The 57,671-nt window shown below is 70.7% G+C and carries 37 protein-coding genes (1 of these 37 running past the window's edge); 22 read left to right on the top strand and 15 right to left on the bottom strand.

The window, feature by feature from the left end:
- Positions 1-109: 109 nt before the first annotated feature.
- Complete coding sequence (locus AVW11_RS15545) at positions 110-1,399, bottom strand: citrate synthase (protein WP_030840521.1); 1,290 nt, start codon at positions 1,397-1,399, stop codon at positions 110-112.
- Positions 1,400-1,581: 182 nt separating this feature from the next.
- The gene (recD2, locus tag AVW11_RS15550; RefSeq protein WP_076044278.1) at positions 1,582-3,837 is read right to left on the bottom strand and encodes an SF1B family DNA helicase RecD2; all 2,256 of its coding nucleotides are present in this window, start codon (positions 3,835-3,837) and stop codon (positions 1,582-1,584) included.
- A gap of 292 nt (positions 3,838-4,129) precedes the next feature.
- Between recD2 and AVW11_RS15555 the strand changes: the two genes are divergently transcribed.
- Positions 4,130-4,849 (top strand): GNAT family N-acetyltransferase, encoded by a 720-nt coding sequence (locus AVW11_RS15555; protein WP_240528187.1) that lies wholly within the window; start codon positions 4,130-4,132, stop codon positions 4,847-4,849.
- Here the strand turns inward: AVW11_RS15555 and AVW11_RS15560 are convergent.
- Complete coding sequence (locus AVW11_RS15560; RefSeq protein ID WP_060180370.1) at positions 4,800-5,726, bottom strand: EamA family transporter; 927 nt, start codon at positions 5,724-5,726, stop codon at positions 4,800-4,802. The two genes, AVW11_RS15555 and AVW11_RS15560, sit on opposite strands and share 50 nt — an antisense overlap.
- An 89-nt stretch (positions 5,727-5,815) precedes the next feature.
- On the opposite strand from AVW11_RS15560, the gene AVW11_RS15565 reads away from it, so the two are divergent.
- Entirely contained in the window at positions 5,816-6,715 is a 900-nt protein-coding gene (locus tag AVW11_RS15565) for a LysR family transcriptional regulator (protein ID WP_076044279.1), read from the top strand.
- Between the two features lie 149 nt (positions 6,716-6,864).
- Complete coding sequence (locus tag AVW11_RS15570; protein WP_076044280.1) at positions 6,865-8,682, top strand: glycoside hydrolase family 3 protein; 1,818 nt, start codon at positions 6,865-6,867, stop codon at positions 8,680-8,682.
- Positions 8,683-8,773: 91 nt separating this feature from the next.
- On the opposite strand, the gene AVW11_RS15575 is transcribed toward AVW11_RS15570, so the two are convergent.
- Both AVW11_RS15575 and AVW11_RS15580 read right to left on the bottom strand, forming a co-directional pair.
- Positions 8,774-10,207 carry a S28 family serine protease gene (locus AVW11_RS15575; protein WP_030840502.1) on the bottom strand — a complete coding sequence of 478 codons (1,434 nt, stop codon included), beginning with the start codon at positions 10,205-10,207 and terminating at the stop codon, positions 8,774-8,776.
- A gap of 84 nt (positions 10,208-10,291) precedes the next feature.
- Positions 10,292-10,693: a hypothetical protein gene (locus AVW11_RS15580; RefSeq protein WP_076044281.1), complete on the bottom strand. Its 402-nt coding sequence runs from the start codon at positions 10,691-10,693 to the stop codon at positions 10,292-10,294.
- Between the two features lie 245 nt (positions 10,694-10,938).
- Here AVW11_RS15580 and AVW11_RS15585 point away from each other — a divergent pair, with 245 nt between their 5' ends.
- Positions 10,939-11,493 carry an EF-hand domain-containing protein gene (locus AVW11_RS15585; protein ID WP_030840496.1) on the top strand — a complete coding sequence of 185 codons (555 nt, stop codon included), beginning with the start codon at positions 10,939-10,941 and terminating at the stop codon, positions 11,491-11,493.
- 19 nt (positions 11,494-11,512) lie between these two features.
- Here AVW11_RS15585 and AVW11_RS15590 read toward each other — a convergent pair whose 3' ends face one another.
- Positions 11,513-15,367: an ABC transporter ATP-binding protein gene (locus tag AVW11_RS15590; protein WP_060180374.1), complete on the bottom strand. Its 3,855-nt coding sequence runs from the start codon at positions 15,365-15,367 to the stop codon at positions 11,513-11,515.
- A gap of 222 nt (positions 15,368-15,589) precedes the next feature.
- Here AVW11_RS15590 and AVW11_RS15595 point away from each other — a divergent pair, with 222 nt between their 5' ends.
- Positions 15,590-16,534, top strand: coding sequence for a hypothetical protein (locus AVW11_RS15595; protein ID WP_225884762.1), 945 nt, complete (start codon positions 15,590-15,592; stop codon positions 16,532-16,534).
- On the opposite strand, the gene AVW11_RS15600 is transcribed toward AVW11_RS15595, so the two are convergent.
- From AVW11_RS15600 to speB, 3 genes are all read right to left on the bottom strand, one after another.
- Positions 16,524-17,159 carry a hypothetical protein gene (locus tag AVW11_RS15600; protein WP_143568846.1) on the bottom strand — a complete coding sequence of 212 codons (636 nt, stop codon included), beginning with the start codon at positions 17,157-17,159 and terminating at the stop codon, positions 16,524-16,526. The two genes, AVW11_RS15595 and AVW11_RS15600, sit on opposite strands and share 11 nt — an antisense overlap.
- Positions 17,160-17,286: 127 nt before the next feature.
- Positions 17,287-18,972, bottom strand: coding sequence for a thiamine pyrophosphate-binding protein (locus AVW11_RS15605; RefSeq protein ID WP_030840484.1), 1,686 nt, complete (start codon positions 18,970-18,972; stop codon positions 17,287-17,289).
- An 18-nt stretch (positions 18,973-18,990) separates the two neighbouring features.
- Complete coding sequence (gene speB, locus AVW11_RS15610) at positions 18,991-19,953, bottom strand: agmatinase (protein ID WP_030840481.1); 963 nt, start codon at positions 19,951-19,953, stop codon at positions 18,991-18,993.
- 116 nt (positions 19,954-20,069) lie between these two features.
- Between speB and AVW11_RS15615 the strand changes: the two genes are divergently transcribed.
- Positions 20,070-21,467: a PucR family transcriptional regulator gene (locus AVW11_RS15615; RefSeq protein WP_076044283.1), complete on the top strand. Its 1,398-nt coding sequence runs from the start codon at positions 20,070-20,072 to the stop codon at positions 21,465-21,467.
- A 27-nt stretch (positions 21,468-21,494) separates the two neighbouring features.
- On the opposite strand, the gene AVW11_RS15620 is transcribed toward AVW11_RS15615, so the two are convergent.
- On the bottom strand, positions 21,495-22,631 hold the full coding sequence (locus tag AVW11_RS15620) for a serine hydrolase domain-containing protein (protein WP_060180378.1): 1,137 nt from the start codon (positions 22,629-22,631) through the stop codon (positions 21,495-21,497).
- 295 nt (positions 22,632-22,926) lie between these two features.
- Between AVW11_RS15620 and AVW11_RS15625 the strand changes: the two genes are divergently transcribed.
- The 5 genes from AVW11_RS15625 (at position 22,927) to AVW11_RS15645 (ending at position 30,519) form a co-directional block, all read left to right on the top strand.
- Positions 22,927-24,084 carry an acyl-CoA dehydrogenase family protein gene (locus AVW11_RS15625; RefSeq protein ID WP_076044284.1) on the top strand — a complete coding sequence of 386 codons (1,158 nt, stop codon included), beginning with the start codon at positions 22,927-22,929 and terminating at the stop codon, positions 24,082-24,084.
- Positions 24,085-24,090: 6 nt separating this feature from the next.
- The gene (gene tesB, locus AVW11_RS15630) at positions 24,091-24,966 is read left to right on the top strand and encodes an acyl-CoA thioesterase II (RefSeq protein ID WP_030840469.1); all 876 of its coding nucleotides are present in this window, start codon (positions 24,091-24,093) and stop codon (positions 24,964-24,966) included.
- A 569-nt stretch (positions 24,967-25,535) separates the two neighbouring features.
- Complete coding sequence (locus tag AVW11_RS15635) at positions 25,536-26,531, top strand: glycosyltransferase family 2 protein (RefSeq protein WP_076044285.1); 996 nt, start codon at positions 25,536-25,538, stop codon at positions 26,529-26,531.
- 209 nt (positions 26,532-26,740) lie between these two features.
- Positions 26,741-29,059, top strand: coding sequence for a hypothetical protein (locus AVW11_RS15640; protein WP_076044286.1), 2,319 nt, complete (start codon positions 26,741-26,743; stop codon positions 29,057-29,059).
- Positions 29,060-29,211: 152 nt separating this feature from the next.
- Positions 29,212-30,519 (top strand): acyltransferase family protein, encoded by a 1,308-nt coding sequence (locus AVW11_RS15645; RefSeq protein WP_143568847.1) that lies wholly within the window; start codon positions 29,212-29,214, stop codon positions 30,517-30,519.
- Between the two features lie 155 nt (positions 30,520-30,674).
- Here the strand turns inward: AVW11_RS15645 and AVW11_RS15650 are convergent, their stop codons facing one another.
- The gene (locus AVW11_RS15650) at positions 30,675-34,607 is read right to left on the bottom strand and encodes an FG-GAP-like repeat-containing protein (protein WP_076044288.1); all 3,933 of its coding nucleotides are present in this window, start codon (positions 34,605-34,607) and stop codon (positions 30,675-30,677) included.
- Positions 34,608-35,196: 589 nt separating this feature from the next.
- On the opposite strand from AVW11_RS15650, the gene AVW11_RS15655 reads away from it, so the two are divergent.
- The gene (locus AVW11_RS15655; RefSeq protein ID WP_240528185.1) at positions 35,197-41,364 is read left to right on the top strand and encodes an RHS repeat domain-containing protein; all 6,168 of its coding nucleotides are present in this window, start codon (positions 35,197-35,199) and stop codon (positions 41,362-41,364) included.
- A 127-nt stretch (positions 41,365-41,491) separates the two neighbouring features.
- On the opposite strand, the gene AVW11_RS15660 is transcribed toward AVW11_RS15655, so the two are convergent.
- The 3 genes from AVW11_RS15660 to AVW11_RS15670 form a co-directional block, all read right to left on the bottom strand.
- Positions 41,492-41,824 carry a ribosomal protein L7/L12 gene (locus tag AVW11_RS15660; protein ID WP_076044289.1) on the bottom strand — a complete coding sequence of 111 codons (333 nt, stop codon included), beginning with the start codon at positions 41,822-41,824 and terminating at the stop codon, positions 41,492-41,494.
- Between the two features lie 429 nt (positions 41,825-42,253).
- Positions 42,254-43,075, bottom strand: coding sequence for a phosphatase (locus tag AVW11_RS15665; RefSeq protein ID WP_079250640.1), 822 nt, complete (start codon positions 43,073-43,075; stop codon positions 42,254-42,256).
- Positions 43,076-43,131: 56 nt separating this feature from the next.
- Positions 43,132-43,710: an SACE_7040 family transcriptional regulator gene (locus AVW11_RS15670; RefSeq protein ID WP_076044290.1), complete on the bottom strand. Its 579-nt coding sequence runs from the start codon at positions 43,708-43,710 to the stop codon at positions 43,132-43,134.
- Between the two features lie 99 nt (positions 43,711-43,809).
- Between AVW11_RS15670 and AVW11_RS15675 the strand changes: the two genes are divergently transcribed.
- The 10 genes from AVW11_RS15675 (at position 43,810) to AVW11_RS15720 (ending at position 57,084) form a co-directional block, all read left to right on the top strand.
- On the top strand, positions 43,810-45,441 hold the full coding sequence (locus AVW11_RS15675; RefSeq protein ID WP_076044291.1) for a carboxyl transferase domain-containing protein: 1,632 nt from the start codon (positions 43,810-43,812) through the stop codon (positions 45,439-45,441).
- Between the two features lie 26 nt (positions 45,442-45,467).
- Positions 45,468-47,477, top strand: coding sequence for an acetyl/propionyl/methylcrotonyl-CoA carboxylase subunit alpha (locus AVW11_RS15680; protein ID WP_076044292.1), 2,010 nt, complete (start codon positions 45,468-45,470; stop codon positions 47,475-47,477).
- A gap of 11 nt (positions 47,478-47,488) precedes the next feature.
- On the top strand, positions 47,489-48,406 hold the full coding sequence (locus AVW11_RS15685; protein WP_030840444.1) for a hydroxymethylglutaryl-CoA lyase: 918 nt from the start codon (positions 47,489-47,491) through the stop codon (positions 48,404-48,406).
- Between the two features lie 7 nt (positions 48,407-48,413).
- Positions 48,414-49,574, top strand: coding sequence for an acyl-CoA dehydrogenase family protein (locus AVW11_RS15690; RefSeq protein WP_060180382.1), 1,161 nt, complete (start codon positions 48,414-48,416; stop codon positions 49,572-49,574).
- 147 nt (positions 49,575-49,721) lie between these two features.
- On the top strand, positions 49,722-50,762 hold the full coding sequence (locus tag AVW11_RS15695; protein ID WP_076044293.1) for an ABC transporter substrate-binding protein: 1,041 nt from the start codon (positions 49,722-49,724) through the stop codon (positions 50,760-50,762).
- A 124-nt stretch (positions 50,763-50,886) separates the two neighbouring features.
- Positions 50,887-51,786 carry a siderophore-interacting protein gene (locus AVW11_RS15700; protein WP_076044294.1) on the top strand — a complete coding sequence of 300 codons (900 nt, stop codon included), beginning with the start codon at positions 50,887-50,889 and terminating at the stop codon, positions 51,784-51,786.
- Between the two features lie 160 nt (positions 51,787-51,946).
- A complete protein-coding gene (locus tag AVW11_RS15705; RefSeq protein WP_076044295.1) occupies positions 51,947-53,437 on the top strand; it encodes a pyridoxal phosphate-dependent decarboxylase family protein in 1,491 nt (496 codons plus the stop codon).
- Positions 53,421-54,722, top strand: a complete 1,302-nt coding sequence (locus AVW11_RS15710) for a lysine N(6)-hydroxylase/L-ornithine N(5)-oxygenase family protein (RefSeq protein WP_076044296.1) — start codon at positions 53,421-53,423, stop codon at positions 54,720-54,722. The genes AVW11_RS15705 and AVW11_RS15710 overlap by 17 nt, the downstream gene beginning before the upstream one ends.
- Positions 54,719-55,306: a GNAT family N-acetyltransferase gene (locus tag AVW11_RS15715; RefSeq protein ID WP_030840431.1), complete on the top strand. Its 588-nt coding sequence runs from the start codon at positions 54,719-54,721 to the stop codon at positions 55,304-55,306. Before AVW11_RS15710 ends, AVW11_RS15715 begins: the two co-directional genes overlap by 4 nt.
- Positions 55,303-57,084, top strand: coding sequence for an IucA/IucC family protein (locus AVW11_RS15720; RefSeq protein ID WP_076044297.1), 1,782 nt, complete (start codon positions 55,303-55,305; stop codon positions 57,082-57,084). Before AVW11_RS15715 ends, AVW11_RS15720 begins: the two co-directional genes overlap by 4 nt.
- Positions 57,085-57,223: 139 nt before the next feature.
- Here the strand turns inward: AVW11_RS15720 and AVW11_RS15725 are convergent, their stop codons facing one another.
- Positions 57,224-57,671: the 3' end of a beta-N-acetylhexosaminidase gene (locus AVW11_RS15725; protein WP_030840428.1), read on the bottom strand. It continues 1,133 nt past the right edge of the window; the window shows 448 of its 1,581 coding nt (coding positions 1,134-1,581); its start codon lies beyond the right edge, outside the window — the gene reads right to left on this strand; it ends in the stop codon at positions 57,224-57,226.

A 57,671-nucleotide genomic window follows, 5' to 3' on the forward strand; every position in this document is an offset into this window, starting at 1 on the left:
AAAAGGGAAGCGCCCCGACCGTCGACCCGTGGGGGGATCGACGGCGGGGCGCTTCTCGTACTCCTGGGGCGGCGCCGCACGGTCCTGCGCGGCGCCCGAGGGCCTCGGGTCAGCGGGCCTCGACGGGAACGAAGTCGCGCAGGACCTCGCCCGTGTAGATCTGGCGCGGGCGGCCGATACGGGAACCCGGCTCCTTGATCATTTCCTGCCACTGGGCGATCCAGCCGGGGAGGCGGCCGAGCGCGAAGAGCACGGTGAACATCTCGGTCGGGAAGCCCATGGCCCGGTAGATCAGACCGGTGTAGAAGTCCACGTTCGGGTAGAGGTTGCGCTCGACGAAGTACGAGTCGGCCAGCGCGTGCTCTTCCAGCTTGAGCGCGATGTCGAGCAGCTCGTCGCTCTTGCCGAGCGCCGAGAGGACGTCGTGCGCCGCCGCCTTGATGATCTTCGCCCGGGGGTCGAAGCTCTTGTAGACGCGGTGCCCGAAGCCCATCAGGCGGACGCCGTCCTCCTTGTTCTTCACCTTGCGGATGAAGGCGTCGACGTCGCCGCCGTCGTTCTTGATGCCCTCGAGCATCTCCAGGACGGACTGGTTGGCGCCACCGTGCAGCGGACCCCACAGGGCCGAGATGCCGGCGGAGATCGAGGCGAACATGTTCGCCTGCGAGGAGCCGACCAGGCGCACGGTGGAGGTGGAGCAGTTCTGCTCGTGGTCCGCGTGCAGGATCAGCAGCTTGTCGAGCGCGGAGACCACGACCGGGTCCAGGTCGTACTCCTGGGCCGGCACGGAGAAGGTCATGCGCAGGAAGTTCTCGACGTAGCCGAGGTCGTTGCGCGGGTAGACCACCGGGTGGCCGACCGACTTCTTGTACGCGTAGGCCGCGATCGTCGGGAGCTTGGCCAGCAGCCGGATCGTCGAGAGGTTGCGCTGCGTCTCGTCGAAGGGGTTGTGGCTGTCCTGGTAGAAGGTGGACAGCGCGCTGACGACCGAGGACAGCATCGCCATCGGGTGCGCGTCGCGCGGGAAGCCGTCGTAGAAGCGCTTGACGTCCTCGTGCAGCAGCGTGTGCTGGGTGATCTCGTTGCGGAACGACGCGAGCTGGTCGACGGTCGGCAGCTCACCGTTGATCAGCAGGTAGGCCACCTCGATGAAGGACGAACGCTCGGCCAGCTGCTCGATCGGGTAGCCGCGGTAGCGCAGGATGCCCTGCTCACCGTCGAGGTAGGTGATCGCGGACTTGTAGGCCGCGGTGTTGCCGTAGCCGCTGTCCAGCGTGACGAGCCCGGTCTGGGCCCGCAGCTTCGAGATGTCGAAGCCCTGGTCGCCGACGGTGCTCTCAACCACCGGGTAGGTGTATTCGCCGTCCGCGTACCGGAGTACTACAGAGTTGTCGCTCACGTCATCCCTCACCGACGTAGTGCCTCTTCTTCGAGGTGCCCTGACTGCCTCTACCTTCCCCCATTTGGCGCAGGAGAGTGCACTCGGGGTCGGCCTTCGGTCCTTCTGACGGCACTGAGTGCCGCCAACCTCCTCATCCTGCCCCCTCCGCACGGCGGCGGGAACCCCAAATGATCGATCATCTAGGTGATGTTTCCCACCGGTATCCGTCCGGACAGCCGGGGCGCGACCGCCGTGTACCTCCTACCTGCGGAAACGGTACGCACCGCCTGCCCGAGGGCCTTCCGGGACCCGACGAGGACGACCAGCTTCTTGGCCCTGGTCACCGCCGTATACAGCAGATTCCGCTGGAGCATCATCCAAGCACCGGTGGTGACCGGGATCACCACTGCGGGATATTCACTCCCCTGGGAGCGGTGGATCGTGACGGCGTAGGCGTGGGCGAGCTCGTCGAGCTCCGAGAACTCGTAGCCGATCTCCTCGTCCTCCTCCGTCCGCACCGTCAGGCGCTGTTCCTCCGCGTCCAGGGCGACGACCACGCCGACCGTGCCGTTGAAGACGCCGTTGGCGCCCTTGTCGTAGTTGTTGCGGATCTGGGTGACCTTGTCGCCCACCCGGAAGACCCGGCCGCCGAACCGCTTCTCCGGCAGGTCGGGGCGGGCCGGCGTCATCGCCTGCTGGAGCAGCCCGTTGAGGTGTCCCGCGCCGGCCGGGCCGCGGTGCATGGGGGCGAGCACCTGGACGTCCCGCCTCGGGTCGAGGCCGAACCGGGCCGGGATCCTGCGGGCCGCCACGTCCACGGCCAGCACGCCCGCCGCCTCGGTGTCCTCCTCGGGGAAGAGGAAGAAGTCCGGCAGTCCGTCGGTGATGGGCGGCAGCCCGGTGTTGATGCGGTGCGCGTTGGTGACCACCCCGGACTGCTGGGCCTGTCGGAAGATCCGGGTCAGCCGCACCGCGGGTACCGGGCCGCCCTCCGCCAGCAGGTCCCGCAGCACCTCCCCGGCGCCGACGGACGGCAGCTGGTCCACGTCCCCCACCAGCAGCAGGTGCGCTCCCGGCGCCACCGCCTTGACCAGCTTGTTGGCCAGCAGCAGGTCCAGCATCGAGGCCTCGTCGACCACGACCAGGTCGGCGTCCAGCGGCCGGTCCCGGTCGTACGCCGCGTCCCCGCCCGGCTTGAGCTCCAGCAGCCGGTGCACCGTGGAGGCCTCGGCCCCCGTGAGCTCGGCGAGCCGCTTGGCCGCCCGGCCGGTGGGCGCGGCCAGCACCACCTTGGCCTTCTTGGCCCGGGCCAGCTCGACGATGGAGCGCACGGTGAAGGACTTCCCGGAGCCGGGGCCGCCGGTGAGGACGGCGACCCGGCGGGTCAGCGCCAGCCTGACCGCGTCCCGCTGCTCGGGGGCGAGCGTGGCTCCCGTACGCCCGGCCAGCCAGCCGAGGGCCTTGTCCCAGTCGACGTCCCGGAAGGACGGCATCCGGTCGTCCTCGGCGTTCAGCAGCCGCCGCACCTGCCCGACCAGGGACAGCTCGGCCCGGTGGAAGGGCACCAGGTACACGGCGGTCAGCGGGTCGGGCCCGCCCTGCGGGTCCGGAACGGACTCCCGCACGACCCCCTCCGGGTCGGCGGCGAGCTCCGCCAGGCACTCGATCACCAGCCCGGTGTCGACCTGGAGCAGCTTGACCCCGTCGGCGATGAGCTTCTCCTCGGGCAGGAAGCAGTGGCCCTGGTCGGTGGACTGGGACAGGGCGTACTGCAGTCCGGCCTTGACCCGTTCGGGGCTGTCGTGCGGGATCCCGACGGCCTGGGCGATGCGGTCGGCGGTCAGGAAACCGATGCCCCACACGTCGGCGGCGAGCCGGTAGGGCTGGTTGTTGACGACGGAGATGGAGGCGTCGCCGTACTTCTTGTAGATGCGCACCGCGATGGAGGTGGAGACGCCGACGCCCTGGAGGAAGACCATGACCTCCTTGATGGCCTTCTGCTCCTCCCAGGCGGCCCCGATCAGCTTCGTCCGCTTGGGTCCGAGCCCGGGCACCTCGATCAGCCGCTTCGGCTCGGCCTCGATCACGTCGAGCGTGCCGGTGCCGAAGTGCTCCACGATCCGGTCGGCGATCTTCGGACCGATGCCCTTGATCAGGCCGGAGCCGAGGTAGCGGCGGATGCCCTGGACGGTGGCGGGCAGGACGGTCCGGTAGTTCTCCACGGTGAACTGCCGGCCGTACTGCGGGTGGGAGCCCCAACGGCCCTCCATGCGCAGCGATTCGCCGGGCTGCGCCCCCAGCAGCGAGCCGACCACGGTGAGCAGGTCGCCGCCGCCCCGGCCGGTGTCGACGCGGGCGACCGTGTAGCCGCTCTCCTCGTTGGCGTAGGTGATGCGTTCGAGGACGCCCTCGACCACCGCCAGCTGCACCGCCGCCCGTACCCCGTCCGTTGCCATGACCCGAAGCTACCGGGCGGCGCCGACATCCCGTCAGGCCTGTGGACCGTGCCCCGGGCAGCGCGAAGGGGGTCCCGCCTCGCGGCCGGACCCCCTCACGGTTACCCCTCCCACGTCGGACTTCCCGATCCCCCCAGATCCCTCCCCGGAAGTGCCGACGCACCATACGACCCGCGGCACCCCCCGGAGGGTTGCATCCGGAGGCGCAGATTTACGTTTCCGTTACCCAACGCCTACCCGAGGTGCCGGCAAATCAGAACAGACAGGGCTTTTTGGGCATGCGCCAGCCGGCATTCCCGGACGGGCGTGCCGGGCCGACTCGGCGGCGGACCGGGCGGGCTGCCGGGCCGGATCCGCGGCGGCGGGAAGCAGCCGTCCCGCGGCCCCTACGGCGCGGTACGGGCCGGCCGTACGCGGGCATCCCCCGGGCCCGCCCCCCGCGCTATCCTCGGGCGCCATGGACACGCCCGCGGCATCCCGGACTCCTGCGGACCCCGAGGTGAAGGGGGTCCGCCTGCGCGACCCCGGGCCCGGCGAGCTGGGCTGGATCGTGCAGCGGCACGGCGCGCTGTACGCCGCCGAGTACGGCTGGAACGCCGAGTTCGAGGGCCTGGTGGCCCGGATCGTCGCCGACTTCGCCGAGGACCACGACCCGTACCTGGAACGCGTCTGGATCGCCGAGCTGGACGGCCGCCCGGTGGGCTCGGTGATGTGCGTACGGGATCGGGAGGACGGCGCACCCGGCACCGCCCGGCTGCGACTGCTCCTGGTCGACCCCGAGGGGCGCGGCCGCGGAATCGGCGGCCTGCTGGTCGACACGGTCGTCGCCTTCGCCCGCTCGGTCGGCTACCGCGAGCTGGTGCTGTGGACCAACGACGTGCTGGCCGACGCCCGCGAGCTCTACCTGCGGGCCGGGTTCACCCTGGTCGCGCAGCGCCCGCACCGCTCGTACGGGGTCCACCTCATCGGGCAGGACTGGCGTCTGCCACTGCAGGAGGGCTCCCCGCGCTGACGGCGGCGGCAGGGGTCCGGGGCCGCGCGGGGGCCAGCGAGGTCAGCGCCACCCCGCCGACCAGCAGCACCGCCGCCGCCCAGCGCAGGCCCGACACCTGCTCGCCCAGCGCCAGGGCCGCCGAGGACATCCCGAAGACCGGCACCAGCAGGCTGAACGGGGCCACCGACGAGGCCGGGTAGCGGCGCAGCAGCCAGCCCCAGGCGCCGAAGCCGAACACGGTCGAGACCCACGCGACGTACGCGATGACGCCCACCCCGGACCAGTCCAGGGCGCGCAGCGCGGCCAGGTCCCGCTCGGGCCCCTCCAGCAGCAGCGACAGCGCGAGCAGCGGCAGCACCGGCACGGTGCACACCCACACCATGAAGTTCAGCGCGTCGGGCGGGGAGGCCTTGCGGGTCAGCACGTTGGAGACGCCCCAGCAGGCGGCGGCCGCCACCACCAGCGCGAAGCCGAGCACCGGGCCGGAGGTCCCGCCGTCCACGGCGGCGACGGCGATCCCGGCCAGCGCCACGGCCATGCCGAGCAGCCGCACCCGGCCCGGCCGCTCGCGGAGCACGACGGCGGCGAGGACGGCGGTGAAGACGGCCTGGACCTGGAGGACGAGGGAGGACAGCCCGGCCGGCATGCCCGCGTCCATGCCGGTGAAGAGCAGGCCGAACTTGGCGATGCCGAGGGCGACCCCCACCCCCGCGATCCACTTCCAGGCGACCTTGGGCGGCCCGACGAAGAACACGGCGGGCAGGGCGGCGACGAGGAAGCGCAGCGCGGACAGCAGCAGGGGCGGGAAGTGGTCGAGGCCGATCTCGATGACCACGAAGTTGAAGCCCCAGACGGCGGCGACGAGCACGGCGAGTGCGGTGTGTACGGGACGCATGGACCGAGCATCGGCCCGCCCGACCGTGTAGCACCAGCGCGGATCTCTTCATCCATGGATGAAGCGCTGCTAACGAATAGGATGAGGGCATGCTCGATCTCGCCCGGCTGCGCGCCCTGCACGCCGTATCGGTCCACGGCTCGGTCGCGGGCGCGGCGGCCGCCCTCGGCTACACCCCCTCCGCGGTCTCGCAGCAGATCGCCAAGCTGGAGCGGGAGACCCGCACCACCCTGCTGGAGCGGCGCGGGCGCGGGGTCGCCCTGACCGAGGAGGCCCGCCATCTCGCGGACGCCGCGCAGGAGTTGCTGGCGATCGTGGAGCGCGCCGAGACCACCCTGGAGGAGCGGCGCGGGCAGCCCGGCGGGCTGCTCACGGTCGCCGCGTTCGCCTCGGCCGCGCGCGGACTGCTGCCGGGGGTACTGGCCGATCTGGCCCGCCGGCACCCGGCCCTGGACGTGCGCCTCACCGAGGTCGACCCGCACCTGTCGGTGGACCTCGTGGCCCGCGGCGTCACCGATCTGGCTGTGGCCCACGACTGGGACATCGCCCCGCTGCCCGCGCCCGAAGGGGTGGAGCAGGCCCTCATCGGGGACGACCTCTGCGACCTGGTGGTGCCGGCCGGCCACCCCTTCACCGCCCGCGGGAGCGTCCGGCGCTCGGACCTCGGCGGCCAGCGCTGGGTGTGCCAGCCGCCCGGACGGGTCTGCCACGACTGGCTGATGCGGACGCTGCGCACCGCCGGCTTCGAGCCGGACATCGCGCACGTCGCCGAGGAGAACCACACCATCGTGGCCCTCGTCGCGGCCGGACTCGGGGTGGCGGTCGTCCCCCGGCTGGGCACCGGCGCCCTGCCGGCGGGGGCCGTGGCCGTACCGCTGGAACCGGGCCCCGTCCGCAGGCTGTACGCCCTCTGGCGCACCGGCGCCGCCCGCCGCCCGGCCATCACCGAAACGGTCCGCACCCTCCAGGAGCACTGGTCCGCCCGGTAGGCCGGCCGCCGGACGCGGCCCGGGCCGGGGCCCGGGCCGGGTCCGGGATCTCCGCCCCTCCGCGGAGCACCCCCGCCGAACCGGCCCCACGGGGCGACACGCGGCGACACGCCCGGCCGCCGCCGGACGGCACGGGTAGGGTCCGGCGCGTGCCGAACCACGCCTCCCGCCGGAACCTGCTCGCCGCGGCCGTCGCGGTCGCCGCCACGGCCGCGGGGGCGGCCGCCGCCTCGGGCCCCGCGCGCACCGCCACCACCGACGACGCCCTCAACCCCGACGAGCCCGCGGGCCGCCGGCCCGACCGGGCCCGGCTGCGGCGCGCCGTCGACCGGATGAGCCTCGCCGAGAAGGTCGGGCAGCTCTTCGTCTCCCGGGCGTACGGGCATTCCGCGACCGACCCGGACCCGGCGGACGCCGAGCAGAACCAAGCGGCGTTCGGTGTGCGCACCGGCGCCGAACTGGTCTCCCGCTACCACCTCGGCGGGATCGTCTATTTCGCCTGGGCCCACAACACCCGCACCCCGCACCAGATCGCGGCGCTCTCGACCGGCCTCCAGCAGGCCGCCCTCACCACCGGCGCCCGGATCCCGCTGCTGCTCTCCACCGACCAGGAGCACGGCGCCGTCGCCCGGATCGGCAGGCCCGCGACGCTGTTCCCCGGGGCGATGGCGCTCGGCGCCTCCGGTTCCGCCGCCGACGCCCGGCGCGCCGCCCGCATCGCGGGCACCGAGCTGGCGGCCATGGGCATCCGGCAGGACTACGCACCGGTGGCCGACGTCAACGTCAACCCGGCCAATCCGGTCATCGGCGTACGGTCCTTCGGATCCGACCCGCGCGCCGTCGCCGAACTGGTCGCCGCCCAGGTGCGCGGCTACCAGGGCGCCGGGGTCGCCGCCACCGCCAAGCACTTCCCCGGCCACGGGGACACCGAGACCGACAGCCATGTCGGACTGCCGGTGATGCGGCACACCCGCGCGGCCTGGGAGGAGCTCGACGAGCCGCCCTTCCGGGCCGCGGTGGAGGCCGGCGTGGACGCGATCATGACGGCGCACATCGTCTTCCCGGCGCTGGACCCCTCCGGCGACCCGGCGACCCTCTCCCGGCCGATCGTCACCGGCATCCTGCGCGAACGCCTCGGCTTTGGGGGCGTGGTGGTCACCGACGCCCTGGACATGGCCGGGGTCCGGCAGAAGTACGGCGACGACCGCGTGCCCGTGCTGGCGCTGCTGGCGGGCTGCGACCAGCTGTTGAACCCGCCGGACCTGCCGCTGGCCCACCGCAGCGTGCTGGCGGCCGTCGCGTCGGGCGAGCTGACCGAGGCCCGCGTCGAGGAGTCGGTGCTGCGGATCCTGGAACTGAAGTCCCGCCGCGGGCTGTTCGACGAGCCCCGCCCTTCGGCGGAGACGGTGGACGCGGTGGTCGGCGTACGCGAACACCTCGACGCCGCCGACCGGATCGCCGCCGCCACGACGACCCTGCTGGCGAACCCCGGCAGGCTGGTGCCCTTCGACGCCAAGGCCGCGCCAAGGCTGCTGGTCACCGGGACGGACCCGGTCTCCCCCAGCGCCGGCACCGGCCCGCCCACGGTCGTACTGGCCCGGGAGCTGACCGCGCTGGGCTGCCGGGCCGAGGCGGTGGCGCCCGCGCGCGCGGCGGCCGCGGCGCCCGGCCACGCTGCGGTGCTGCTGTGCACGTACAACGTCCCGGAGGGGGGCGGTGCGCAGCGCAACCTGGTGACGGAGCTGCTCGCCACCGGCGTCCCCGTGGTCCTGGTGGCGCTCCGCAACCCCTACGACCCGGCCCGGCTGCCGGCCTGCGCGGCGGAGCTGGCGACGTATTCCTGGGGGGATGCGGAGATGCGGGCGGCGGCCCGGGTCCTCACCGGGGCGGCGCGGCCCGCGGGCCGTCTGCCCGTGCCGGTCCCGGGCCGCTACCCGCTGGGCCACGGGCTCTCGCTCGACGCCTGAGACGCCCCGTCCGGCCCGCCGGCCGCCGACACGGCGGAGGGCGTGCCCGCGGGATGCGGTCACGCCCTCGTCCGGGGCCGGTCGTACGCCGCTACGGGCGCAGCTGCGGCTCACGCTCCAGGTCGCGCCGGTCGAGCTCGGCGTCCGGGGCCGCCAGCGGCGCCGCCCGGCCCGCGTCGGCGAGCGCCGCGGCCGGAGCCACCCCTGCCCACTGGAGGATCTTCGCGGTGGCGAGGGCCTTCTCGCCGTCCAGGAGCTTGGCGACGTTCGCCCCGTGGTTGGCGCCCGGTGCGATCATCACGTGGCTGTCGCGCGCCCCGTACCCGATGCGGAACGGCTCGGCGCCCCACGGGTCGTTCTGCCCGTACACGAACAGCATCTGGTGGGCGTTGTCGCGCACCCACTTGTCGATGTCCGCCATGGCTCCCGGCTGGAAGGTCATGGGGATGTCGCGGGGCACGAAGTTGCGCGGCGGCTGGTAGCCGTAGCGGCTCAGGTTGCCCAGGTGCGGCTGCTTGATGTCCGGGGAGCCGAGCTGGGTGCCCGCCTGGTAGTAATACGGCGTGTACGTCTCCAGGCCCTGGTCGGTGTAGGCGGAGAAGCCGGAGATACCGTCGATCGAGTCCCAGATCTCCTGGTCGGAGGCGGTGGCGGCGGCCGGGACGGAGGCGCAGTCGGCCAGCAGGCTGTACTGCCAGAAGGCCCACACGTAGTCGAGGACGACGGCCTCGTAGGCCTTGTCGAGGCTGCCGACGGTAGTGAAGGTCCAGCCGTTCTCGGCGGCGGCCGCCGCGTACCTGGCCTCCAGCGGCTCGCGGCGTACGAGCGCCTCGCGCTGCACGGCGTTCAGCCTGTCGCGGCACTCCTTGGTGCCGACCTTGGCGAAGAACCGGTCGTAGGCGGAGTCCTCCTTGTCGACGACGTCGTTGGGCGCGACGTACGCGACGACGCCGTCCATGTCCCGCGGGTAGAAGCGCTCGTAGTACGTCGCCGTCATGCCGCCCTTGCTGCCGCCCGTGGCCAGCCAGTTCTTCTTGTAGATCTTCTTCAGGGCGGTGAAGATGCGGTGCTGGTCGCTGGCGGCCTGCCAGATGTCCAGGTGCGCCCAGTTGGCCGCGTCGGGCCGCGAAGGCGTGAAGAATCGATACTCCATGGACACCTGGTTGCCGTCGATGATGGTCGTCGGCTCACTGCGGCGCGGGTTGGTGTTGACGTTGTAGCCGGAGGTGAAGAACACCGAGGGCCGGGAGACGTCCTTGTGCAACAGGGTCAGGCGCTGCTTGAAGGTGCCCTTCCACGGCTGCCGGTGGTCGACCGGCTGCTCGTAGTTCAGCACGAAGAATCGGTAGCCGGGGTACGGCTTCTCCTCGATCAGGCTCATCCCGGGAATGCCGAGGATCTGGTCCTTGATGTCCGCGGCGGCAGCCGGCTCCGCGGCGGTGGCCGCTTGTGCCGTGGAGCCGGCCGCGCCCATGGTGCCGATGAGCACCACGAGCGACAGCAGCCATCCGAGCGTCTTGCGCATTCGCCCTCCCCTTGAGTTCACTTCGGTCGCCGTGAACCTAGCCGGGCCAACGCGCCGCTGAACAGACCCAGTTGGGACTGTCCCTCAGCACAGGATCCAGCCGGACTCCGCCGAGCCCGCCCCCACATCCCCCTTTACATACACACAGCGGTTGATCGCCCCCACGGTGACAGGCCCGGCATATCGGGTGAAGAGCCCCGCGTTGCCCACCGGCGCCCCGCCGCGCGGCTGGATACTGACCGCCATCCGCCGCCGGTCGCCGGGCGTGCGGGCCACGGCCATCGCACAGGCCTGGTTGCGGCTCTTGTAGACGCGCAGCTCGCCCGCCTCGAACGGCACCGTCCGCGCCAGCCGGCCCGCGCACCCGCCGCCCGCGGCCTGGACGGGAGCTCCGGCGAACAGCCCGCCGACGCAGAGCCACAGGGCCGCTGTGAGCGTTCCCAGCGACGCGGCCCGGCGGCCTCGCCCGTTCCGCCCCTTCACCATCCAGTCCCCCGATCGGTCGTACGCACGATGTACGCACGCACGTACGACGCCCGGACGCCCGGAAAGGTTGCCGCCGTCAAGGATCCGGCCACCCCGCCGCGGGCCGCCCCTCCCTCGTACGAGTGCATCCACAACTCCCCGTCGTGACTACGGAAGTTCACGATCCGCCGGGGAATTACGCTAGGTGACCGCAAGTCCCGCACAACGTATCCGCAGATGCGGACGCCGCCGTGAAAGGCACTCACATGACGAACGACCTGCTCGACCGCAAGCTGGAGCGCGCCTTCACGCACCTGGACGCCGACCGGAGCGGAGTGGTCGACGCCGACGACATCATCGCGCTCGGCTCCCGCCTGCTGACCGCCCTCGCGGAGCCCGCCGACTCCCCCCGGGCCGCCCTGGTGATGGGCGGGCTGGCGGACTTCTGGCAGGACCTCTTCACCGAACTGGACCTGGACCGCGACGGCAAGGTCACGCCGGAGGAGTACAAGCTGGGCATGACCCGGCTGTACGCGCAGGGCGGGCCGGCCTACGACCGCTCGTTCCGCCCGATGATGCGGGCGATCCTCACCATCGTCGACACCGACGGCGACGGGGTCATCAGCCCGGAGGAGTTCCACCGGGCGCAGGAGGCCTTCGACACGGACCTGAGCCCCGCCCACACCGAGGCGCTGTTCCGGCGGATCGACGCGGACGGGGACGGCACGCTGACGGTGGACGAACTCCTCGACGCGGTCCGCGAGTACTACACCGGCACCGACGAGGACGCCCCGGGGAACCTGCTGTTCGGCGAGTTCTGATCCCCGGGGCTCCCGCCGCTCAGGCCGCGGCCCGCTCGTCCTCCCCGACGAAGGTGCGCCACAGTTCGGCGTACCGGCCTCCGCGCGCCAGGAGTTCGGCGTGCGAGCCGTCCTCGACGACGCGGCCGCGGTCCATGACGACGACCCGGTCGGCCCGCGCGGCGGTGGTCAGCCGGTGCGCCACCACCAGCGTGGTCCGCTTGCCCGTGAGCCGGTCCGTCGCCTGGTTGACCTGGGCCTCGGTGGCCAGGTCCAGGGCGGCGGTGGCCTCGTCGAGCAGCAGCACGTCGGGGTCGACGAGCTCGGCGCGGGCCAGCGCGATCAGCTGGCGCTGTCCCGCGGAGAGGTTGCGGCCGCGTTCGGCGACGGTGTGCAGGTAGCCGCCGTCGAGGGTCGCGATCATGGCGTGCGCGCCCACCGCGCGGGCGGCGGCCTCCACCTCGGCGTCGCTCGCGGCCGGCCGCCCGTAGGCGATGGCGTCGCGGACGGTCCCCGGGAAGAGGTACGACTCCTGGGGGACGACGCCCAGCCGGTGGCGGTACGCCGTCAGGTCCAGCTCCCGCAGGTCGACGCCGTCGGCGGTGATCCGGCCGGAGGTCGGGTCGTAGAACCGGGCCACCATCTTGACCAGGGTGGACTTGCCGGCTCCGGTCTCGCCGACGAAGGCCACGGTCTGTCCCGCGGGTATGCGCAGGCTGATCCCGGCCAGGGCGTCGCCCTTCTCGCCGCGTTCGGCGGCCGTCCCGTACTGGAAGCGGACGTCCTCGAAGGCGATCTCACCGCGCAGCCCGGGCAGCTCGCGCGGGTTCTGCGGCTGCGGGGTGGTGGTGGGCTCGCGCAGCAGGCCCTGGATGCGGCCGAGGGAGACGGTGGCCTGCTGGTAGCCGTCGAAGACCTGGGAGAGCTGCTGGACCGGGGCGAAGAACAGGTCGATGTAGAGCAGGTACGCGACCAGCGCGCCGGTGGTGAGCGTCCCGGCCTCCACCCGGCCCGCGCCGACGATCAGCACGGCGGCCGCGGCGGCCGAGGACAGCAGCTGGACGAACGGGAAGTAGACCGAGATCAGCCACTGGCCGCGGACCCGGGCCTCGCGGTAGGAGTCGCTGCGCTCGGCGAAGCGGGTGGCGCCGGAGCCCTCGCGGCGGAAGGCCTGCACGATGCGCAGACCGGAGACGGACTCCTGGAGGTCTGCGTTGACCAGGCTGACCCGGTCGCGGGCGAGCTCGTAGGCGGCGACGGACTTGCGGCGGAACACGATCGTCCCGACGACCAGGACGGGCAGGGTCGCGAAGACGATCAGGGCGAGCTCGACGTCGAGGACGAGCAGGGCGACCAGGATCCCGAAGAAGGTGAAGACGGAGACGACGGCGGTGACCAGCCCGGTCTGGAGGAACGTCGACAGGGAGTCCACGTCCGTGGTCATCCGGGTCATGATCTTGCCGGTCAGCTCGCGCTCGTAGTAGTCGAGGCCGAGCCGCTGGAGCTGCGCGAAGATCTTGACGCGGAGGGAGTACAGGACGCGCTCGCCGGTGCGGCCGGTCATCCGGGTCTCGGCGAACTGCGCGGCCCACTGGGCGACGACGACCGCGAGGGCGAGCCCGGCGGCCGCCCAGACGGCGCCGAGCACGGCCGCTTCGACACCCTGGTCGATGCCGTGGCGGATCAGGATCGGCAGGAGCAGACCGGATCCCGCGTCCACGGCGACGAGGGCCAGGCTGATGGCGAGCGGCGCCCAGAATCCCTTGAGCAGGCGGCGCAGGCCGTAGCTGTCCTCGGCGGCCGCGGCGCGGGTCTCGTCCACGTCGGGGAGGTCGTCGGCGGGCGGCAGCGCGGCGACCTGCGCGAGCAGTTCGGGGGTGGCGGGCGTCCCGGCCACCGCTCCGGCCATGGAGTGGCCGGCTCCGGGCGCCCCGCCGGGGGCGGGGGCGGTGCGGGGGCCGGCCGCCGCGTCGGGCTCCTCGCGGCGGCGCCAGAGCTCGGGGGTGATCCCGGCGGGAACCCGGCGCTTGGCGTTGACGGGCTCGGAGTCGATCTCGGCCTCGAGCTCGATGTCCCGTTCGAGGTCGCGGTCGAGCTCGCTCTCGAACTCGGCCATCGCGAGGGCGTCCGGGGTCCGCGGCGAGCCGGCGCCGAGCGCGTCGGGGTCGGTGAGCAGCCTGCGGTAGAGCGGTGAGCGCTTCTGCAGCTCCTCGTGCGTCCCGATCTCGGCGAGCCGGCCGCGGTCCAGGACGGCGATCCGGTCGGCCAGCGCGAGCGTGGAGCGGCGGTGGGCGATCAGCAGGGTGGTCCGCCCGGCCATGACGGCCCGCAGGGCCTCGTGGATCTCGTGCTCGACGCGGGCGTCCACGGCGGAGGTGGCGTCGTCGAGGAGCAGCAGCCTGGGGTCGGTGAGGATGGCGCGGGCCAGCGCGATGCGCTGGCGCTGGCCGCCGGAGAGTGTCAGGCCCTGCTCGCCGACCTTGGTGTCGTACCCGGCGGGCAGGGCCCGGACGAACCCGTCGGCCTGGGCGGCGCGGGCGGCGGCCTCGATCTGCTCGTCGGTGGCGCCCGGGTGCCCGTAGGCGATGTTGGCGCGGATGGTGTCGGAGAAGAGGAAGGAGTCCTCGGGGACGAGGCCGATCGCGCCGCGCAGGGACGCGTAGGTCAGCTCCCGGACGTCGTGGCCGCCGATGCGGACGGTGCCGCGGTCGGCGTCGTAGAAGCGCGGCATGAGGAGCGAGACGGTGGACTTGCCGCTGCCCGAGGCGCCGACGACCGCGACGGTCTCGCCTTCGGCCACGGACAGCGAGAACCCGTCGAGGACGGGCCGCTCCGGGTCGTAGCCGAAGTGGACGTCCTCGAACTCGACGGTGGCGGGCGCGTCGGAGGGCAGTTCGCGTGTGCCCTCCCGGATCGCGGGCTCCGTGTCGATGAGCTCGAAGACCCGGTCCGCGCCGGCGCGGGCCTGCTGGGCGACGGTGAGCACCATGGCGAGCATCCGGACGGGGCCGACGAGCTGCGCGAGATAGGTGGAGAAGGCGACGAAGGTGCCGAGGGTGACCTGCCCCTCGGTGGCCATCCAGCCGCCGAGCGCCAGCATGGCGACCTGGGCGAGCGCGGGCACGGCCTGGAGGGCGGGGGTGTAGCGGGAGTTGAGCCGGATGGCCCGCATCCGCCCGGCGAACAGCCGGCGTCCGGCGTCGCGCAGCTTGGAGGTCTCCTGCTCCTCCTGGCCGAAGCCCTTGACGACGCGTACGCCGGTCACGGCCCCGTCGACGACGCCCGCGACGGCGGCGGCCTGGCTCTGCGCGTACCAGGTGGCGGGGAAGAGCTTCTTCCGGCTGCGCTTGGCGATGAACCACAGGGCGGGGGCCATCAGCAGCGCGACGACGGTCAGCAGCGGCGACAGCCACAGCATGATCCCGAGGGATATCCCGAAGAGCAGGAAGTTCCCGATCGTCATCGGGAGCATGAAGAGCAGGCCCTGGATGAGCTGGAGGTCGGTGGTGGCGCGGCCGACGACCTGACCGGTGGACAGTTCGTCCTGCCGCCGCCCGTCGAGGCGGGAGATGGTGTCGTACATGTCCGTGCGCAGGTCGTGCTGCACGTCGAGGGCGAGGCGCCCGCCGTAGTACCGGCGTATGTAGGTGAGGACGTACACGAGCAGGGCGGCGGCTATGAGCATCCCGGCCCAGGGGCCCATGGGCCTGGTGTGGTCCCCGATGACGTCGTCGATGATCACCTTGGTGACCAGCGGTACGAGCGCCATGACGGCCATGCCCGCCAGCGAGGAGCCGAGCGCGAGCAGCACGTTGGCCTTGTACCGCCAGGTGTAGGCGGCCAGCCGCCTGGCCCAGCCCCGTTTCTCCCCCGCCGCTGTCTGTGCCGCCGCCACGTAGGCCTCCCCGTTCGGTCCTGTCCTGCCGGAAGCGGGAACGCCCCGACCGGCGGATTTCATCCCGCCGCAACAATTCGAACGTGTACGCCGGTCGGCTCCGGCGCACGCGGAGAGCCCCGGCATGTGGTCCGTCCGTGTCGTACGCCGCCCCCCGTGCTCCGTTCAGCCGCCCGGACCCGCCGGGGTGCAGGCTCCGGAACCGGCGAACAGACTGGGCGCATGCCGGAGCCGCCTGAGCAGCCGCCGCCCGGACCGCGGGCGGCGGAGCCGGCGGCCCCGCCGAGCCCGTCGAGGGCGTTCCTGGAGAAGGTCGCGTACATCGCGGCGCCGGGGACCATCGTCCTCGGACTCCTCTACTACTTCGGCACCACCTACACGCAGGCGTACTACGCCACCTTCGGCGTGCCGACGGCCGACCTCCAGCTCTCCGTCGAGGCGTATCTGGTGCGCAGCCCGAGCGCGATCTTCTTCCCGCTCTGGTTGCTGCTGTTCTGCGGGCTGGCCGTGCTGCTGGTGCTGGGGTGTGCGGGGCGGCTGCTGGGCCGGCCGGAGCAGCGGGCGCGTCGTGAGGCGGTGACCGGCTGGCTCCTCGCGACGGGGCTGTTGCTGGTGCTGGCGGGGTTCCCGGTCTTCTTCTGGGAGGACCGGCTGCCGCGGCTGCCCGCGGGCTGGCTGCGCCAGTTCGTGCCCTGCCTGACGGTGGCCCTGGGCGCCACGCTGGCGTTCGCCGCCGTACAGCTGCGCCTGAGCAGCCCCGACGGACGGGACCGGGCGGATCCCGGGGACCGTACGGCCGACCGGCTGTGGCTGGCGGCCGGCGCCCTGCTCCTCGGGGTGCTGACGATGAGCCTGTTCTTCGGCATGGCGCGGTACGTGGCCGCGGCGGGCCGCGTGGAAGCCCTGCGGGACGCCGCGGGCGGCTACGTGTCCAGCCCGAGGGCCGTGGTCTACTCCCGGGTGCCCGTGACCCACCACGCCCCGGGCATCCTCTTCGACGACCTGGGCAGCGCCAAGGGCCCGTACCGCTACCAGTACCGCGGCTTCCGCGTCCTGGCCAAGACGCCTGCCCGCCTCTACCTCGTCTCCCACGTACCCGGTCAGAAGTCCCGCACTCTGGTGGTGCTGCCCGACGACGACACGGTCAGGATCGAGATCAGTCCGTGAGACCGGGCTCAGGGCTGTCCGTGGCGCTCGGGTCAGGAGTCTCGGACCCGGTGGGGTCGCCCGTCGTCACGGAGGGCGAGGGCGTCCCGGTACCCGTGGTGTCCGCGCCGCTGGGGGTGGCCTCGCCCACCGCCTGACCGGAGATGCCGACGGACAGGGCACCGCCGTCGGACGTGGTGGCCGTCAGCTGCCCGCTGTAGGAGCCCGGCTCCGTCGCGATGTGCCGGATGCTGATCCGGCACATGCCGCCGGGCGGCAGCTCGACGTCCGTACAGGTGTCCTCGATGATCGAGGTCTCGCCGCTGTCGACGGTGGCGGCGAGGTTCTGGACGGTGACGGGGTCGCCCCCGGTGTTGACCACGGTGACGTCCCCGCCGGCGGGCTCGCCGACCGGCGCGGTCGGGACGTCGACGTGGGAGTTCGCATCGTCCACGCCCTTCCCCAGGAACACCGATGCCGAGGGGCCGGGGGTGGTCGTCACGTCGGTCGAGGGCGCCGGCGAGCTCGGCGAGGTCGGCGGGGAAGTCGGCCCGGGCGGGTCGGGCGTGGCGCCGCACCCCGCGGCGGTGGCCAGTGCCCCGGCCGCCACTGTCGCAGTGAGCCCCCGTACGACTGTGCGCAGCACGGCACCGCCACCTCCGTCCGGATCGGGTCCGCGGCCAACGTCCCACAGGTGCGTCCGCGTCCCGCCGACCCGGGCCGGTGACACAGTGTCATCACCCGGACGAGCGTGCTGCGCGGGCCCGGAAGGGTCAGAGGTGGGTCGGGGCGAACATCCTGAGGGTGGCCGGGAGGACCAGGACCGAGGGGCCCGGGGCGGCGAGGGCCTTCTTGAGGTCGGCCGTCAGGGATTCCGGGGTGGTCGTGGCGGCCGGTACGCCGAAGGACTCGGCCAGGGCGGCGAAGTCGGGGCGGGTGAGTTCCGTGCCCGTGGTGCGGCCGTCGAAGGCGTCGGCCATGTACTCGCGCAGGATGCCGTAGCCGCCGTCGTCCACGATCAGCCAGGTGACGTCCAGGTCGTGCTGGCGGGCGGTGGCCAGCTCCGCGAGCGAGTACATCGCGCCGCCGTCCCCGGAGACGGCGAGCACCGGCGTGTCCGGCTCCGCGACGCAGGCGCCGAGGGCCGCCGGGAAGGCGTAGCCGAGGCCGCCGGCGCCCTGGGCCGAGTGCATGGTGTTGGGGTGCTGGGCGTCGAAGGCCGACCACGCCCAGTAGGACAGGATCGTCATGTCCCAGAAGGACGGGGAGCGGGCCGGCAGCGCGGACCGGATCGAGGCCAGGAGGGACTGCTCCAGGGCCAGGTCCTGGTCGGCGAGGCGGGCCGCGATGTCCTCCAGGACCATGCGGACCCGCTCGGGGGCGTGGTCGTCGCGCCGCTCGGCCACCGTCTCCAGCAGGGCCTGGAGGGCGAGGCGGGCGTCGGCGTGGATGCCCAGGGCCGGGTGGTTGGACTCCAGCTTGCCGAGGTCCGCGTCGATCTGGACGATCCGGCCCGTCGGGAAGAACGTGTGGTAGTTCGACGACAGTTCCCCGAGGCCCGAGCCGACGACGAGGAGCACGTCGGCGTCCTCGAGGAAGTCCGTCATGTGGCGGTCCTCCAGCCAGGACTGGAGGGACAGCGGGTGCGTCCAGGGGAAGGCGCCCTTGCCGCCGAAGGTGGTGACCACGGGTGCGTCCAGCCGCTCCGCGAGCTGCCTGAGCTTGCCGGAGGCGTCCGAACGGACGACGCCGCCGCCCGCGATGATCACCGGCCGGGAGGCCTGCGACAGCCAGTGGGCCGCCACCGCGGTCAGCTCGGGGCGGGGGGCGAGCTCGTGCGGGGTCGCGTCCATGCCCGTGACCTGCGGGATGTGCGTCTCCGACCGCAGGACGTCCTCCGGGATCTCCACCCAGACCGGGCCGTGGGGGGCCGTGAGCGCGGACTCCCAGGCCTCGGCGACGACCGAGGGGATCTGGGAGGCGGTGCGCGCCTGGTGGACCGACTTGACCACGTCCCGGAAGGAGGCGGCCTGGTCGCGCAGCTCGTGCAGGTGGCCGCGCCGCCCGCCGCCGAGGCCCGCGACGGGCACCTGGGAGGAGATCGCGAGGACGGGGGCGGAGGCCGCCGCAGCCTCCGCCAGGGCCGGCAGGGCCGTGAGCGCACCGGGGCCGGTGGACAGCAGGAGGGGAGCCGCCTCGCCGGTGATCCGGCCGTACGCGTCGGCCGCGAAGCCGGCGTTGTTCTCCACCCGGAGGGTGACCAGCCGCAGGTCGGAGCGCCCCACCGCGTCGAAGAGGCCGAGGGCGTGCTGCCCCGGCAGGCCGAACACGGTGGTGGCGCCCAGCGACCGCAGCGTCTCCACGACCAGGTCCCCGCCCGTCCGCCCCGGCGGCGGCGCGAGGGCGGCGGCCGTCTGGGCCTCGGTGGGACGGAGTACCAGGTCGTGGTCGTGCGTCACGGGGGTGTGGTGCCCTTCTTACTTCGCCTTCGACGCCGCGATCTGGCGGCTCATGATCGTGGTGAGCTCGTACGCGGTGTGCGAGGCCGCGACCGAGGTGATCTCGGCGTGATCGTACGCCGGGGCGACCTCGACCACGTCGGCGGAAACGAGGTTGCAGGAGGACAGTCCGCGGATGATCTCCAGCAGCTCGCGGGAGGTCATGCCGCCGGCCTCGGGGGTGCCGGTGCCGGGCGCGTGTGCCGGGTCCAGGACGTCGATGTCGATGGAGATGTAGAGCGGACGGTCGCCGATGCGCTGGCGCAGCTGGTCGGCGACCTCGTCGGCGCCGCGGCGGTAGACGTCCGCCGAGGTGACGATGCCGAAGCCCATCTTGGCGTCGTCGTCGAGGTCCTGCTTGCCGTACAGCGGGCCGCGGGTGCCGACGTGGGAGAGGGCCTCGGTGTCGAGGATGCCCTCTTCCACGGCACGGCGGAACGGGGTGCCGTGGGTGTACTCGGCACCGAAGTAGGTGTCCCAGGTGTCCAGGTGCGCGTCGAAGTGCAGCAGCGCGACCGGGCCGTGCTTCTTGGCGACGGAGCGGAGCAGCGGCAGGGCGATGGTGTGGTCGCCGCCGAGGGTCATCAGACGGGAGCCGCCCGCGAGGAGTTCGTCCGCGGCGGCCTCGACCGTCTCGACGGCCTCGTTGATGTTGAAGGGGTTCACCGCGATGTCACCGGCGTCCGCGACCTGCGCGAGGGCGAAGGGGGAGGCGTCCTGCGCCGGGTTGTAGGGGCGCAGCAGGCGGGAGGCCTCGCGGATGGCGTTGCCGCCGAAGCGGGCGCCGGGGCGGTAGGAGACGCCGGAGTCGAAGGGCACGCCGACGACGGCGACGTCGGCGGAGCCGACCTCGTCGAGGCGGGGCAGCCGGGCGAAGGTCGCCGGGCCCGCGTAGCGCGGGATGCGGGAGGAGTCGACGGGTCCGCGCGGCTGCGTGCTCATGGCTGTGCCTCTTTCTCTGGCCTGACGTGTGCGGTACTTCGAGCGTAAGCGGGCCGCACAGGGGTGGGGAGTGTACGTTTCATCCATCTGGCCCCACTGATGTGTACGGAGTATCCATGCCTGCCGCTCCTCGTGATCCGGAGTACGGCAACGGCCCCGCCGGGGAGCCGCTCACCCCGCCGGTGCTCCTGGCCTCGCTGCTCGCCGACCGGGAGCTCGGCCTGCGCCACCTCGCCGGGCCGGCCGCCGCCGGGGTGCACGGGGTGCACGCCTCCGAGATGCCCGACCCCTCCCCCTACCTGCTCGGCGGCGAGCTGCTGCTGACCGCCGGGGCGGGCCCCGCCGAGGACCCCGACGGGTACGTGGCCCGGCTGGCCGGGGCGGGGGCGGCCGCCCTCGGCTTCGGCGTGGCACCGGTGCACGAGGAGGTCCCGGCCGCGCTGGCGGAGGCCTGCGCCCGGCACGGGCTGCCCCTGCTGGAGGTTCCGCCGCGGACCCCGTTCTCGGCGGTCGCCCGCGCGGTGGGGCGGCTCACCGCGGAGGCCCGGACCCGGGAGCTGCGCCGGACCACCGAGGCCCAGCAGGCGCTGGCGGCGGCCGCGGCCCGGCCCGATCCGGTCCCGGCGGTGCTGGCCCGGCTCGCCGCGAGCCTGGGCGGCTCGGTCGCCCTGTGGCCGGGCGGCCGGACGGCGGGCCAGGAGCTGCCCGCGCCGGCCCGGGAGGCGCTGGCCGCGCTGCTGGCCCGGGTCGGCCGCGAGGGCGGGCCCGCCACGGCCACGGACCGGGCGGGCGGACACCACCTGGCCGCCTACGCCCTGGCCGGGCGGGCCGCGCTGGGCACCGCGACCCCGACCCGCGCGCCCGGCGACCACACCGTGGCCTCGGTGGCTGCGGTACTCCTGACCCTGCTCACCGCCGAGCGGCCTGCCGGGGCCGAGGCCGCCGCCCTGACCCGGCTGCTGCTCGACGGGGATCCGGCCGCGGCGCTGCCCGCCGGGCCGTGGTACGCCGTCCACGCCCGCGGCGCCGGGGATCCGCAGGCCCTCGCGGCCGCGCTGGGCACCGTACTGCTGGACCCGCACGAGAGCGGCGCACGCCTGCTGACCGACCGGGAGCCGGGCCCGCAGCCCGGCTGGCGGCTGGGGGTGAGCGCCCCGGCGGGGCCGGACGCCCTGGCCGCCGCCGGCGCCCAGGCCGGGCGGGCGCTCCAGCGCGCGGAGGCGGCCCGTACCCCGCTGGCCCGGCACGCCGACGCCGGCTTCGCGGGCCTGGTCGGGGAGGCCGAGGCCCGCGCCCACGCCGAGGCCCTGCTCGGGCCGCTCCCGCCCGCGCTGCGCGAGACCCTGCGGGCCTGGCTGGCCCACCACGGCGGCTGGGACCGTACGGCGGCCGCCCTGGGGACGCACCGCAACACCGTGCGCCAGCGCGTGGCGCGCTGCGCGGCCCTGCTGGACCGGGACCTGGACGACCCGGACGTCCGGATGGAGCTGTGGTTCGCCCTCAGGGTCCTGTGAGGTGTGGAACCGCCGCGGCCGCGTCGGTCAGCGGTTGAAGGCGGGCAGTCCGAACCGCTGGACGACCGCGAGCCCGTCGCCCTTGGCGTCGGTGCTGTTGACGGAGTACACGAGGGTGCGGGACAGGTCGCGGGTCGCGGCGATCACCGTGTGGTATCCGGGCCGGGCGCCGGTCTTCCCCCAGACCTCCCTGCCGTTCAGGGTGAACCGCTCCAGGCTCGCGCTGCGCGTGGCGCCGGGGACGTCCGGGACGGTGAACATCTCCTCCAGCTGCGGGGCGGGGACGACACGGCCGCCGAAGAGGGCGGTGACGAACCGCTCCAGGTCGCGGGTGGTGGAGATCATGTCGCCCGCGGCGAAGCGGTCGGACATGTTCCACTCGGTGACGTCGACGGGCTTGCCGTCGATCAGCTGGTAGCCGCGGTGGTGGGCGCCGTGGATGCGGGGGTCGGTGCCGCGCGGGAAGGACGTGCCGGTCATGCCGAGGGGGCGGAAGATCCGGACCTCGGCCTGGTGGGCGTAGGAGTCGCCGGTGGTCTTCTCCACCAGCATGCCGAGGATCGTGTAGTTGATGTTGTTGTACTGCTGCCGCGTGCCCGGGTCGAAGGCCGGGCCCTTGGCGGTGCCGGAGGCCACGGACTGCCGCGGGGTGATCGTCTCGAAGCGGTGCGGGTACTCCTCCGCGACGGTGTCGCCGAAGCCGTCGCCGCCCTGGATACCGCTGGTGAAGTTGAGCAGGTTGCGGACGGTGACGGGCTTGGCGAACGTCGCGGGCAGCAGCCCCGGCATCAGCTGCTGGACGGAGGCGTCGAGGTCGATCCGGCCCTCGGCGGCGAGCTGGAGGACGAGCGCCGCGGTGACGACCTTCGTGGTGGAGCCGGCCCGGAAGCGGGCGTGCTCCAGGGCGGGGGCGCCGGTGCGCAGGTCGCGGACTCCGGCCGTGCCCGTCCAGCTGCCGTTCCCGCCGACGCGGACGAGGGCGGCCGTCGCGTCCCGGTCGGGCAGCCCGGCGAGGGCCGCGCGCAGCGCCGCGGTGTCGGGGCCCTGTGCGGCATTCGCGGCGGCCGGGGCGGGTGGGGCGGCGTGGGCGGCGGTGGCCAGGGGGCCGGCGGTGAGGCCGAGGAGCAGGGCGGCGGCGACGGCGGTGCGGGTACGGCGGTTCATGCGGACTCCCGGTCGGTCGGCTTGGGGCGGTGCGGGACGGATCCCATCCTGGTGATCACCGGCCGCCCGCCGGATCCTCCGCGGGCAGGAGCCGTCCCCTGCGGGTGACGCCCGCCGATGTCAGGGGTGTGGGCAGGGGCGTCCCCGAGGCCGCCTCCGGTGCCGCCACCAGTGCGGGTGGCGCTTGTCATACCGTCTGCCGAGCTCTGGACAGGGTCGCCAACTCGCCGGTAACTTTGCTATGAGCAAGCGCTTAGACACAGGCGGCGGACTGCCGCGACGAAGGGAGCCGGCCGTGCGCCGTACGGTGTTCAACGAGGACCACGAGGCGTTCCGCGAGACCATCCGCGCCTTCATCGAGGCCGAGGTCGTCCCCGTCTACGACGAGTGGTTCGCCGCCGGCCAGGCGCCGCGCGACTTCTACTACAAGCTCGGCGAGCTGGGCGTCTTCGGCATCAACGTGCCCGAGGAGTTCGGCGGCGCCGGTCTGGACACCCACAAGTTCGAGGCCGTCCTCTACGAGGAGACCTCCCGCGCGGGCGTGAACTTCGGCGGCTCCGGCGTGCACGTGCTGCTCGCCCTGCCCTACATCAAGATGCTCGCCGACGACGAGCAGAAGAAGCGCTTCCTGCCGAAGTTCGTCTCCGGCGAGGAGATGTGGGCGCTCGCCATGACCGAGCCGGGCACCGGCTCCGACGTCGCGGGCATGAAGACCACCGCCAAGCTCTCCGAGGACGGCACCCACTACGTCCTCAACGGCTCCAAGACCTTCATCACCGGCGGCGTCCACGCCGACCGCGTGATCGTCTGCGCCCGCACCTCCGCCCCGAGCGCGGAAGACCGCCGCTTCGGCATCTCCCTCTTCGCCGTGGACACCAAGTCCGAGGGCTACTCCATCGGCCGCAAGCTCGACAAGCTGGGCCTGAAGACCTCCGACACCGCCGAGCTGGCGTTCGTCGACGTGAAGGTCCCCGTCGAGGACCTGCTCGGCGAGGAGGGCAAGGGCTTCTACTACCTCGGCCACAACCTGGCGTCCGAGCGCTGGGGCATCGCCTTCGGCGCGTACGCCCAGGCCGCCGCGGCCGTCCGGTTCGCCCAGCAGTACGTGACCGAGCGCACCGTCTTCGGCAAGCCCGTCGCGCACTTCCAGAACACCAAGTTCGAGCTGGCCGCCTGCCAGGCCGAGGTGGACGCCGCCCAGGCGGTCGCCGACCGCGCCCTGGAGGCCCTCGACGCGGGCGAGCTGACCCCGGCCGAGGCCGCGTCCACGAAGCTGTTCTGCACCGAGGTCGCGCACCGCGTCATCGACCGCTGCCTCCAGCTGCACGGCGGCTACGGCTACATGAACGAGTACCCGATCGCCCGCCTGTACGCCGACAACCGCGTCAACCGCATCTACGGCGGCACCAGCGAGATCATGAAGTCGATCATCGCCAAGTCGATGGGTCTGTAAGTCCCGTTGAACGAGGCACTGACGGATCTCCTCGATCTGCTCGACCTGGAGCAGATCGAGGAGAACATCTTCCGCGGCACCAGCCGCACCTCCCTCGTGCCGCGCGTGTTCGGCGGCCAGGTCGCCGCGCAGGCCCTGGTCGCCGCCGGGCGCACGGTGCCCGCGGACCGTCTGCCGCACTCGCTGCACTCGTACTTCCTGCGCACCGGCGACTCCGGCGCGCCGATCGTCTACTCCGTGGACCGGATCCGCGACGGGCGCTCCTTCACCACCCGGCGCGTGGTCGCCGTGCAGCACGGGCAGCCGATCTTCCACCTCTCCGCGTCCTTCCAGACGTACGAGGAGGGGCTGGAGCACCAGGTCCCCATGCCGGCCGCCCCGGACCCGGAGTCCCTGCCGACGGCCCTCCAGGCGCTGCCCCCGTACCGCGAGATCTTCCGCGACCCGGGCACCGTCGAGCGACTGCTGGAGGCGCGCGGCGCGGTGGACCTGCGGTACGCGACCACCCCGCCCTGGGGCACGGTCGGCGAACCGCTGGAGCCGCGCTCGCAGGTCTGGTTCCGCACCCAGGGCAAGCTCGCGGACGACCCGCTGCTGCACACCTGCCTGGCCACCTACGTCTCCGATATGACCCTGCTCGACGCGGTCCTGCTGGCGCACGGGCGCGGCGGCTGGGCTGTGGGCGACGTGGTCGGCGCCTCGCTGGACCACGCGATGTGGTTCCACCGGCCCTTCCGCGCGGACGAATGGCTGCTGTACGACCAGGAGTCCCCCTCGTCCCACGGCGGCCGGGGCCTGGGCCAGGCCCGCATCTACACCCAGGACGGCCGCCTGGCGATCACGGTCATCCAGGAGGGCGTGGTCCGCGTCCCGCGCGCCTGACGGCGCGGCGGAAAGCGGTCGGTCCACAAAGAGCGTCCCGGCTTCGCGATCGGCGAGGAGGAGCACATCGATCCGATCGCCCCTTCCTGACCAACTGTGCCTTGCGGGGCATCAGTTGACGCAGTCGGCACCGACCCGCGCACTGGAGACCGGCGACCGGCGACCGCGACACCATGGGGCGCGGCTTGGCTGCCATGCCGCGGAACGCAACCGGCTGAAGTGGCAGCCCGGGACGCCGATCGCGGCCGGTTTCTCGTGCAGCTCGCCCGCGGTCGGCGCGTCGAACGCAATCGGGCGAATGTATGATTGTCGCGATGTCTGGGGCCCGCGGGGGCGGTGGAGCCGGTCTCTCACGTTGCATGTGGCTGAGGGGTGCAGGTACACGGCGCCTCTGAGCGGGGCGGGCCTTCCAAATGGAGCCGCGGCTGCCTCTGTCGGACTCGGTCGCCGAGGGCAAGGCCCCCATTCCTGCTGGACCCCGTCTTCTGCCCCGTGCCAGTGGGGTGGGACTGCGATCGTCAGGCATCCGCCGACGGTCTTGGCACTCGGAGAATGAAGGCAAGCCCTCCATGCAGCATGCAGTACCTCCGGCGCACGAGGCGGCCGGCTGGTCGGCGCCCGCGCTGTCCGTCGTGATCCCCATCTACAACGAGCAGGAGGCTCTGCCTCTGACCGTGGCGCGCCTGCGCCCGATCCTCGACGGCATGGGGATCGACTACGAGGTCGTCGGTGTCGACGACGGCAGCACCGACGCCACTGCGATGATCATGCAGAAGATCCACCAGGACTGGCCCGAGCTGCGCACGGTCCGCTTCGCCCGCAACTCGGGGCACCAGGCCGCGCTGACCGCCGGAATCCACCGGGCCCGCGGCGAGTACGTCGTGAGCATCGACGCCGACCTCCAGGATCCCCCGGAGAAGATCGTCGAGATGTACGAACTGGCCCTCGAGAAGGACCTGGACATCGTCTACGGCGTGCGCAGCGACCGCGGCACGGACACCTTCTTCAAGCGTCGCACGGCCGGTGTCTACTACTGGTTGATGCGCAAGCTCGTCGGCAAGAGCATGCCCAACCAGGCCGGCGACTTCCGCCTGCTCAGCCGGGCTGCTGTCGACGCGCTCAAGTCCCTGCCCGAGCACCAGCCCGTCTACCGGCTGCTCGTGCCGTGGCTCGGCTTCAACAGCGGCGAGGTCGTCTACGTCCGCGAGGAGCGGGTCGCGGGCAGCACGCACTACCCGCTGTCCAAGATGGTCCGCCTGGCCCTCGACAGCATCACCAACTTCTCCGCCAGCCCGTTGCGGCTCGCCACATGGCTCGGCCTGCTCAGCTTCCTGGTCTGCTTCTGCCTGGCGATCTACACGACGCTCCAGTACACGTTCGGTTCGACCGTGCCCGGTTGGTCCTCGCTGTTCATCGGCATGCTGTTCATCGGCGGTGTCCAGCTCATATGTGTGGGTCTGCTCGGTGAGTACATAGGCCGGATCTACTCGGCCGTCCAGGCCCGGCCTGCCTACTTCGTCGGCTACGACTCGGCCGAGGACACAGCGGTCGCAGTGCGGAAGTAGCCGGACTCCGAGCGCGCGACGTGGTCCTCGGCCCCTCGGGCCGGGGTGCCCCGGCAGCCCTCCTCAGGAGCAGTCGACGCACGGCAGGCAGAAGAGACACGGGACACATGGCAACGAAAGCAACCGCAACACCGGGACGAACGCACCTGACGGTGCGGTATCGGAGAGGCTCGCACCCGTCCTCGGCAACCGATCAGCCCGGACCGCATGTGCTCTGGCGTTTCCTGCCGGCAGCCGCCGCGTACTTCTTCCTGGTCTCACTGCTGCTGGCCTCGAACACACCGGCCAGTGACATAGCCCGCTACACCTTCTACGTGCTCTGGGGTGTCGTACTTCCCGGCACGTTGGTCTTCCGGGCCCTTCGCCGCCGTCCGCACTCCCTCGTCGAGGACCTGGCCTTCGGCGCCGTCACGGGCCTCGTTCTGGAACTGGCCGCCTGGGCGGTCCTCGTCAGGACGGGCGCGCAGCCGTTTGCCGTCCTGTGGCCACTGGCCGTGGTGATTCCCTTCGCGGCCGTACCCAAGCTCCGCCGGCACTGGCGACCGCGCAGCACCACCCCGTACTCGCCGGGCTGGTCCTGGTCGGTATCCGGCACGGTGATGCTCACCAGCGTCTACTTCCACCAGACGTTCCTCTCCCTGTATCCGGTCCTTCCGGACAAGGAGGACAGCAGGCTGTTCGGCGACATGCCGTACATGCTCTCGCTCGCCGCGAACGCGAAGCAGAACGTTCCGCTGACCCTCCCCCAGGTCGCCGGGGAGCCGCTGCACTACCACTGGTTCACCTTCGCCCACATGGCGATGACCGACATGGTCGGTCACGTCGATCTGGCGGTGATCGAGTCCAGGCTCATGGTCCCCGCGCTTGCGGCGCTCGGTATGGTCATCACGGCCGTGGTGGCCCATCGGCTCATCGGGCGGGCCTGGGCCGGGCCCGTTGCCGCGCTGCTGGTCTTCGCGGTCTGCGAGTTCACCGCCGCCTACCCCAACCCCGTGGCGACCTGGACCTTCGGCGCCCACTCAGTCCGGCTCATGTCCTGGTCCAGCCTCTCGCAGGCATACAGCCAACCGCTGCTCATAGCGCTGATGGGCGTCGTCGGCGACGCGCTGCGCAAGGGCCGCCGAGGCGGTGAGGCGAGCCCCGGCGACAGCACGGACAGCCCCCCTCTCCTCGGTCGCGGGGTCTACGTCCTGGTCGCGTTCTTCGCCCTGGCCTCCAGCGCAGCCAAGGCGAGCACGCTGCCCGTCGCCGTTGCAGGACTGGCTCTGTGCGGCTTCGTTCTCCTGATCACCACCCGGCGGATCCCCTGGCACGTCGTCGGACTGGGCGCGATCCTCGGAGGTGCTCAGCTCTTCGCGACGGCCGCCATCTTCAACTTCGAGAGCTACGGCCTCGAGATCATTCCGTTCGCCAACGTGCAGAGCTATTGGGCCGATCCGGAGCAGCTGCGCTCGCCGGCGTTCCAGGCGGTCGTGATCGTGGGCACCCTGGTCGCCTTCCTGCTCAACCACCAGCTGAAACTGCTCGGCGCGATCCCGCTGATCTCGAAGCGCCGCTTCCGTCTGGAGCCCGTGCAGTGGTTCCTGCTGGGCGCCTCCGTGGCGGGTGCCTGCGCCTATCTCACGATCAAGAGCTACAACGCCAGCTACTTCACCCTTGCTGCCCTGAACTTCGGCGCCATTCTCTCGGCCTGGGGTTTCTGCGAGACCTTCGAACGAGCCGCGCTCGGCGTACGGGGCAGGGTCGCACTCTCCTGCGGCGCCATCGCCTATTCCGCTGCGCTCACCTTTGGGATCTACCGCTGTTCCGACCGCTGGTCCGCCTACGTCACGCGTCTCGCCGGCGATGAGCAAGGCACTGGCACGACGTACTCCCTGCTGCTGCCGGCGCTCGTCCTGGCCGCCGCCCTCGTCCTGGCCGCCCTCGGCGGCGCGGCCTTGTGGCGGCTCGGTGCCCGGGTATGGCCCCCGCTGCGCGGCCGCGGCGGCGTCGTCCTGCTGACCGCCGCCCTCGCGACCGGTACTCCGGGGCTCTTCCACGACGTCCTGCAGTCCCGGGAATCCCTGTGGTCGTACTCCTGGGTCATGCCCGGCTCGCAAGTGGAGGCGGCTCGCTGGATCCGTGCCCACAGCGAACCGTCCGACGTACTGAGCACCAACAGCCATTGCTGGCAACTGGAGGGCCCGCTACCCGCCGGGGAGCCGTGCGACAACACCCGCTCGCAATGGCTCAGCGCCTACTCGGAGCGGTCGGTCCTGATCGAGGGCTGGGCGTATGCGCCGCGGGGCATCGCGCTGTCCGGTGGCTCGGTCGCCTACAACGGCCCCTTCTGGGATCAGGAACTGTTCCGGCTCAACGAGGACGCCGTCTACCGGCCGACAGCCGCGATCCTCGGCCGTCTCCGCGACCAGCACCACGTGCGCTACGTGGTGGTGCACCGCCCGTCGGGCTCCGAGTCTCCGCTTCTGGCCGAACTCGCGACGAAGGTCTACGACAACGGCCGGATGGCGGTATACGAGCTGTCCTGACACCACGCCATTGATTTCGGAGCCGGGTCCCGGGACCACAGGCGTCATGTCCCGGGACCTTTCCATGCCGCCCGCGTGGTTTGCTACGCACGGTTGCGCAACCGTACACTCGTGCTGATCTGATGGGTGTGGAGTGCTCCGTCCTGTCAGCCTTGCCTATTGATCTCGGGGACGAGCACCACGTGGACAACCGCACTTCTCGGTGGTCGGGGCGGTGGTCCCACGGCACCGTTGCCGAGCTGCTGACCGGCCGGAACAACAGCCTGGGCTTTATCCGGCTGATTCTGGCGACGGCCGTCGTCGTCTCCCACGCGCGCGTGCTGGGTTTCGGAAAGACCGAATTCGGCCACTCATTCACGCAAGGTCAGGCCGACCTTGGAAAATGGTCGGTCTACGGGTTCTTCGTCCTCTCGGGGATCCTCGTCACGCGCAGCGGGCTACGCCTGGGACTGGGAAGATTCCTGTGGCACCGGGCACTGCGCCTGTTGCCCGGACTGTGGGTCTGCCTGTTCCTGACGGCATTCGCCGCCGCCCCGGTTCTGTACTGGAAACTCCACGGCACGCTCGACGGATTCTGGGGGCACGCCTGGGGGCCGGTGGAATACCTGCGCTCCAACGGCGCGATCCAGCTCAACCAGAACGACGTCTCGAACGTGATGTCCGAGGCCGTGACCAAGGGCTTCGCTCACGACCGGAGCATCGACGGGGCCCTGTGGTCGCTGTACTACGAGGTCCTCTGCTACGCGGGCGTGGCACTGCTGGCCGTGACGGGTGTTCTCGCACGCGCCCGGCGCGCCGTGCTGCTGATCGCCGGCCTTCTGGGGTGGCTCGTCATCAGTCCGGCCGTCGGCGACCGCTTCTGGGCGGGTGCCTTCGACGCCACCTACTTCCACCCGGTGGACATTCCCGTACTGGGCTTCACGAATCCGGTCCTCGTCATCTACCTCGGATTCGCCTTCGCTCTCGGAGCGGTCATCGAGTTGTACCGCGAGCGGATACCCGTCAGCGACCTGCTCGGCTGGGCCTCCCTGCTGGTGCTCGTGCTCAGCGCGCACTACGGATACCTCTTCGCCGTGGGCCTGCCGGCCTTCGCGTACTTCCTGGTGTGGCTGGCGATCCGCCTCCCGGCGCCCTTCCGGCGGGTCGGCGCGCGCAACGACTACTCGTACGGCATCTACATCTACGGCTTCGTGGTCGAGCAGGCGCTGGTCATTCTGGGCTTCGCCCGCTGGGGCCTGCTGCCCTACCTGGGGTTGAGCCTGGCGGTGACGGTGCTGTTGGCCATGTTCTCCTGGCACTGCGTGGAGAAGCCCGCGATGCGCCTGAAGGACCTGGGCGGCCGCCGAGGCGGAGCCCGGCGGGCGGGGAACGCGGAGCAGTCCCAGGCGACGCAGTCGCCGGCGGCGCAGGACCCGGCCATCGAGGCGGACGAGCGGGACAAGGCCGCCGTCCGCGCCTGACGGGTCAGGGCTGATCAACAGCGCTGCGTCCCTGCTGGTGTCCCGATTGGGGTGCGCCGATTCGGGTGCCGTGCGGGGTCGACTCCGAGGTTCGTCACAACGGGTGAGGGGGTGAGATCCCTTGTGGATCTCACCCCCTCACGTGTTCACGAGGGTCAGAGGATCGTGTCGTATCCGACCCAGCCGACGCCGAGCAGGGTTCGGCCCTCGGGAAGGTAGTCGAAGAGGTCCCCGGTGCGGGTCACGCCGACCTGCTCCGCCTTGCCGTCGCCGTTGAGGTCACTGGCGAAGGGGGTCCATTCGTCGATCCACCAGCCCTCGCCGACGACACTCGGGCTGTTGAAGGCGACGGAGCCTCCGGTGCCGGTGCCGGCATTGGCGTAGAGGTAGAGCTGGCCGGTCTTGCGCTGCGCGACGATGTCGACCTTCTGGTCGTCGTTCATGTCGGCGAGCCGGAGCACGCGCCAGTCGTCCGTCCACCAGCCGTTGCCGAGGAAGGACCGGTTGTCGAGTGTTTCGGTTCCGGTGCCGCCCTTGTGGGGGTAGAGCCACAGGTTGCCGTCGCCGCCGCGGGCGACGAGGTCGGTGCGGCCGTCACCGTTCATGTCTCCGAAGGCCAGGTCGGCGTAGGCGTTCCAGCCAGTACCGATCAGGACCGGGTTGCCCACCGTCTCGGTCCCCGACCTGCCCGTGCCCGGGTAGAGGTACAGGTCTCCGAACCGGTCACGGCCGATGAAGTCGGTGTACCCGTCGTTGTTAAGGTCGGCGGAGTACACGTTCGTCCAGTGGTCGCGCCACCAGCCGTTGCCGGCGAGGTACCGCTGGCCCAACGTGCCGGTGCCGGAACCACCGGTGCCCGGGTAGATCCAGAGGTGACCGTTGGCGTCACGCACCGCCACGTCGGTGTAGCCGTCGCCGTTGTAGTCCGGCCGGCTCTGGCTGCCGCTGCTCCACAGGCTCTGCCCGGAGGCGGTGTAGACCACGAGGACACCACGGGGCAGGAGCATCGCGTACGAGCCCGGAGTACCGGTCTTGGTGGTCCAGAGGGTGGTCTTGGCGTCGGCGCTGAGGACGACGAAGCTGCCGTCACTCTGCATCCGGGCCGTGGCACCCGGGTTCCCGGCGGTACCGGTGGCCCAGAGCTGCTTGCCGCTCTTGCTCAGCAGGACCAGATTGCCGTCGGACTTCATCAGCAGCTTGGAGTTACCGCTGGAGTACTCCTGTCCCGACGTCAGGGTGGTACCGGCCGGGATGCGGGCACCCGGGACGCCGTCGATCTGGAACTGCGCGCCGAAGGAGGCGACGGTGACACCGTCGCCGCCGACCTTGCCGGGCCAGGCGACCATGGTGTTGTCCGCCTGGCGGGCCCACAGGTCGACGACCCCGTCACCGTTCAGGTCACCGGACGAGCCGATCTGCGGGTAGCTCCCCAGCGGCAGGCCGGAGTGCACCTTGGCGGGCGTCAGGGTGCCCCAGGTGGCCAGGTCGACCGTGTGCCTGGGATCAGGGCTCTTGCGCCCGCGGCTGCTCAGGACGTCACCGGTGGCGTTGTCCCGCAGCAGCAGGTCCGGGACGGTGTCCTTGTTGAGGTCTCCGGCGGCGATGACCGTGTACTTGCCCCAGTCGGTGCCACCGACGAGCACGGGCGGAGTGTCGTCCAACTGGCCGGCGGGGGTGTTGAAGTAGGCGTAGAGCTTGGCCCCCTGCTTGACGAGGATGTCGGGGATGCCGTCCTTGTCGAGGTCGCCGGGCGCGACGACCTGATCGGCGTCGGACCAGTGGTTCTCCTCGGGCCGCGCAGCGAACAGCTCGGTGGAGCCGATGACGGCGCCCTGCCCGTTGTTCCCGTAGGCCCACAGCTTCTTGCCCGGCACTCCGGGCTTCGAGTGGAGGGCCAGCATGTCGTTGTAGCCGTCGTCGTCCCAGTCACCCAGATTGGCGACCTGGGCGTTGGCGAAGGGCTTGGGGGAGCTGATCATCGCGGAGAACTTGCCGTTGCCCTGACCGGTGTAGGTCAGGAGGCTGCCGAAGAGGTCGTTGCTCCAGATGTCGCGGTTGCCGTCACCGTTGACGTCGTGCGGTCCGTCCTTGGCCGCCTCGCGCGCCGCGTAGAAGCGGTACACCGCCGTGTCCGAGCGGTTTCCGGCGGCGTCCTGGGTGAAGGCGTAGACGAAGTGGGGGCCTGCGCCGGGCGGGGTGAGCTTCGCGGTGAACGCCGTGCCCGCGTCGACGAAGGTGCTCTTCACCTCCGGGTCCCAGTCGGTGTAGTAGCCGTACCAGACGACGTCCTTGTCACCGTTGACGGAGAGGGTGAAGTCGCCCGTGGTGCGCGCCTTGGCAGTGCCGGCGGGCCAGCCGTTCGTGCCGTCGGGGAAGACAGTGGAGGCGATCTTCGGTGCGTCCGCAGGCCGTGCCCGGTCCACGGTGAACTTGCAGGTCTGCGACCAGCCCGACTGGGCACCGTCACCGTCGGTCGTCCGGGCCCGCCAGGTGTAGCTGCCGCCCGGCAGAGAGGCGTCCGGGACGCTCCACGTGACGAACTTGCCGTTGTTCGACGGAAGGTTCTGGGTGAGGGCGGGGCTGCTCTGGCCGTCCTTGAAGATCTGGAACTCCGTGTTCAGGTTACCCGCGTCACGGTCGGAGGCCGTCGCGTAGAGCCTGATCGCGGTGTTGCCGATCGCGCCACCCTGCTCGCATGGGACCCAGGGCGAGACACCCAGGTCGGCCGGTGTGTTGGGCGGGTTGTTGTACTCGATCTCCAGCGTGACGGTCTTGGGGTCGAAGCGCTTCCAGTGGTACTTGTCGCCCTCGTTGCCAGCGTACAAGCCGACGGTCATGCTGGACCAGCCGTTGGATGCCGCTTCCTGGACACCGGCGGTGGCATTGAACTCGAGGTTGCCGGCGGGGCACGCATCCCCCCACCCCTTGGCGGCGTCGAAGCCGTCGAGTTGGTTCCGCCGGACCGGCTGGTTGTTCCATGTCGTCTTGGGCGAGATGGAATTGGTGGTCCACAGCTCCACGCGCTTGGGGGTGCAGGACCAGGACCAGGTCTCCTTGATCCGGAACGTCGCCTTCGACACCTTGGCGCCCTTGACGACGGACGTGTCGAGCTGGAAGAACGACCGCGAAAGCCCCTGCGTCTGGGACTCGTAGCCGACCCGGACGTCCTCCTTCGTGTTCCAGTAGGAGTTGTCCGCCCAGGTGCGGTAGGCCCAGGCCCAGTTCTGCCGGTTGCCCCACGCCACCGACGGGTCGATGTAGACGGGGTACTTGGTCTCGGCATTCTTCAGGAGCGCCTGGTCCGGCTTGATCTCCAGGTTCCCACCCGTGACGACCGTGGGCATCTGGGCACTCTTGGCCCCGGAGGGCGTAACGAAGACATCCGAGGGGGCTTCGCTCGTCCCCGAAGTGGCGCCGGCCACCGCCGCCCGTGCAACCGGGGCAGCTTCCCCGGTGGTGGTGGAGTCCCACATGACCGGGTTCGGCGAGGTGAAGACGATCTCACCGGCCGGGTTGGTGGCGGTCAACAGACCCGTCGTCACGTCTTTGGTGACGTTCAGGCCCACCGTGTCGATCTTGAACTTGAGCGTGGCGAGGTCAGGATGCTGCGCCGCCGCGGCGGTCTTGACCACCAGCAGTTGCGAGAAACCCTCGACCTCGGCCTTCAGCTGGAGGTCCACGTCCGGGAGGACGTTGGCGTAGGTCGCCACATTGCCGGCGAGCGTCGGCTTCGGCAGCGCCTGCGGCCACGTGAACGACAGGGTCCGGCCGTTCCTCACACCGGTCAGCAGCGGCCCGGTGCCGCCGCCGGAGAAGGTGATCGCGACGGCCGAGGCCTTGGGCTTGACCTTCCCGTCCGCCGCGAACTGCAGCGTCGGGTCGGTGGGCACCCAGCCCCCGGCCTGTCGGACGCGCACCGTCGTCCCGTGCCGCTTGATCGACCACTTTCCGGTCGGCAGCGCCCAGGTGTCCGAGGTCTCTGTGCGCGCGGACATCAGCTCGTAGGCCTGGCCAGTTTCCTTCGCCTTGGCGAGCGCGAAGTCCTCCGCGCTCATGGAGCCCTCGGCAACCGGATCGGTGGCCGCCACCGCAATCGTTGAAGGATTAATGACAGTCAATCCGGTAGCGGAAATTCCGCTTATCAGGGCCACCGTGATGACCCGTGAAATCCCCCGCCCACCCGGCACACCGAGTAGGGCCTCTCTTCTTCTCACACGCACTCCATCTGCCCGATATCTACGGGGCTGACTCTACTGGGAGCCTCGGACAACACCCGCACCCTGACCTGGCATTTTTACGCCGGTCAGACGCGTGTCACCCCTTATAGGCCACTAGATCCCCTTGCCCCAGATGGGGCTCATTACAGGATGCCGGATTGGCGAATTCTGCCTGTTAGTCTGCGCCGTAAATCTTTCTAGAAGCATGGGGTGGGGTGTGAGAAAATTCCGTGCGCGAGGACTTTCTGTGGCGTTGGCTGCAGCCGTCCTCTCGGGCTTGTTGCCCAGCGCTGTAGCCGTAGCGGATGGCAAATCCAAGCCGTCGCTACCGGAACTCAAGCAGCCGAAGGCGGTACCGGTGAAGCCGGTCCGGGCGGGTGGCGCGAAGAAGGCCGATGACGCGGGCGCGACTCCTTGGAAGGCGCCTAAGGTCTCCTGGCCGGCTGCCGGTTCGGCGGAGGTGAGCCTGAGCGCCGCCTCTGGCCCGGTCTCGAAGTCGTTCCTGTCGGATTCCGGTCGCGGACCGGTCGTCGACCCGGGCTCGCAGCAGGCCGGCAAGCTCCCGGTGGCGGTCTACGTCCCGCCGGGCAAGGCGGCCGAAGCGCCGTCGAAGGTCAAGGTCTCCGTCGTCGGCAAGGACGCGGCGCGCAAGGCGGGCGTCGACGGCGTCCTGCTGTCGGTCGGCCGCGCGGACGGCGGCACACAGGCCGCACCGGCGAAGGTCGAGGTGGACTACAACTCCTTCCGCGGCGCCTACGGCGGCGACTACGCCTCCCGCCTGCGCCTGGTGGAGCTTCCGGCATGTGCGCTGACGACTCCGGAACGCGCGGAGTGCCGTACCCAGACACCGCTGCAGACGCAGAACGACACACGCGCGGGCAAGCTCTCGGCGCAGGTGACCACGCAGGGCGCGGCGCCTTCGGCCAAGTCCGCGGGCGTGTCCGCAAAGTCGGCCTCCGCGGCTTCGGGCGGCGCGACCGTCCTCGCCACGACGGCGGGCGACGCGGGCTCGACGGGTGACTACAAGGCGACCTCGCTGCAGCCCTCCGGCTCCTGGAGCGCGGGTGGCTCGACAGGTGCCTTCTCCTGGTCCTACCCGGTCGCGACGCCCTCCGTGCCCGGCGGGCTGGGCCCCCAGATCACGCTCGGCTACAGCTCGCAGTCCGTCGACGGCCGCACGGGCATGTCCAACAGCCAGGGCTCGTGGATCGGCGACGGCTGGGGCTGGGAACCCGGCTTCATCGAGCGCAGGTACAAGCCCTGCAACGACGACAAGACCGGCGGCACCAACACCACCAAGGTCGGCGACCAGTGCTGGTTCAACGACAACGCCACGCTGTCGCTGGGCGGCAAGTCGACCGAGCTCGTCTACGAGCAGGGCAAGGGCTGGCACCCGGCCTCCGACTCGGGCGAGAAGGTCGAGAAGCTCACCGGCGCCGTGAACGGCGACAACGACGGTGAGCACTGGAAGATCACCACGACCGACGGCACGCAGTACTTCTTCGGTCTGAACCGTCTTCCGGGCTGGAAGGACGCCTCCACGCCGACGACGAACTCGGCGTGGACCGCGCCCGTCTTCGGCAACCAGGCGGGAGAGCCCTGCTACAACGCCTCGTTCGCGAGCGCCTGGTGCAAGCAGGCCTGGCGTTGGCAGCTCGACTACGTCGTCACCCCCGGTGGCGACGCGATGGCGTACTACTGGAAGACCGAGACCAACAACTACGGCCGGAACGTCTCCACGACCACCGGCAAGGCTACGGTCACCCCGTACATCCGCGGTGGCTGGCTCGACCGCATCGACTACGGGCTTCGCTCCGACGCCGTCTACAGCGGCAAGGCGATGGCCCAGGTGAAGTTCGACGTCAACGAGCGCTGCCTCACCAACTGCGGCACCTTCGACGAGGCCAACGCCAAGAACTGGCCGGATTCTCCGTACGACCTGTTCTGCAAGGACGGCTCGACGGAGTGCAAGGGGCAGTACTCGCCGACGTTCTGGTCACGGATGCGCCTCACCGCGATCCACACCAAGCTCCTCACCGGCGGCGCCTACCAGGACGTCGACTCCTGGACCCTGGACCAGAACTTCCCGCCGGCGGGCGACGGCATCTCCACCCCGATGTGGCTGAAGTCCATCACCCGCACCGCAAAGGCGGGAGCCGCGGACGACATCCGGCTCGACCCCGTCACCTTCGCGGGCGAGCAGCGGCCTAACCGGGTGGACAAGACCGGCGACGGTCTGGCCCCCTACGTCCGGCTGCGGATGTCCCAGGTCAACACCGAGACCGGTGGCACCATCGGCGTCACCTACTCGCAGCAGGACTGCACGCCCACCTCGCTTCCGGCCGCGGACGGGACCAACACCACCCGCTGCTATCCCGTCAAGTGGGCCTGGGAGGGTGACACCTCCAAGCTCGACTGGTTCAACACCTACGTCGTCAACCAGATCGTGGAGGGTGACAACCTCGCCTCGACGCCCGACAAGGTGACCTCCTACGCCTATGTCGGAGGAGCGGCCTGGGACAAGGACACCAGCGAGTTCACCAAGGCCGAGGACCGCGTCCACTCGGTCGCGCGCGGCTACGGGCTCGTCCAGACCCGCACCGGTGCGGCCAGTGATCCGAAGACGCTGTCGGAGACCCGCTACTTCCGCGGCCTCGATGGCAAGGAGGTCAAGGACGGCACCGGAGCCGCAGTCACCGACCGTCCCGAGTTCGCGGGCATGGTCCGCGAGACGGCCACGTACGAGGGCGACGACACCGCCAAGCTGGTGGGCGCAACATCGAACACGCCGTGGCGTTCCGACGCGGTGGCCAAACGGCTACGCCCCGGGCTGCCGGACCTCGTTTCCTACAAGACCAACGTCCAGAAGGAGTCCAACCGCACGACCGTTACCGGTGGCACCCGGACGACCGAAACCAGCCGTCAGTTCGACGGCTACGGCATGGTCGAGTGGGAGTCGAGCACGGGCGACACCGCCAAGACCGGTGACGAGTCCTGCACCACGACCACCTACGCACGCAACTCGACAAGCTGGATTCTCGACCGGCAGAGCCAGGTCAGGACCGTCGCACTACCGTGTGGGACGACCGGAGCCACGACGGCCGACGTCATCGGCGACACCCGGACGTACTTCGACAACGGCACACTCGGCACCGTATCCGGTCGGGGCCTGGTGTCGAAGACCGAGAAGATCAACGGCAAGGGCGACGGCTACGACACGGCATCGACCATCCCGTCGACCTGTGGCGCTGCCGGCAACGAGCTCTGTTACGACCTCTACGGCCGAACACTGGCGGCCGCGGACACGTACGGGAAGGTGACCACCAGCACGTACACGCCCGCCGCGGGCGAAGTCCCGACCACCACGACGACGACGAACCCGCTGGGGCACACAGTGACCAGCCGGCTCGACCCGCTGCGCGGCCAGGCCACCAAGGTCACCGACCCCAACGGCAAGGTCACCACTTCGGCGTACGACGCCCTTGGCCGGGTGACCAGGGTGTGGGCACCCAACTGGACGGAAGAGGCGAACCCGAGCAAGCCGAGCCGTATCTTCGAGTACACCGTCCGCAACAGCGGGCCCAACGTCGTCACCTCCAAGACGCTGACGCACGACTACGAATACTCGGTCGTCCACTCCATCCAGGACGGTCTGCTGCGTGAGCGGCAGACCCAGACCCAGTCGCCCGACCTGGCCGGACGCCTGGTCACCGAGACCTTCTACGACACCCGTGGCCTGGCCTGGCGCACCTCCGGCACGTACTACGCCGACGGCGCCCCCTCGCCCGAGCTGGTCACCGGACAGGAGCTCAACTACCCCTCCTCCGCCGACACCCTCTTCGACGGCGCCGGCCGCCCGACAGCGGTCATCGTCAAGAAGAACGGCGTCGAGACCAAGCGCACGACAACCAGTTACACCGGCGACACCACCACGGTCAGCCCGCCTGCGGGCGGCACCACGACCACTACCACCGTTGACGCGCAGGGGCGCACGGTCGAGGTCAAGCAATACACCGATCCGGCCCGCACCACCTCGCAGTCGACCCTGTACACGTACAACAAGCTCGGACAGCTGGCCCAGGTCACTGACCCGGCCAACGCCAAATGGACATACACCTACGACGTCCGTGGCCGCCAAGTCGAGGTGAACGACCCGGACAAGGGCCTCACCAAGACCGTGTACGACATCGGCGACCGCATCACTGACGTCACCGACGCCCGCGGTATCACCCTGCACACCGACTACGACGACCTCGGTCGCGCTGTCGCCACCAAGCAGGGCTCCACCACCCTGACCTCGACCGTCTACGACACCGTGGCCAAGGGGAAGCTCTCGCAGTCGACCCGCCACGTGGACGGCAATGCATATACCTCGAAGGTCCTGTCGTACAACGACCTGTATCAGCCGCTCGACAGCCAGGTCGTCATCCCGTCCACGCCCGACACAGGCGCGATGGCCGGCACGTACCAGTGGACGAACGTCTACAACATCACGGGCCAGGTCCTCTCGACCCGGCAGCCCGCGATGGGCGGCCTCCCCGCCGAGTCGGTGGGCAGCGCCTACCACGAGGTGTCGGGCCTGCTGAAGAGCACGGCAGCAGGCTCCAGTCGCCTGGTGACGGCCATGTCCTACGACCACTACGGCCGCACTGTCCTGCAGCAACTGGGCGCGACCGGCCAGCGCCTGTACCGCTCCAACGAGTACGACCCCCACACCGGCGCACTCGTGCGCACGGTCATCGACCGCGATGTGGAACCGAAGCGACTCGAGGACACCCGGTACACCAACGACCCCGTCGGCAACCTGACGGCGATCGCCTCGGCCTACGGCCAGGACGCCGCCCGGACCACGGACACCCAGTGCGTCGACCTCGACTCCCTGCGCCGCATCACCGAGGCGTGGACCAACAAGGGTGAGACCTGCGCGGCGACGCCTTCCACCCCCGTCATCGGCGGCGAGGACCCGTATTGGACCACGTACACCTACGACGCCGTCGGCAACCGCAAGACGGAGACCAAGCACAAGACCGCCTCGGGCCCGGCGGCGGACACAGTCCGCACGTACGCGCCCCCGACGCCCGGAAGGCACGACCTGCCGAAGGTCACCCAGACCGGCACCGCCCCGCACGACGAAACCTTCACCTACGACGCAGTCGGCAACACCAAAACGCGCACGAACGGAACCGGTGAGACCCAGTACCTCCACTGGGACGCGGAAGGACATCTCAAGTCCCTCGTGCAGGGAACGACCACTGACTCGTTCCTCTACGACTCGTCTGGCAACCGCATCCTGCGCAAGGAGAAGGACAGCACAACGCTGTACCTGCCGTCCGGCAACGAGCTCAAGCTCGACAAGTCGGGCACGGTCACGGGCACCCGCTACTACGGCGACATCGCCGTGCGCACGGGCGGCAAGCTCACCTTTACCCTCAACGACCACCACAACACCGGTACCACCCAGGTGACCGCCGACGCGGCCCAGACGGTCACCCGCCGTAAGACGGGCGTGTTCGGAGAGACCCGCGGCAGCCAGCCGACGACGTGGACCGGTGAGAAGAGCTTCGTAGGAGGCACGAGGGACAACGACAGCGGCCTGACCCACATCGGAGCCCGCGAGTACGACCCCCTGATCGGCCGCTTCATCTCGGTGGACCCGATCATGGACCTGAAGGACGCCCAGCAGCTCCACGGCTACACCTATTCCGCGAACAACCCGTTCACATACTCCGACCCTGACGGCCTCAAGTACTTCGTTGGGGGCAATGAGGACAGCGGATTCCAGTCGACTCCTCAATCCGCTGCAAGCACTCAAGGAGCCGGCGGCAAACATGAGAGGAGGTACTACCGAGGGCAGACCACAAACATCAACCTCGTCAAGGGACACATGAAGTCCACGTGTAATCGAGCTGGTTGCACGACCAAGTGGGTTCCCCAGTCTCGCGGGAATGATCGCGATTATGCCGCTGGCCTCCTGACGGGGGCAGTGGAGACTATTACTTTCGGGTGCCAGTTCTTCAAAATATTCGGCGAGGTTGAGTGCGCAGGCGACGCCATGCGCAAGGAGGCAGCCAACGAATATGGCGTCGATACCGGAAGCGCGGCGTTCGAACAGGGAACCGGGCAGGGAGGCGCTCTGGCATCTGCACCTCTCGGCCCTCTTGCTCCAGAAATTGGCGCAGCGTCACGATTTTCAACACTTGCGGTAAGGGGCGTAGCTCAAGAAGCCAGCGAAACGGCCTACATCCTCCGGGGCGCGATCAAGGATCCAGGCGGTACCGGAATGCCGGTGTCCGGCCGGCTCTCGCCCGCCGAGATGGCTGCCCTAACAAATGCCACCAACCGTGAATGGGGACTCGTGTACGTACTTGGACCGAAGAGGAATGGCGGCGGAGGCCAGTATTACTTGTACTCCGGGCGCGAACATTCCGTACCCATGGGACATGGGGCCGACAGGATGTGGATCTACCACACACATCCCACATACCCCTACGCAAGCCAGAAGGACATGGAACTTGTGGATGCACAGTCAGCCTTGGGTTCGCCGCAAAGATCGTCAATGATCGTACTTCGCGACGGATCCACAATAAGGTACGGAGGGAAATACATGCAAAGAGGGCAGCTTAGGTAAGTTAGAAAATACCCGCAGCTCTGGTTGACCGAGTTAAAGGAGGGCTCGAAACAAGTATGATCGAGCCCTCCTTTTCGTCACGAATTAACCCGCCTAGCACCCACTAGAGAGCCCCCTGCGGTTCGGACTATAGCGGAAGAGGCGGACTACTGGCCCGGCAGCTCCCCGGCGGCCAAGGTCCGACACAGGGCGCAGGATCAAGTGGACGATTAGCGCGGTCGACAATCCGACTGCACCAGTCACAGACCACCGCAACATGCGCACCCGATTCCGCAATTGCTTCGGCAGCCGCGTCGGCAGACTCGAGCCAGTCCGGCTCGGTGATCATTGTCGGCGCGGCCTCGACAAGACGTTTGCTTTCCCATAGGCTGATTCCAGTGACACTCCGGATCGCCTTGACGGTATCAATTCCCATCGATCCGCCATTTTTCAAGAGTACGCAAAACCCCGGCTCTTCCATTTTCGCCCAATCTCACCCAATTCAGCTCGAGCCGAATAAATTGAAAAACATCCCTATCTGCACATTAACGCACCGAACGGTCACATTTCGGGCGACTTCAGCATGGTCAGAATACCCAACCTGACCAAGGCTGATTGCAGGCGCGCGCTTGAGTATCGGCATCGGTATGCGTCAGCAACACCAGCGTAATAGACAGGGCAATCCCTACAGGGCCAGGCTCGACGGCAAGCGCATCCTAGAGCCCGACTTGCCCCTGACCCGCAAGTACTCGGGGCTGCGCGTAACCCGCTGCAGTTCACTTGCCTCCGGCAACGGCTTCCTGGTACCCGATTTCGGTATGACATCCGGCACTGACTTTCCGTATCCATACATAAAGGGGCACGCTGCAGCAAGCCGCCGAGCGTCCCGCTGTCGGGATGGCCGGTGCCGTCAGCGCAGGCCCGCAGCGTTCAGCAGGTACGCCACCAGCGGGTCGTAGTAGCGCGGGTCGCGGACGTGGTCGTCCAGGGGGATCGCGACCTGGAGGGTGCCTTCGGCCTCGCCGAGGAAGAGGGCCGGGTCGTTGCAGTCGGCGTAGCCGACCGCGTCCAGGCCGCGCTGGGCCGCGCAGCCCGCCCAGCCGTGGTCGGCGACGACCAGGTCCGGCTGCGGGCGGCCCTCGGCCGCGAGCGCGTCCAGGATCGCGGCCATCGGCGCCGGCGAGTGGGTGTGCCACAGGGTCGCGCCCCGCTCCAGCACCGCGACGTCCGCGAACTGCCACACCGAGCCCTCGTCCGCCACCAGGCCCTGCGGGATCACCACGATCTCGCAGCCCGCCGCCCGCAGGGCCGCCGCCGTCGCGCGGTGGACGTCCAGCAGGCCGCCCGGGTGGCCGGTCGCGAACAGCACGCTCTGCCGGTCCGCCGCCGCCTTGCGCAGGCGCGCCGCCAGCCGGTCCAGGCCGGCCACGGTCAGCTCGGGGTCGATGGTGTCCTGGCCGTGGCGGACCTCCGGGTCGTCCACGACGCCGCAGCGCTCCGCCATCACGGCGAGCACGTCCTGCTCGTCGGCCCAGCGGTCGCCCAGTTCCAGACCGAGCCAGTAGTGCCGGTCGCCGTTGGCGAGCTTGCGGTAGTGGGAGAGGTTGTTCTCGCGCGGCGTCGCGACCTGCCCAGCGATCCGCGTGCGGACCAGATGGTCGATGAGTTCGGCGCGGCTGGGCGCTTCAATAGATCGGTCGGACGTCTCTATCGGCTTCGGCATACGGGCCATTCTGCCGCCGCCGGGCCGGAGGCGGCGCGTCCATTCCGGTCGGCGGACGCCCCCGGTCACGCCGACAGCGCCCCGAAGGCGCCGTGCGCGAGCCTGCGCAGCAGCGACTCGGTGGCCTCCCGGCCGAGGGCCGCCAGGTGCGGGGTGGAGTTGAGCAGGCCGAAGACGGCGTGCACGGCGACCCGCACCTCCGCCTCGCCGACCTCGGGGTGCAGTTCCCGTACGACCTCCACCCACAGCTCCACGTACTGCCGCTGGAGCTGCCGTACGAGCTTGCGGTCGGCCTCGCGCAGCCGGTCGAGCTCGCGGTCGTGCAGGGTGATCAGCGCCTGGTCGTCGAGGGCGAAGTCGACGTGGCCGTCGATGAGGGAGGACAGGACCCTGCCCGGGTCGCCCGCCGCCTCCGCGACCCGGTGGCGGCCGCCGGTGAGGAGGCGTTCGCTGATGCCGACGAGCAGCTCGGCGAGCATGGCGTCCTTGCCCGCGAAGTGCCGGTACAGGCCGGGGCCGCTGATGCCCACCGCGGCCCCTATCTCGTCCACGCCGACGCCGTGGAACCCGCGCGCGGCGAAGAGGCGGGCGGCCTCGCTGAGGATCTGCTCGCGTCGGGTGGGGGCGGCCGCTCTGATGCTCATGGGAAACCATTCTAGACAGGGCCGTTAGCGGTCGTTAACCTGAGCTCCACGAGCGTTAACGCTCATTAACCGCCTGGAACGAGCAAGGGAGCTCGACCGATGCAGCAGGCACCAGTGCTGACGAGCGCCGCGGACCCGGCGTCCGAGGCCTGGCGGACCAACGAGGCCGCCCACCGCGAGCTGACCGAGGGCCTGCGGGCCCGGCTCGACGCGGCCCGGCTCGGCGGCGGCGAGAAGGCACGCGCCCGCCACACCGCCCGCGGGAAGCTCCTCCCGCGCGACCGCGTGGACACCCTCCTCGACCCGGGCTCCCCCTTCCTGGAGCTGGCGCCGCTGGCCGCCGAGGGCATGTACGGGGGCGCCGCCCCCGCCGCCGGGGTCATCGCGGGCATCGGCCGGGTCAGCGGCCGCGAGTGCGTGATCGTCGCGAACGACGCCACCGTCAAGGGCGGCACGTACTACCCGATGACCGTCAAGAAGCACCTGCGCGCCCAGGAAGTGGCTCTGGAGAATCGTCTCCCCTGCCTCTACCTGGTCGATTCAGGCGGTGCCTTCCTGCCCATGCAGGACGAGGTCTTCCCCGACCGGGAGCACTTCGGCCGCATCTTCTACAACCAGGCCCGCATGTCGGGCGCCGGCATCCCGCAGATCGCCGCCGTCCTCGGCTCCTGCACCGCGGGCGGGGCGTACGTCCCGGCGATGAGCGACGAGGCCGTCATCGTCCGCAACCAGGGCACGATCTTCCTCGGCGGCCCGCCGCTGGTGAAGGCCGCCACCGGTGAGGTGGTCACGGCCGAGGAGCTCGGCGGCGGCGAGGTCCACTCCCGCGTCTCCGGCGTGACCGACCACCTCGCGGAGGACGACGCGCACGCGCTGCGGATCGTACGGAACATCGTGGCGACCCTGCCCGGGCGCGGGGCCCTGCCCTGGTCGGTCGAGGCCCCGGAGGAGCCGAAGGTGGACCCGGCCGGGCTGTACGGCGCCGTTCCCGTCGACTCCCGCACCCCCTACGACGCCCGCGAGATCATCGCGCGGATCGTGGACGCCTCCCGCTTCCAGGAGTTCAAGTCCGAGTTCGGCCAGACGCTGGTCACCGGCTTCGCCCGGATCCACGGCCACCCGGTCGGGATCATCGCCAACAACGGCATCCTGTTCGCCGAGTCCGCGCAGAAGGGCGCCCACTTCATCGAGCTGTGCGACCAGCGCGGCATCCCGCTGCTCTTCCTCCAGAACATCTCGGGCTTCATGGTCGGCCGCGACTACGAGGCCGGCGGCATCGCCAAGCACGGCGCCAAGATGGTGACGGCCGTGGCCTGCGCCCGGGTCCCGAAGCTGACGGTGGTGGTCGGCGGCTCGTACGGCGCCGGCAACTACTCGATGTGCGGCCGGGCCTACTCGCCCCGCTTCCTGTGGATGTGGCCCAACGCCAAGATCTCGGTGATGGGCGGCGAGCAGGCGGCCTCGGTCCTCGCGACGGTCAAGCGCGACCAGATCGAGGGCGCCGGCCAGGAGTGGCCGGCCGAGGAAGAGGAGGCCTTCAAGGCCCCGGTCCGCGCCCAGTACGAGGAGCAGGGCAACGCCTACTACGCCACGGCGCGGCTGTGGGACGACGGGGTCATCGACCCCATGGAGACCCGGCAGGTGCTGGGACTGGCCCTGACCGCGTGCGCGAACGCCCCGCTGGGCCAGAAGGATCAGACGCAGCCGGGCTTCGGCATCTTCCGTATGTGACGTGATGTGACGTGAGGACCTCACTGATGTTCAGCACTGTTCTGGTCGCGAACCGCGGCGAGATCGCGGTCCGGGTCATCCGCACCCTGCGGGAGCTCGGGATCCGCTCCGTGGCCGTCTTCAGCGACGCCGACGCCGACGCCCGCCACGTACGGGAGGCCGACACGGCCGTCCGGATCGGGCCGGCGGCGGCCGCGGAGAGCTACCTGTCGGTGGAGCGGCTGCTGGATGCCGCGAAGCGGACGGGCGCCGAGGCCGTCCACCCCGGCTACGGCTTCCTGGCGGAGAACGCCGCCTTCGCGCAGGCCTGCACCGATGCCGGTCTGGCCTTCATCGGTCCGCCCGCCTCCGCGATCTCCCTCATGGGCGACAAGATCACGGCGAAGGAGACGGTCAAGGCGGCGGGCGTGCCCGTGGTGCCCGGTTCCTCCGGCAGCGGCCTGACCGACGCCGAACTGGTCGCGGCCGCCTCGGAGATCGGCATGCCGGTGCTGCTGAAGCCCTCGGCGGGCGGCGGCGGCAAGGGCATGCGCCTCGTACGGGACGAGGCCGTGCTGGCCGAGGAGATCGCGGCGGCCCGCCGCGAGGCCCGCTCGTCCTTCGGCGACGACACCCTGCTGGTCGAGCGGTGGGTGGACCGGCCCCGGCACATCGAGATCCAGGTGCTGGCGGACGCCCACGGCAACGTGGTCCACCTGGGCGAGCGCGAGTGCTCGCTCCAGCGCCGGCACCAGAAGGTCATCGAGGAGGCGCCCTCGGTCCTGCTCGACGAGAAGACCCGCGCGGCGATGGGTGCGGCGGCGGTGGACGCGGCCCGCTCCTGCGGGTACGTCGGCGCGGGCACGGTGGAGTTCATCGTCCCCGGCGGCGACCCTTCCTCCTACTACTTCATGGAGATGAACACCCGCCTCCAGGTCGAGCACCCGGTCACGGAGCTGGTCACCGGCCTGGACCTGGTGGAGCTCCAGCTGCGGGTGGCCGCGGGCGAGGCCCTGCCCGTCACCCAGGACGACATCCGGCTGACCGGGCACGCCATCGAGGCCCGTGTCTGCGCGGAGGACCCGGCGCGCGGCTTCCTGCCGTCCGGCGGGACCGTCCTGGCCCTGTCGGAGCCCTCGGGCGGAGCGGTCCGCATGGACTCCGGGCTGACGGCGGGCGTGCCGGTGGGGTCGACGTACGACCCGATGCTGTCGAAGGTCATCGTGCACGGGCCGGACCGCCCGGCGGCGCTGCGCATGCTGCGGGCGGCGCTGGCCGACACGGTGATCCTGGGCGTCCAGACGAACGCCGGTTTCCTGCGGCGGCTGCTGGCCCACCCGGACGTGGTGTCCGGGGACCTGGACACCGGGCTGGTCGAGCGGGACCTTTCCGGGCTGCTGCCGCAGGGTGTCCCGCCGGAGGTGTACGCGGCTGCCGCCCTGCTGGCGGGCACCGCACGGGAGGCGCGGTCGACGGGGTGGGCGGACCCGTTCGACGCCGCGAGCGGCTGGCGCCTGGGCGGCACCCCCGCCTGGACCGTCCACCACTTCCGCCTCCCGGGCCAGGACCCGGTGGAGGTCCGTACCCGGCAGGTGGGCGCCGAGCAGGACATCCTGCTGGACGCGGTCGACAGCGGCGCCGCACCGGCCCGCGGCCGGATCGTCAGCCGCACCCCTGACACCGTCACCGTCGAACTCGACGGCGTCACGCACCGCTTCAGCCACGCCGCCTCCCCGGAGGGGACCTGGTTCGGGCGGGACGCCGACTCCTGGCACGTCCAGCGCCACGATCCGGTGTCCGCCCACGGCGCGGCGAGCGCGGGGGCGGACACCCTCGCCGCCCCCATGCCCGGCACCGTCACCGTCGTCAAGGTCGCCGTCGGCGACAAGGTGTCGGCCGGTCAGAGCCTGCTGGTCGTCGAGGCGATGAAGATGGAGCACGTCATCTCCGCCCCGCACGCCGGCACGGTCACCGAGCTGGACGTCTCCCCCGGCACCACCGTCGCCATGGACCAGGTGCTGGCCGTCGTCACCCCGGACGAGGAGGAGGGCGCGTGATCGGGCTGCCCATGAGCGTCCCGGCCCCCGGCCTGCCGGCCCGGGTCCGCATCCACGAGGTCGGCGCCCGCGACGGCCTGCAGAATGAGAAGACGGCCGTCCCCACGGAGGTCAAGGCGGAGTTCGTGCGCCGCCTGGCCGCCTCGGGCCTGACCACGATCGAGGCCACCAGCTTCGTGCACCCCAAGTGGGTGCCCCAGCTGGCCGACGCCGAGCAGCTCTTCCCGCTCCTCGCCGACGTGGACGCCGCGCTGCCCGTCCTCGTGCCCAACGAGCGCGGCCTGGACCGCGCGCTCGCGCTGGGGGCGACCCGTATCGCGGTGTTCGGCTCGGCAACGGAGACCTTCGCCTCCCGCAACCTCAACCGCACCGTCGCCGAGTCCCTCGCGATGTTCGAGCCCGTCGTGGCCCGCGCCCGGGAGGGCGGGGCGCACGTGCGCGGCTATCTGTCCATGTGCTTCGGGGACCCCTGGGAGGGCGCCGTCCCGGTCCACCAGGTCGTCTCGGTGGCCAAGGCCCTGCTCGACCTCGGCTGCGACGAGCTGAGCCTCGGCGACACGATCGGCGTGGCCACCCCGGGCCATGTCCAGGCCCTGCTCTCCGCGCTGAACGAGGCCGGTGTGACCACCGACCGCATCGGCGTGCACTTCCACGACACCTACGGCCAGGCCCTGTCCAACACCCTCGCCGCGCTCCAGCACGGCGTGACCACCGTCGACGCCTCCGCGGGCGGCCTCGGCGGATGCCCGTACGCGAAGAGTGCCACCGGCAACCTCGCGACCGAGGACCTGGTGTGGATGCTCGACGGTCTCGGCATCGAGACCGGGGTCGATCTGGCCGCCCTCACCGCCACGAGCGTGTGGATGGCCGAACAGCTGGGGCGTCCCAGCCCCTCCCGTACCGTCCGCGCCCTCTCCCACAAGGAGTAGTCACACCATGTCCCTCGACCACCGGCTCACCCCTGAGCACGAGGAACTCCGCCGCACTGTCGAGGCGTTCGCCCACGACGTCGTCGCGCCGAAGATCGGCGACCTGTACGAGCGGCACGAGTTCCCCTACGAGATCGTCGCCGAGATGGGCCGCATGGGCCTGTTCGGCCTGCCCTTCCCGGAGGAGTACGGCGGCATGGGCGGGGACTACCTCGCCCTGGGCATCGCCCTGGAGGAGCTGGCCCGCGTCGACTCCTCGGTCGCCATCACCCTGGAGGCCGGGGTCTCCCTGGGCGCCATGCCCCTGTACCTCTTCGGCACCGAGGAGCAGAAGCGCCGGTGGCTGCCGAAGCTGTGCTCCGGCGAGGTGCTGGGCGCCTTCGGCCTGACCGAGCCCGGCGCGGGTTCGGACGCCGGCGGCACCCGTACGACCGCCGTCAAGGACGGCGACGAGTGGGTCATCAACGGCTCGAAGTGCTTCATCACCAACTCCGGTACGGACATCACCGGTCTGGTCACGGTCACGGCCGTGACGGGCCGCAAGGCGGACGGCCGCCCGGAGATCTCCTCGATCATCGTCCCGTCCGGCACGCCGGGCTTCACGGTGGCCGCTCCGTACTCCAAGGTCGGCTGGAACTCCTCCGACACCCGTGAGCTGTCCTTCGACGGCGTGCGGGTCCCGCTCGCCAACCTGGTGGGCGAGGAGGGCCGCGGCTACGCGCAGTTCCTGCGGATCCTCGACGAGGGCCGGATCGCCATCTCCGCGCTCGCCACGGGCCTCGCGCAGGGCTGTGTGGACGAGTCGGTGAAGTACGCCAGGGAGCGGCACGCCTTCGGCAAGGCGATCGGCGACAACCAGGCCATCCAGTTCAAGCTGGCCGACATGGAGATGCGCGCGCACATGGCGCGCATCGGCTGGCGTGACGCGGCGTCCCGGCTGGTGGCCGGCGAGCCGTTCAAGAAGGAGGCGGCGATCGCGAAGCTGTACTCCTCGACGGTGGCCGTGGACAACGCCCGTGACGCGACGCAGATCCACGGCGGCTACGGCTTCATGAACGAGTACCCGGTGGCGCGCATGTGGCGGGACTCCAAGATCCTGGAGATCGGCGAGGGCACCAGCGAGGTCCAGCGCATGCTGATCGCCCGCGAGTTGGGCTTCGCCGGCTGACGCGCGGTCCCGTGCGTGCGCGGGTGAGGTGAGGGGGCCCGAAAAAACTTAGGGCCCCCTTACCGCTTTCGGCCAAGGTTAGGCTAACCTTCCCCACGAACGGCACGCTGGTGGCCGCCCCGGTACGCACGAAATCGGACATCGATTATGCCCAAGTCCCGCAGCTTCTCCTTCACCCGTCGCGGCTTCATCGCCGCGGGCGGTGCCCTCGGCCTCGTCGCCACGCTCGCCGCGTGCGGCGGCTCCGACACGGCGAAGGGTGACGGCGACAAGGGCAGCACCGCCGCCGCGTCCTCCGGTCCCTGGACCTTCAAGGACGACCTGGGCAAGGACGTCAGCACCAAGTCGACGCCGAAGAACATCGTCGCCTTCACCGGCACCGCCGCCGCGCTGCACGACTACGGCGTCTCGGTCAAGGGCGTGTTCGGCCCGACCAGGACCGCCGACGGCAAGCCCGACGTCCAGGCCGGTTCGATGGACATCTCCAAGGTCGAGATCCTCGGCAACGTCTACGACGAGTTCAACGTCGAGAAGTACGCGGCCCTCCAGCCCGACCTGCTCGTCACCAACACCTGGGACGGCTCGTACTGGTACGTGCCCGAGGCCTCCAAGGACAAGATCCTGAAGCTGGCCCCGGCCGCCGCGATCGGCGTCGGCGGCAACGTCTCCATGGACAAGGCCCTGGAGCGCACGGCGGACCTCGCCAAGTCCCTGGGCGCGGACATGAACGCCAAGGCCGCCGTCGACGGCAAGGCCCGCTTCGAGGCCGCGGCCGCCAAGGTCCGCGAGGCCACCAAGGCCAACCCCGGCATCAAGGTCCTGGCCGGCTCCGGCTCCGCCGACCTGTTCTACGCCTCCACCGCGGACACCTCGGCCGACCTGAAGTACTTCAAGTCCCTGGGCGTCGAGTTCATCACCCCCGACAAGCTGGACGAGGGCGGCTTCTTCGAGAGCCTGAGCTGGGAGAACGCCGGCAAGTACAAGGCCGACCTGATCCTGCTCGACAACCGCACCGGCACCCTGCAGCCGGAGGAGCTGAAGGCCAAGGCCACCTGGGCCGAGATGCCCGCCGTGAAGGCCGGCCAGGTCGCCCCGCGCACCACCGAGCCGATCTTCTCGTACGACAAGTGCGCCCAGATCCTCGAGGACCTCGCGAAGGCCGTCCAGAACGCCAAGAAGGTCGCCTGACCCACGCGCGGCGCCCGGTGACCGAGGGCGCCCGCCGCCAGGGCGTGTCCGCACGGACACGCCCTGGGCACGTCCGAGGCCGTACCGACGTGAGGCCGCAGCGACTTCCAGGGGGGACTTCCGCATGACCGCCACCTCGTCCGACAGCCCGGCCGTGGCGCACTTCCGCTTCTTCGCGCTCGAAGTGCTTCGCACGCGCCGCCTGGGCCACTCGTTCCTGCGGGTCACGTTCGGCGGGGAGTCCCTGGCGGACTTCCGTTCGGGCGGCTTCGACCAGAGCCTGTCGCTCTTCCTGCCCCCGGCCGGCGCGGAGCACACCGTGCTCCCCTCCACGGACGAGGACACCTGGTTCGCCGCCTGGCGCGGCATGCCGGACGAGGAGCGGCCGGTCATGCGCTCCTACACCGTGCGCGAGCAGCGCCGTGACGAGGCGGGCGCGGTCGAGGTCGACATCGACTTCGTCCTGCACGGGGACTCCTCCCCCGCCTCCCGCTGGGCCGGGCGTGCGAGCGCCGGCCGCCGGATCCTCGCGATCGGCCCGGCCGTCGCCGAAAACAAGTCCGTGCGCTTCCAGGCCCCGGCCGACACCGACGCCGTCTGGATGTACGCGGACGAGACCGCCCTGCCGGCCGCGGCCGCGATCCTGGAACGGCTGCCCGCGGGCATGCGGGTCCGGGCCTGGTTCGAGGTCCCGCACGAGGACGACCGCCTCGAACCGGGCACGCCCGCCGACGCGGACATCACCTGGATCGTGCGCGAGGGCGGCGGCCGGGAGCGGACCGGGCAGGTGCTGGACGCGCTGCGCTCGGCGCCGCCGTCGGACGCCGAGGCCCCCTACGTGTGGCTGGCCGGCGAGGCCGGCACCGTTCGCGCGGTGCGCCGCCACTTCGTGCAGGAACGATCCGTCGACCGCCGCTCGGTGCGCTTCACCGGCTACTGGAGGCTCGGCGCGAGCGAGGAGCAGCTCCTCGCCGAGGCGTATGCGGGCAAGGCCCCCAGCGAGGACCCCGCCTCCGAGTTGTAGGGGTGTCCTGCCGTCAGCTCCGCTTCGCTCCACCGCAGTTCGAGATGGGCCCTGGCCACAACCGGGGCCCATCGCTATTTGGCCATTCCGCTTAGGTTAGGCTAACCTAAACATCACACACCCCACCCTCCCCTTCTGCCCCCTGCCCGGAGGAAAGTTGATGCGCCAGCATCTGCTGAACGAGACGACCGCGGATATCTACCGCCGTTCTGTCACCGAGGGCGTCGACCGCGTCGCCGCCAAGCTCGCCACCACCGAACGGCCCCACACCGGCATATCCGTCGACGAACTCGCTCCGGTCATCGACGGGATCGACCTCGACACCCCGCTCGGCGACTCCTCCGCCGCGCTCGCCGAGCTGGAGGACGTCTACCTCCGCGACGCCGTCTACTTCCACCACCCGCGCTACCTGGGCCACCTCAACTGCCCGGTCGTCATCCCCGCGGTGGTCGGCGAGGCCGTCATGGCCGCCGTCAACTCCTCCCTCGACACCTGGGACCAGTCCATCGGCGGCACGCTCATCGAGCGCCGCCTCATCGACTGGACCACGCGCCGCATCGGCCTCGGGGAGAAGGCGGACGGCATCTTCACCTCCGGCGGCAGCCAGTCCAACTTCCACGCCCTGCTGCTCGCCCGCGACGAGGCCTGCCGCACCGTCATGAAGCGCGCCATGGACGCCGGGATCGGCCTGACCAAAGCCGAACTCCTCCCGAAGCTGCGCATCTTCACCTCCGAGGCCAGCCACTTCAGCGTGCAGAAGTCGGCCGCCATGCTGGGACTCGGCTACGAGGCCGTCATCTGCGTGCCCGTCGACCGCAACCGCCGCATGGACACCTCCGTCCTCGCTCTGGAGCTGGAGGAGTGCGCCGCCGAGGGCCTCTTCCCCATGGCCGTCGTCGCCACCGCCGGCACCACCGACTTCGGGTCCATCGACCCGCTCCCCGAGATCGCCCGCTTGACCGCCGAGCACTCCGCGTGGATGCACGTGGACGCCGCCTACGGCTGCGGACTGCTGGTCTCCCCCACCCGCCGGCACCTCCTCGACGGCATCGAGCACGCCGACTCCGTCACGGTCGACTACCACAAGTCGTTCTTCCAGCCCGTCAGCTCCAGCGCGATGCTGGTCCGCGACCGCGACACCCTCAAGCACGCCACGTACCACGCGGACTACCTCAACCCGCGGTGCATGGCCGAGGAGCGCATCCCCAACCAGGTCGACAAGTCCATCCAGACCACGCGCCGCTTCGACGCCCTCAAGCTGTGGATGACGCTGCGCATCATGGGCGCCGACGGCGTCGGCTCGCTCTTCGACGAGGTCATCGACCTGGCCGCCGCCGGCTACGGCGTCATCGCCGCCGACCCGCGCTTCGAGGTCGTCGTCGAGCCGCAGATCTCCACCCTCGTCTTCCGCTTCCTGCCCGGCGACGACGTTCCGGCGGAACTCCTCGACGAGGCCCAGCTCCACGCCCGCAAGGCGCTCTTCGCCTCCGGCGAGGCCGTCGTCGCCGGCACCAAGGTGGACGGGAAGCAGTACCTGAAGTTCACCCTCCTCAACCCGCAGACCACGACGGCCGACATCACCGCCGTCCTCGACCTCCTCGCCGCACACGCCGAGCAGTTCCTGGGAGAATCCCTTGCCGTCCACCACTGAGCCCCACGACTTCATCGGCATCGGCCTCGGTCCCTTCAACCTGGGACTTGCCTGCCTGACCGCGCCGATCGACGAGCTGAGCGGCCTGTTCATCGAGTCGAAGCCGCACTTCGAGTGGCACGCGGGAATGTTCCTGGACGGCGCGCACCTGCAGACGCCCTTCATGTCGGACCTGGTCACCCTCGCCGACCCGACGTCGCCGTTCTCGTTCCTGAACTACCTCAAGGACCAGGACCGGCTGTACTCCTTCTACATCCGGGAGAACTTCTACCCGCTGCGCGCCGAGTACAACGACTACTGCCGCTGGGCCGCCGACCGCCTCGACAACGTCCTGTACTCGACCTCCGTCACCGAGGTCACCTACGACGAGGCCGCCGGAGTCTACGAGGTCCGCACCGACAAGGGCGAGACCCACCGCGCCCGCCGCCTCGTCCTGGGCACCGGCACCACGCCGTACGTCCCCGAGGCCTGCGCCGGCCTCGGCGGCGACTTCCTGCACAACGCCGCCTACATGCCGAACAAGGCGGAGCTGCAGAAGAAGAAGTCCATCACCCTGATCGGCTCCGGCCAGAGCGCCGCGGAGATCTACTACGACCTCCTCGCCGAGATCGACGTGTACGGCTACCAGCTCAACTGGGTCACGCGCTCCCCGCGCTTCTTCCCGCTGGAGTACACCAAGCTGACGCTGGAGATGACCTCCCCCGAGTACGTGGACTACTTCCACGCCCTCCCCGAGGACACCCGCTACCGGCTGGAGACCCAGCAGAAGAACCTCTTCAAGGGCATCGACGGCGACCTGATCAACGCCATCTTCGACCTGCTCTACCAGAAGAAGATCTCCATGCCGGGCGCCGTGCCGACGACGCTGCTGACCAACACCTCGCTGAACAGCACGGCGTACGACACCACCACGGGCAGCTACACCCTGGGGCTGCGCCAGGAGGAGCAGGAGCGGGACTTCTCCCTCAGCACCGAAGGCCTGGTCCTGGCCACCGGCTACAAGTACCGGACCCCCGAGTTCCTGAACCCGGTGCGCGACCGCCTGAACTTCGACGGCCGCGGCCGCCTCGACGCCGCCCGCAACTACAGCGTCGACACCACGGGCCGCGAGGTGTACCTCCAGAACGGCGCCACCCACAACCACTCCCTGACCTCCCCCGACCTGGGCATGGCCGCGTACCGCAACGCGTACATCGTCGGTGAGCTGCTCGGCCGCGAGTACTACAAGGTCGAGAAGTCCATCGCGTTCCAGCAGTTCGCCGCCCCGGAAGGCACCCACGCATGAGCACCGCCGACACCCTCTACTCCCGGACCGACTCCGTCCTCGGGGACTTCGCGATCCGCCCCCTGGACCCCTTCGCCGACGCGGAGCTGCTCCACGGCTGGGTCACGCACCCCAAGGCCTCGTTCTGGATGATGCAGGACGCCTCGCTGCCGGACGTCGAGCGCGAGTACATGCGCATCACGGCCCACGAGCACCACCAGGCCTACATCGGCCTGCACGAGGGCCGCCCGGCCTTCCTGATGGAGACCTACGACCCGAGCGAGCTGGAACTGGTCGGCCTGTACGACGCCCGGCCCGGCGACGTCGGCATGCACTTCCTCGTCGCGCCCAGCGACCGGCCCCTGCACGGGTTCACCCGCGCGGTCATCACGACCGTCATGGCCGCGATCTTCGCCGACCCGGCCGCCGTCCGCGTCGTCGTCGAGCCGGACGTCGCCAACACCGCCGTGCACGCCCTGAACGAGGCCGTCGGCTTCGTGCCGGAGCGCCAGGTCACCAAGCCGGAGAAGGAAGCGCTGCTGAGCTTCTGCACCCGCGCGCAGTTCGAGGCCGCCACCGGCATCACCCAGGAGGTGTCCATATGAGCCTCACCGACGCCGCCGCCCACCTCTCCCCCGAGTTGTGGGCCCGCGCCAACCGCGCCCTGGTCCGCAAGGCCCTCGCCGAGTTCGCGCACGAGCGCCTGCTGACCCCCGTCTCCCTCGGCGGCGACCGCTACTCGGTCGTCTCCGACGACGGCGCGGTGGAGTACCACTTCGACGCCGCCCGGCAGGTCCTGGACCACTGGTCGGTGGACGAGGCCACCATCACCCGGCTGCGCGACGGGCAGTCCCTGCCGCTGGACGCCCTCGACTTCCACATCGAGTTCCAGCAGACCCTGGGCTTGAGCGCGGAGGTCATGCCGGTCTACCTGGAGGAGATCTCCTCCACCCTGGCGGGCTCGGCCTTCAAGTACACCAAGCCGCAGATCCCCGCCGACGTGCTGGCCAAGTCCTCCTTCCAGGACATCGAGACCGGCATGACCGAGGGCCACCCCTGCTTCGTCGCCAACAACGGCCGGCTCGGCTTCGGCGTGCACGAGTACCACGCGTACGCCCCGGAGGCCGCGAACCCGGTCCACCTGGTCTGGGCCGCCGCGCACAAGGACGTCGCCACCTTCACGGCGGGCGCCGGCCTGGAGCACGACAGCTTCATGCGCGCCGAGCTCGGCGACGGCGCCGTCGACCTCTTCGCGGCGAAGCTGCGCTCCCTGGACCTGGACCCGGCCGACTACCTGCTCTTCCCGATCCACCCCTGGCAGTGGTGGAACAAGACCACGATCACCTTCGCCACGGAGATCGCCAACCGCCGGCTGGTGCTGCTCGGCGAGGGCGAGGACGCCTACCTGCCGCAGCAGTCGATCCGCACCTTCTTCAACACCACCACCCCGACCAAGCACTACGTCAAGACGGCCATCTCCGTCCTGAACATGGGCTTCATGCGGGGCCTGTCGGCCGCCTACATGGAGGCCACCCCCGCCATCAACGACTGGCTGCACCAGCTGATCGAGTCCGACGAGGTCCTGCAGTCCGTCGACTTCTCGATCATCCGCGAGCGCGCGGCGATCGGCTACCGGCACCTGCAGTACGAGCGCGCCACCGACCGCTACTCGCCGTACCGCAAGATGCTGGCGGCCCTGTGGCGCGAGTCCCCGGTGAACTCCCTCCAGGACGGCGAGCGCCTGGCCACCATGGCCTCGCTCCTCCACGTGGACGCCGAGGGCAGGTCGTTCGTCGGCGCCCTGATCCAGGAGTCCGGCCTCACCCCGGCCGAGTGGCTGAGGCCCTACCTGCGCGCCTACCTGCTGCCGCTGATGCACTGCTTCTACCAGTACGACCTCGCGTACATGCCGCACGGCGAGAACACCATCCTGGTCATCAAGGACGGCGTCGTCCAGCGTGCGATCTTCAAGGACATCGCCGAGGAGATCGTCATCATGGACGCGGACGCGGTGCTGCCGCCCGCGGTCGAGCGGATCCGGGCGGACGTGCCGGAGGACATGAAGCTGCTGTCGATCTTCACGGACGTCTTCGACTGCTTCTTCCGCTTCCTGTCCTCCATCCTCGTCACCGAGGGCATCTGCACCGAGGACACCTTCTGGCAGGCCGTGGCCGACTGCGCCCACGACTACCAGGAGTCCATGCCGGCTCTCACGGAGAAGTTCGAGCGCTACGACTTCTTCGCGGAGGAGTTCCAGCTGTCCTGCCTCAACCGCCTCCAGCTGCGCAACAACAAGCAGATGGTCGACCTCTCCGACCCGTCCGCCGCGCTCCAGCTGATCGGCAGCCTCAAGAACCCCGTCGCGGCCTTCGCCCGGCGGTGAGACACGGGTCGGGGCAGGTGCCGATACGGTCCCTCGGCACCTCCCCCGCCCCGACCGTGTGACGGCGTGACCGCGAAGTCAGAAAGGCCCTCTTCGCGGTCACGCCTTCGCCGTGTCCGGGCCGGATGCGGCCTCGCGTTCAGCGCGCCCACGCAACGTCAGGGGCCCGGAAGAAGCCGATGTCCTGGGCGTCCAGGCGGGGGGCCTGCGCGGCGAGGCGGCGGCCGTACGCGGTCCAGTCGAGGGCGGCGGCCGGGGACCAGCCCAGCTCCGCCACGCCCAGCACCCTGGGGAACGCCATCAGCTCCCATTCGGCCCGCGTCGCGACGTTCTCCGTCCACAGCGGGGCCTCCACCCCCAGGACCGCGGACTCCGGCACCCCGGCCAGGTAGGACCCCGGGTCCCAGGAGTACGAGCGCGCCACCGGGACGTAGCCCGCCCAGGCCAGCCCCGGCTTCGTCGCCGCCGCGTACTTCATGTCCAGGTACACCCGGTCCGCCGGCGACAGGATCAGCGGGTGCCCGGCCTTCGCCGCCTCCGCCACGGCCGACCGGTCCGCGGCCGGGGTCTTGTCGTGGCCCCAGTAC

The sequence above is a fragment of the Streptomyces amritsarensis genome (genome assembly GCF_001953875.1).
Classification (GTDB): domain Bacteria; phylum Actinomycetota; class Actinomycetes; order Streptomycetales; family Streptomycetaceae; genus Streptomyces; species Streptomyces amritsarensis.

Coding starts and splice junctions, on each gene's coding strand:
- AVW11_RS15580 (WP_076044281.1), bottom strand. CDS start 10,693: ATGGTGAAGGGGCGGAACGGGCGAGGCCGCCGGGCCGCGTCGCTGGGA.
- AVW11_RS15585 (WP_030840496.1), top strand. CDS start 10,939: ATGACGAACGACCTGCTCGACCGCAAGCTGGAGCGCGCCTTCACGCAC.
- AVW11_RS15680 (WP_076044292.1), top strand. CDS start 45,468: ATGTTCAGCACTGTTCTGGTCGCGAACCGCGGCGAGATCGCGGTCCGG.
- AVW11_RS15615 (WP_076044283.1), top strand. CDS start 20,070: ATGCCTGCCGCTCCTCGTGATCCGGAGTACGGCAACGGCCCCGCCGGG.
- recD2 (WP_076044278.1), bottom strand. CDS start 3,837: ATGGCAACGGACGGGGTACGGGCGGCGGTGCAGCTGGCGGTGGTCGAG.
- speB (WP_030840481.1), bottom strand. CDS start 19,953: ATGAGCACGCAGCCGCGCGGACCCGTCGACTCCTCCCGCATCCCGCGC.
- AVW11_RS15705 (WP_076044295.1), top strand. CDS start 51,947: ATGCGCCAGCATCTGCTGAACGAGACGACCGCGGATATCTACCGCCGT.
- AVW11_RS15700 (WP_076044294.1), top strand. CDS start 50,887: ATGACCGCCACCTCGTCCGACAGCCCGGCCGTGGCGCACTTCCGCTTC.
- AVW11_RS15635 (WP_076044285.1), top strand. CDS start 25,536: ATGCAGCATGCAGTACCTCCGGCGCACGAGGCGGCCGGCTGGTCGGCG.
- AVW11_RS15690 (WP_060180382.1), top strand. CDS start 48,414: ATGTCCCTCGACCACCGGCTCACCCCTGAGCACGAGGAACTCCGCCGC.
- AVW11_RS15560 (WP_060180370.1), bottom strand. CDS start 5,726: ATGCGTCCCGTACACACCGCACTCGCCGTGCTCGTCGCCGCCGTCTGG.
- AVW11_RS15665 (WP_079250640.1), bottom strand. CDS start 43,075: ATGGCCCGTATGCCGAAGCCGATAGAGACGTCCGACCGATCTATTGAA.
- AVW11_RS15695 (WP_076044293.1), top strand. CDS start 49,722: ATGCCCAAGTCCCGCAGCTTCTCCTTCACCCGTCGCGGCTTCATCGCC.
- AVW11_RS15685 (WP_030840444.1), top strand. CDS start 47,489: ATGAGCGTCCCGGCCCCCGGCCTGCCGGCCCGGGTCCGCATCCACGAG.
- AVW11_RS15715 (WP_030840431.1), top strand. CDS start 54,719: ATGAGCACCGCCGACACCCTCTACTCCCGGACCGACTCCGTCCTCGGG.
- AVW11_RS15720 (WP_076044297.1), top strand. CDS start 55,303: ATGAGCCTCACCGACGCCGCCGCCCACCTCTCCCCCGAGTTGTGGGCC.
- AVW11_RS15565 (WP_076044279.1), top strand. CDS start 5,816: ATGCTCGATCTCGCCCGGCTGCGCGCCCTGCACGCCGTATCGGTCCAC.
- AVW11_RS15670 (WP_076044290.1), bottom strand. CDS start 43,710: ATGAGCATCAGAGCGGCCGCCCCCACCCGACGCGAGCAGATCCTCAGC.
- AVW11_RS15660 (WP_076044289.1), bottom strand. CDS start 41,824: ATGGAAGAGCCGGGGTTTTGCGTACTCTTGAAAAATGGCGGATCGATG.
- AVW11_RS15575 (WP_030840502.1), bottom strand. CDS start 10,207: ATGCGCAAGACGCTCGGATGGCTGCTGTCGCTCGTGGTGCTCATCGGC.
- AVW11_RS15620 (WP_060180378.1), bottom strand. CDS start 22,631: ATGAACCGCCGTACCCGCACCGCCGTCGCCGCCGCCCTGCTCCTCGGC.
- AVW11_RS15675 (WP_076044291.1), top strand. CDS start 43,810: ATGCAGCAGGCACCAGTGCTGACGAGCGCCGCGGACCCGGCGTCCGAG.
- AVW11_RS15595 (WP_225884762.1), top strand. CDS start 15,590: ATGCCGGAGCCGCCTGAGCAGCCGCCGCCCGGACCGCGGGCGGCGGAG.